Origin of the sequence: Pseudarthrobacter sp. B907 (assembly GCF_040137805.1) — a bacterium.
In the GTDB taxonomy this organism is placed as follows: domain Bacteria; phylum Actinomycetota; class Actinomycetes; order Actinomycetales; family Micrococcaceae; genus Arthrobacter.
The window spans coordinates 1-55,635 of sequence record NZ_JBEEQE010000010.1 but is presented as its reverse complement, the minus strand read 5'-3'; the positions used below and the strand labels follow the sequence as shown (position 1 = coordinate 55,635).

Below are 55,635 nucleotides of genomic sequence, written 5' to 3'. Positions count from 1 at the left end.
GGCCCGGCGCGGAGCCAAAGTGGCGCTCCTGGAGAAACAACCGACGTTCGGCGGCTCGGCCGCGTTATCGGCGGGAATGTTCTGGACCGCTCCCAGCGTGGACGCCTACCGGAAGCGGATTCCGCTGGGAAACCTGGACCTCGGCAGCCGCCTCGTGGACGACTACGAGGAAGCGCTCGCCGAGTTGCGGGCCGCCGGCGTCCGGGTTGCGGCCGAACCGAAGCGGGACATCATGACCTTCGGCATCGGCTACTCCACCGACATCCACGCCATCCTGGCCTGGTGCCGTGACCAGGTCGTCGCGGCCGGAGGAGAGTCCACGGCCGGGGCGGCCGTCACCGCACTCCTGCAGGACGACGGCGGCGCCGTCACCGGTGTCCTGGTCCGGACCGCGGACGGGCACCAAATCCGCTACGAGGCGGCCGCCGTCGTCCTCGCCAGCGGCGGATTCCAGGGTGACCGCGCCGAACTGACGCGGTCCGTCGGGCCCAACGCGGACCGGCTGGTGCTGCGCTCCAACCCCGGCAGCGTCGGCGACGGGCTGCGCTTGGCGCGGGCTGCGGGAACCGGGGGTACGACGGCGATGAGTACCTTCTACGGGCACCTGCTGCCGTATCCGTTGGACAGCTTCGAGGCCGCCCATTATCTCCCGTATTCCCAGTACTACTCCGGCTCGACGGTGCTGGTGAACCTGCAGGGCAAGCGTTTCGCGGACGAGACCGACGGCGACGAACTGCTCAACCAGGCAGTCACCTTCCAGCCGCAGGCGCGGGGAATCCTGATCTTCGACGAGTTCGTCCGGAGCACGGAAGTGCTGGAGGAACCGTTCCCGGGACTGGGCAGCATCGACCGCCTCGGCATAGCCATCGACGCCGGCGGGCAGCACGCCGTCGCACAGACACTGCCGGAGCTCGTGGACCTGGTCGCCGGCTGGGGTGTTGACCGCGATCAGCTCTCCCGCACCCTGGACCGCTATGCGGAAGTGGCCGGCCAGGGGGGCGGCACGGCCGACGGCGTTCCAGTGTCCGCCTCCGCGCGGGCGCCGCAGGACGGCCCCTTCTACGCACTCATGGTCCAGCCCTCCATCACGTTCACCTTCGGCGGGATCCGCACCAACGCGCAGGGAGAGGCCCTGGACCACGACGGCGCCGCGGTACCCGGGCTGTACGCGGCCGGCGCCGACATCGGCGGGCTGTCCAACTATGGCTACGCCGGCGGACTGGCGCCCGGTTACATCACCGGCCGCTGGGCCGGTAATTCAGCGGCCGAGCGGGCGGCCGCACTGATGCAGCACGGAAACCTGCCCGCCGCGGGCAGGTACGGAAGTGAAGGGAACACGAAGTGAATTCGACAGCAGACGTTCTGGTGATCGGCGGCGGAGGATCCGGCATGAGCGCCGCAATCTCCGCTGCCACCAGCGGCGCGACGGTGGTTGTCCTGGAGAAGTGCCCCAAGGTGGGAGGCAGCACGGCCATGTCCGTGGGCTCGTTCACCGCCGCCAACACGGCCTACCAGTACCGCGCCGGGGTCAACGACAGCGTTGAGTTGTTCGTTGAGGACATGAAGGTGGCCAACGGCGAGTTTGAGCAGCGCGAAAACAAGGAACTGCGCCGGATCCTGGCCGAAAACGCTGGCTCCACGGTGGAGTGGCTCAGCAGCATCGGCGTGCAGTTCCTTGGTCCGACCCCGGAGCCGCCCTACGAGAAGCCGCGCATGCACAACGTCCTGCCGAACTCCGGTGCCTACGCCGAGGCCCTGCTGCGCGAGTGCAAGAAACGCGGCGTTGTCATTCACACTTCGATGCGCGTGGAGGTGCTGCTGCGCAACGCCGACGGCGAGATCATCGGTGCGCGCGCCAACGGCAAGGACTACTTCGGCCGGCGCGGAGTCATCCTGGCCACCGGCGACTACTCGGCGTCCGCCGAAATGAAGGCCAAGTACGTGGGGGAAGGCGCGGCCAAGATCCCGCCGGTCAACCCGAACGCCACCGGCGACGGCTTCAAACTGGGCGCCGACGCCGGCGGGGTCATGATCCAGATGGACCGCCTGTACGAGGGGCTTCGCTTTGCGCCCTCCACCCGGGTGGACCCGATCAAGATGCTGCCCTCGCACCCCCTCATTTCCAAGGCCATGCGGCTGGTGGTCGAGCGGCTGCCGCGGAAGATCCTGGCGTACGTGGTCCGCGGAGCGTTGACCAGCTGGGTCGGCCCCAACAACACCATGTACCGAGCCGGGGCGATCCTCGTGGGTCACGGGGGCAAGCGCATCGCCAACGAGGATTCGGACAAGGCCATGGCGCGGGCCACCGCGGCGGATGCCAAGAACACCGCCTACATGATCTTCGACGAACGGGTGGCCAGGAAGTTCTCGGCCTGGCCTAACCCGGTCTCCACGTTCCCGGGGGTGGCCTACGCCTACGTCGATGACTACAAGCGGTACCGTCCGGACGTTTACCACCGGGCCGAGACCATCGAGGCACTGGCTGCAAGCACCGGCCTCGACCCGGCGGTGTTGACGGCCAGTGTTTCGGACTGGAATGCCAAGGTGGCGGCCGGCAAGGACGGCGACTTCGACCGCGAGCACCTGGGCGGGGGCGTGAGCGAAGGCCCGTTCTACGCGCTGGGGCCGATGAACGCCTTCATCACCCTGGCCGACGGCGGCCTGGCCGTCGACACAGACCTCCGCGTGACCACGCCCGAAGGTGAAGCCATCCCCGGCCTCTGGGCCGCCGGGTCTACTGGCCAGGGCGGGCTCCAGCTGCTCAATCACGGGCTCCACATCGGCTGGGCGATGGTTTCCGGACGCATCGCCGGACGCAACGTGGCCTGCGCGCCGGGCCGTGAGGACCTGGCCGTGGCCGAAGGTGTGGCCGTCGGCTGACTACGGAACCGGGGCAGACGGTGGCGATTGTCGGTCCGACCGGGGCGGGCAAGACCACGCTGGTGAACCTGATGATGCGCTTCTACGAGCTCGACGCCGGGCGGATCACGCTCGACGGCGTGGACGTCGCCGCGATGTCCCGGCACGAGCTGCGCTCGCGGATGGGCATGGTGCTGCAGGACACCTGGCTGTTCGGCGGCACCATCCGGGACAACATCGCCTACGGCCGGCGACGTACGTGGACCGGTTCGTGAAGTCCCTGCCAGACGGCTACGACACAGTGCTGGAGGACGAGGGCGGGAATGTCTCGGCGCGGGAGATGCAACTGCTGACGATCGCGAGGGCGTTCCTGGCCCGCCCGTCGGTGCTGATCCTGGACGAGGCCACGAGCTCGGTGGACACCCGCACCGAGGTGCTGGTGCAGAAGGCGATGAGTGCGCTGCGTTCGGACCGGACGTCGTTCGCGATCGCCCACCGGCTCTCCACCATCCGCGACGCCGATCTCATCCTGGTGATGGAAGCCGGCCAGATCGTGGAGCAGGGCATCCACGCGTCGCTGCTGGAGGCGGGCGCGGCGTACGCGGCGTCGTACGCTGCCCAGTTCGCGGCTCCCGTGGCGGAGGTCTGAGGTAGGTATTGCCAGAAGTCTTTTCTGCGGCTGGCGGCGCGCGGGAAAAGATCTTCTCGGCGCTAACTGGTCCGCTTGAGATCGCTTGTCAGCACGACGAAATGTGGGGAAATGCTCTGGGCCTCTTTCAGTTGGTGAGTTGCTAAAGCTCCCCAGAACTGACCACTAATTCTGCCGATGCGCACGCTGGCCGATATTTATCGTTGTCACGCGCGGCTGCAAACTGACTGGGACAGAGAAGTAATCGGGTGCATTTCGTGGCAGAAATACGGCGGGCGTCGGATTCGCGTGCGAGAATTCTCGGGTGGTGTAGACCTGCTGAGGCTGACCGCACTCATACATTCGGATTGGGGACCACGTGAACGAGCACAGGGAGCGGCTGCTGGCCGCGGTCAGGTCAGGACAAGCGATCCTAATCTTGGGGGCCGGGGCAAGTATGGCGATGACTGGGGGCGCAACCACGGCCAACTGGGTCGGCCTTATCAAACACGGGATCAAGGCTGCCGCGAGCGATGAAGACTGGGCAGCCATGCAACACATGACCCTTGAATATGCCCTTAACAAGTCCGACGTTTCCGGCCTGATAGGTGTAGCAAGCCAAATAGCGGCAAAGCTACGGTCTCGAAGCCCACAGACCTACGCAGATTGGCTCCGCGATTCAGTCGGGAGTCTTAGAGCCAGACATACGAACCTTGCGCATGCTCTAGCTTCCCTGGGGCTCCCTCTCCTCACAACAAACTATGACGACCTGATGGAGAAGGCCCTCCGCCTCCCATCCGTTTCATGGACAGACCCCGAAGCGATGCGATCCGTTTTCCGATATGAAAGCAAAGCGATCGGACATCTTCACGGCATCTGGAATTCTCCTGAATCTGTCATTTTCTCGGAGTCGGATTACGCGCGGCTTCTGGGAGACGATCGTGGCCAGTTCGTCCAGCAAGCGCACTACTCCACAAAGTCGTTCATCTATGTGGGGTTCGGCGGTGGACTGCATGATCCCAATTTCTCGCGTCTAATCAGTCGTCACTCAACCATGTTTCCAGAGTCGCGCGGAGATCACTTCAGGTTGTGCCTTGAGTCAGAAATGTCTGAATTGGAAGATGCCCACGGTTCACATGACATCCGGGTGCTTAGTTACGGTAGCGACCACAGTGAACTGGCGGAATTTATCGACAAGCTGGCTGAAGAAATCGGGTCCGAGTCGGACGCCAATAGGGATCGCCTTACATTCGCCAGAGAGGCAATTCTCGACCAGATACGCGCAGAAACCGTCGTTGGATCCCACATCGAAGAGACAGCAGACTGTGAACTGGCCGACATTACGGTAGCCCCCGTCATCTTGCCCGTTCCCCACGAACAATTCGCGTCCATGCAGAACTATGACGATGACCTTCGGCCCCGACGGATAGACGCAGAGGAATCGTATTCAAAGGACAAGCTCGTCATTCTAGCGGGGGAAGAGCTGTCGGGCATCACGACAGCGCTCCGCTGGATCGTTGCCAAAGCCGCGTTTGAACGCCCAGGGTCTGCTCCGATATTCGTCGACGGCAGACGGTGTCATCTCACTAAGAAGCCACTGGACCAGCAGGTCCGGCAGGAAGCGATCCTTCGACGCATCGTAGATCACAAGAAGGCCGCTCTTCCCGATCATGTGGTGGCGATCGATAATTTGGTTCCGGATGACTCCAATAACTACTACAACATCATCAATGATATTAGGGAGTCGCGAGCCAGATTCATTGTTGTCGGAGTCAAGATTGGAGACGAGCACCAGCTTTTTGGAGACCTTAAGGACAATCACCTAGCTCCCGAAATCGTATACTTGGGAAAGCTTGGACGCTCCGAGATTGACCTTCTCGCGCGGATAGTTGCCCCGAAGCGAAGCAGCTTCATCACTGACGCGGTTCAGGACGCACTCAAGCGGGAGCATCTACCGAGAAATCCGTTCACGGTCTCCCTCCTGGTTTGTCTCTTTGCCCAGCTTGGGGAGGCCAGTAAACATTCCTCGGAAACAGCCGTCCTCGACGACTATGTGAACCTACTTCTTGGTCGAAACGGATCGGCGTTACTTGATGCACGCTATGCGCTAGATCCCCAAAATCGCCAAGTAGTTCTTTCCGCTCTGGCAAAAGTTTTTGTGCGTCAACGGAAGGGTGCGTTGGCGCAGGACGAGGCCGTTAAGTGCATCCAGGAGTACTTCACCAGCGTCAGCTGGAAAGAAGACCCAATCCGAACTCTCGAGACTTTTAGAGAGATTAGGGTTCTTAGGGTGACGAATGGTGTTGTTCAGTTCCAACAGTCCAGCTACCTGCATCTTTTCGCTGCCAAGGCTGCCATCGACGATTCGGAATTTCTCGCGGAACTGTTGGCAGACTCAGTCTTCTACGCGCCGATCATCCGGCATTACGCCGCGCTTCTGCGCAGTGACAGCCGGGTGGTGGAGCATGTCGGTAGCCTCCTGCAGGTCCTCCCTAGCGCGGCTCCCAGTGGACGAATATTTGGCAAGTTCGAGAAGACTAAAGCTCCCGACGAATTGGGCGGGCTCTTCCAGGGTCCGGTCCCTGATGAGGATCCCGACGGCCCGGACGAGGTGGGGCCAAGCGTGGGGTCCGACTCAGAAGCCGTGGAAGAATACGACTATTCAGACGATGCCGACATGGTCCCATTTCCACTGGAGGACCTATCAAAGCTCTCGCCGACGCTCCGGCGTATCCGCGCTGTTGATTTAGCTTCTCGCGTCCTTCGCGACTCTGATCAGTTGGCAAATCTCGATCTCAAATTGCGCGTTCTGAAGCAAGTTCTACTTCACTGGGGCATTGCATTGGACTCCCTGGAAAAGGACGGCGTGTTCGAAGAGCCCGCGCGCTCGATGGTCGACTCCTTGGTCGAACAAGGGGATGTACGGGAGAACAAGGCGGAGGAGATGACGTCCAGAATCGCGATGTTTATCCCTACATTCGTTATATTTTCCGGCCTCTCCGCATGCCTGACCTCCAGGAAGCTCCTCTTGCTCCACGATGATCTGATCAACGACCCGGCCTTCCGCCAGGACGACTACGGCATGGCAATGGCTGCCATGTTCGCCTTCGACATACAAGAGAAAAATTGGACCAAGATGTTGCCCGACCTCATCGCGACTCACGGTCATCGATGGATCGTTAGCGAATTCTTGGGCATGCTTGCCACAATCACATTTAGAACTAGTGAACTCAGTAGCTACGATGAAGAGAACTTGAAAATCTTCCTTAGAGAGCGAGTCGCTAGGCGCTATACATTCGATTCCGAGCAGGATAAGAAGACCCGCATTGCGAAGTATGAGCAAGATTTGACCAGGAGTCGTGTTCTGAATCGAAAGCAGCGGCTACCTCAAGGGTCCTCGGTCATGGAAAGCATTACCTCGCAACCTGACTAGCCTCAGTGAGGACTACTCGATGATCAATTGATAGTTTAATGTGCCCCTATAGTTGGTCATGCTTCTACTTGAACTTCAGCAGACGCGAAAAACTTGAGGCGAGTTGAAGATCATCAACACTAGCTCTGTTGTCGTCCTAGCGAACGTGTGCCGAAAGTCTTCCTAAGCATCAAGAACCCTGAGATATGGGGAAATTTCGAGGGCGGGTGCAGGCTGCTATCGATGGCTTTGAGCAAGCCACGCGCGCGAGCCTACTCACGCGCAGGCGTATTAAAAGTGTGGATTTGAGGCCGGGGCTGAATGCAAAATCAAGGTCAGCCAGAAGTAGGGGCGACTCCCTACTTCAGCACGTCTTCGCCATTCCGTTCAGTCTCCCTGGGCAAGCCTTCCGAGCGGCCAAGTGGCAGTTCAAACCCAGGAGGGCCATTATCGGGAGGCCCGAGCGGGACTTACACCAGCGGCCACGGGTAGCGCATGCCGGTGTGGTCAACCGAGAGCATCCGCGCGTGCAGCAGGCGCTGGACTCGGCGCTTCAGGGCGGTGACCTTGTCCTCGTCGAGCAGTTCTGCCAACTCGGCGGGGACGGCCTCGGCGAGCGGGGCGATGTCGGCCAGCAGCCCTTCGAGGATGGGTTCGCCGGCGAAGTCCCAGATGACGGTGCGCAATTTGAATGTTGCCGAGAATCAGAGCCCGTGGACGTCGCGGATCACCGTCGGCGGAACACCCCCGCCCAACTACTCGCTGAGCAGGTAGGCAGCGCGTTCGCGCTTATAGAGGCCAGGTTCGAAGTCGGACAGCGGCCGTTCGCCGGCCTCCGGCTTGTAGACCGCGTACCCGACATCCTCACCCCAGGTGACCTGGACCAGGAACGTCTGGTTGCTGCTGCGCGGGATGAGGCCCAGCAGCTCGATGCTGCCCTCGGTGAGCACTCTCAGCTCCCGGACGGACACCGACTGCCCATATTCATGATGGCCTCAGCCCACTGAGCGGCTCCGCCGTCGAATTCACCATCAGCACCGCAGGGTCCTGCCCGTCCGTGTAGGAGATGGCGGACACGGACCCCGGGCTGATGAAGATGCGCTGGAACAGGTCAAGCGGCGTGCCGAGGGCATGGGCCACCGCGGCCTTGATGGGGTCGGCGTGCGAGAAGCACACCACCACGCCCCCGGCGTGGGCTGCGCACAGCGCCTCCATCGCTCCGACGATCCGCGCCTGCATTTCCGGGAAGCTCTCGCCGTCCGGGAAGCGGAAGGCGGACGGGCTGTGCTGCACGGTCTGCCACTCCGGCAAGGACGCCAGGTCGACGATCGCGGATCCTGTCCACTCGCCGAAGTCGCACTCGACCAACCCGTCGTCGTGCTTGACCGCCAGTCCCGTGCGCACTGCCGTTGGCTCCGCCGTCTCGCAGGCACGCTCCAGGGGCGAGGAATACAGGGCATCCACGCCCAGGCCGGAGAGCCGTTCGGAAAGACGCTCGGCCTGGGCCCGTCCCCGCTCGGACAGGTGCAGTCCCGGCGCCCTGCCCGGCAGCACCAGGCCCGTCGTCGGCGTTTCCCCGTGGCGCACCAAAAGCAGGAGCGTGCCCCGCCGTGGGGGCTCCGATGACGGTCCAGGCGTTGCTGCGGTCATTACGTTTCACCCTAGGGGGTGCCATGGTTCCGAGGCGAGGTCTACGGTGGAGGAGTGAGTGATCGCCCCGAAATCTTCACTGTTGGTGAACTGCGCGCCTCCGGCCACGTCCACAAGGACCTGCGCCGCGAAATCCGCGACAACCTGCTCGCCGCGCTCGCCGCCGGCCGCGACCCCTGGCCCGGGATGTACGGCTTCAGCCGCACCGTCCTGCCCCAGCTCGAGCGCGCATTGCTTGCCGGGCACGACGTCGTCCTGCTCGGCGAACGCGGACAGGGCAAGACCCGGCTGCTCCGCACCCTGGCCGGGCTGCTGGATGAGTGGTCGCCGGTGATCGAGGACTCGGAACTGAACGAGCACCCCTACGAACCCCTCACCGAGCACTCCCGCGCCCGTGTCCTCACCGAGGGGGACCGGCTACGGGTGGCGTGGCGGCACCGCTCCGAACGGTACGTCGAGAAGCTCGCGACGCCGGACACCTCCGTCGCGGACCTGATCGGCGACGTCGACCCCATGCGGGTGGCCGAGGGCCGCCGCCTGGGCGATCCGGAAACGATCCACTACGGCCTGGTCCCGCGCTCCAACCGCGGCATCATAGCCATCAACGAACTGCCCGACCTCGCCGAGCGGATCCAGGTCTCCATGCTCAACGTGATGGAGGAACGCGACATCCAGATCCGCGGCTTTGTGCTGAGGCTGCCGCTGGACGTCCTGGTGGTCGCGTCCGCCAACCCGGAGGACTACACGAACCGGGGCAGGATCATCACGCCGCTGCGGGACCGCTTCGGCGCCGAGATCCGCACCCACTACCCGATTGAGCTCGACGACGAGGTGGCCGTCATCCGGCAGGAGGGCCACCTGGTGGCCGGCGTCCCGCCTGTCATCCTGGAGATCCTGGCCCGTTACACCCGGGCGCTGCGGCAGTCCCCGGCGATCAACCAGACCTCCGGGGTGTCCGCCCGGTTCGCCATCGCCGGCGCCGAAACCGTCGCCGCGGCCGCCCTGCGCCGGGCCAGCGTACGCGGCGAGGACGAGGCCGTCGCCCGGATCATCGACCTCGACGCCGCCGTGGAAGTCCTCGCCGGGAAGATCGAGTTCGAATCCGGCGAGGAAGGCCGGGAACAGGACATCCTGGACCACCTGCTGCGGATGGCCACAGCCGAAGCCGTGCGGGCGCACTTCCACGGCCTCGACATGGGAGAACTCGTCGCGGCGCTGGACGGCCACACCACGGTCACCACCGGCGAACTCGTCACAGCGCGGGAGTTCCTCGACTACCTCCCGTCGCTTAACGGATCCAGCCTCTACGACGACATCGGCGCGCGCCTGGGCGCGACCAACGACGGGCAGCGAGCCGCCGCCGTCGAACTGGCACTGGAAGGCCTCTACCTCGCCCGGCGGATCTCTAAGGACTCCGACGACGAGGCGACCGTCTACGGGTAACGCGGCTAAGGAGGGCCCATGACCGCGCACCACCGCTCCCGCTACAGCCGCTACGCGGGCGGGCCCGATCCGCTCGCCCCGCCGGTGGACCTGGCGGAGGCCCTGGACGCCGTCGCCGAAGACGTGATGGCCGGCTACTCGCCGCGGCATGCCCTGCAGGAGTACCTGCGCCGCGGCGGCCGGAACCGGGAAGGGCTGGACGAGCTCGCCGGCCGCGTCCAGCAGCGGCGCAAGGACCTGCTGGGCCAGCACAAGCTGGACGGCACCCTCAACGAGGTCCAGAAACTGCTGGAGACCGCGGTGCTGGAAGAGCGCAAACAGCTGGCCCGCGACGTCCGGATGGACGACACCGACCGCGCCTTCCGCGAGATGCAACTGCAGAACCTGCCCCAGTCCACGGCGGCAGCGGTCAACGAACTCGCCTCCTACGACTGGCAGTCCAGCACCGCCCGCGAGGCCTACGAGCAGATCAAGGACCTGCTAGGCCGCGAGATGCTGGACCAGCGGTTCGCCGGGATGAAGGAGGCACTCGAGGGAGCCACCGAGGAAGACCGCGCGGCCGTCGCCGAAATGCTGGCCGACCTCAACGAACTGCTCAGCAAGCACCGGCGCGGCGAGGACACCGACGCGGACTTCCAGGAGTTCATGGCCAAGCACGGGCAGTACTTCCCGGAGAACCCGCAGTCGGTCGAGGAGCTGCTGGACGCGCTCGCCCAGCGCGCGGCCGCCGCCCAGCGGCTCATGCAGTCCATGTCCGCCGAGCAGCGCGAGGAACTGATGCGGCTCTCCGCGCAGGCGTTCGGCTCGCCGGAGCTTATGGCACAGCTGGGCCAACTCGATGCCAACCTGCAGGCGCTGCGCCCGGGGGAGGACTGGTCCGGCTCCGAACGCTTCGAGGGCGAGGAGGGGCTGGGGCTCGGCGACGGCACCGGCGTGCTGCAGGACCTCGCCGAACTGGATGAACTCGCCGAACAGCTGTCCCAGTCCTACAACGGCTCCCGCCTGGACGACCTGGACCTGGAGGCCCTGGCCCGCCAGCTGGGGCAGGACGCGGCGGTGTCGGCCCGCACTTTGGCGGAGATCGAGCGGGCCATGCACGACGGCGGATTCCTCCAGCGCGGCGCCGACGGCGACCTCAAGCTCTCCCCACAGGCCATGCGGCGGCTCGGCCGATCGCTGCTGCGCGACACCGCCAAGCAGCTCTCCGGCCGGCAGGGCCGCCGGGACACCCGCGTCGCCGGGGCGGCGGGGGAGCAGACCGGCTCCAGCCGGCCGTGGGAGTTCGGCGACGCCGAGCCGTGGGACGTCACCCGGACCATCACCAACGCGATCCGCCGCACCATTGCCGACGGCGGCGATCCGCGCCACGGCCTGCGCCTGGCGGTGGACGACATCGAGGTGACCGAAACCGAGGCGCGCACGCAGGCCGCCGTCGCGCTCCTGGTGGATGTCTCCTTCTCAATGGCCGCGGAGGGGCGCTGGGTGCCGATGAAACGCACCGCGCTTGCCCTGCATCACCTCGTGTCCACCAAGTTCCGCGGCGACCGGCTGCAGCTGATCAGCTTCGGCCGCTACGCGCAGACCATGGACATCGGCGAACTCACGGCCCTGCCCGCCTTCCGGGAGCAGGGCACCAACCTGCACCACGGCCTGCTGCTGGCTGGGCGGTTCTTCCGTCAGCACCCGTCCATGCAGCCGGTCCTGCTGGTGGTGACCGACGGCGAACCCACCGCGCACCTGGAGGCGGACGGCGAGTCCTGGTTCTCTTATCCGCCGGACCCGGAGACCATCCGGGTGACCGTCGCCGAGCTGGACCGGTTGGGCCGCGCCGGCGCCCAGGCGACGTTCTTCCGGCTCGGCAGTGACCCGGGCCTGGAACGGTTCGTCGCCCGGATGGCTCAGCGGATCGACGGCCGCGTGGTGGCGCCCGACGCCGGGGACCTGGGCGCCGCCGTCGTCGGCGAGTACCTCCGCGCGCACTTCCGCGGCCGGGCGTACGGGGACGAGGACTGGGCCGGATAAACGCCGGCGGGACATCCCGCCGGCCTTTACTTCCAGTGACCTCCACGAGCCGGGACAGCCCGCTGCTCGCGTTTTCAGGCCTGATGCGTTGAGGCTGACGGCGCCAGGTCGCGTGACTCGGCGCGGTCAACCAGCCGGGCCTGCCGGGTTTTGGGGCCGAAGAAGGCTAGCGCGAGTGCGCCAAACAGCCAGGTGCCGGCGATAAAGAAGAAAACACTTTGGTATCCGCTTCCGTTGTACAAGCCCGCGATGATCAGCGGACCCGCAGCGTTAGAAAGCCTGCCCAGGCCGTACGAGACGCCGGTTCCCAACGAGCGGCCCGCTGTATCGAACAATTCGGGGGAGTAGGCGTAGGCGAGGGCTGTGTAGCCTCGTTCGAAGAGGTTCACGAGGAAACCAAAGACAACGATCAGGATCGGGTTGAAGGTAAGCCCGTAGAGGAGACCGCAGACAGCGATGGTCGTGCCGAAGACCACCAGGCACCACTTCCGCTCAAAGCGGTCAGTGACCAAGGATGCCAGGAAGGAACCGAGGGGAGCACCCACGGTGGTCAGCGCCACGTAGAAGATGGAGTTTTCAACACTGAAGCCTTCCTTGGCCAGGAGGGTCGGCGCCCAGCTTGAGTACCCGAAGAAGCCAATCGTCTGCGTCACCCACAGAACCGTAAGCAGGAGGGTGGGGCCGAGGTATTTCTTTTGTAGCAGGAGCTTGAACGGGGCCTTGGTTTTGGTTGCCTGTGCGGACTCGGCCGGTGCGGCAGGAGCTGCCAGCGGCCCTTTTTCTGCAGCAACCCGCGCCTCGATGTCGGTGAGGGCGGCGTCCGCTTTGTCGTACTGGCCCTTGCTTTCATACCAGCGTGGAGACTCCTTCAGGTAGCGGACGAAGAAGACGAAGACAATGCCCAGTGCTCCCCAGAGGTACACCAGCCGCCACGACCAGTCGCTGAGGGGAACCACCATGCTGGCGATGAGGTTGGTGGCAGGCGTTCCACAGATGCCGATGACGATGGCGTATGCCTGGTACTTGCCGCGGACGGCGGCCGGAAAGACCTCGTTGACGTAGATGACCGCTACCACCGTCATGGCTGAGAGGCCGGCCGAGGTCAGCACCCGGAAGACTCCGAGTGAGACGATGTCCCAGGCGAAGACGGCGGCGAATGAGAAGGCGGAGAACCACAACGTGGTAAGAACCAGCGCCCTCTTTCGTCCCCACTTGTCAGCAAGCCAGCTCGCAATGAGCGAGCCGAAGAACATGCCGACAAAAGACGCGGAAGTGACGTAGGCGATCTCGTTGATGGTGACGCCCCACAACTTGATCAGCTTGGGAACGGTGGTGGCGAAGCTGTTGATGTCCGCGAATTCGAAGAAGTACGCGAAGGACACGGCGACCAGGGTGATCTTGTGGAACTTGGAGATCGGAAGCCGGTCGAGCCGGTTTGCCGCATTGGAGTGCATCATTGGAGTCCTCTGGGGAAGATGGGTTTGAGTGGAGGGGGCTAGGCGTCTTCGCCCGGCCAGTAAAGCCGCATGGGGTTGGCGACGAGGAGCTTGTGCTGTTGCTCTGCGGTCACCGCTACCTGCGGTATGTAGTCGACCAGGAGTCCGTCATCCGGCATGTGATCGGTGAGGTTGGGGTGCGGCCAGTCGCTGCCCCACAGCACGCGGTCCGGAAACTCTGCGATGACCCGGCGTCCGAAAGGCACTGCGTCCGTGTAGGGGCGCTGCTGCCCGTCGAGCGCCGGCGGCCCGGTGAGGCTGAGCCGCTCCGGGCAGCTGACCTTCACCCACACATCGTTCTTGTCAGTGAACCGGAGAAAGCGGTCGAACTCGGGGCCGTCAGCGGGCTTGGTGACGTCCGGCCGTCCCATGTGGTCCACCACGAGCGGGGTGGGAAGGGAACCGAAGAAGCCTTCCAGCTCCTCCAGATCTGCACCCTCGAAGTAGATGACAATGTGCCAGCCCAGCGGAGCGATCTTCTTCGCAATCTCAGCGAGGTCAGACTGCGGGGCGGCACTGACCAGCCGTTTGAGGAAGTTGAACCGGACACCCCGCACGCCGCTCTCATCCATGCGCCGCAGTTCGGCTTCCGTCACGTCGGGACGGACGGTGGCGACGCCGCAGGCCTGCCCGCCGGAAGCCTGGACCGCGTCCACCATCGCACTGTTATCAGCCCCATGACATGTCGCCTGCACAATGACGTTGCGGCTGACTCCGAGGTGATCGCGAAGGGCGAAGAGCTGCTGTTTGCCCGCATCCCCCGGGGTGTACTTGCGCTCCGGGGCGAACGGGAACTCGGCTCCGGGTCCGAAAACGTGGCAGTGGGCGTCCACCGTCCCCTCGGGGAGGCTGAAGCGGGGGGTGGAGGGGTTGCGGTACCAGTCCAGCCACCCGGGGGATTTAGCGAACGTGGCGCTCATGGCGTCTCCTTTGGCCAGATTACTCATGAGTCGATGTACCGCAGTCCGGCGGCTTCGAGTGGTTGGCGCATGGAATACATGTCGAGTCCAAGCTCGCCAGCCTCGAACCGTTGGCGCTTGCCCTCTTCGTTCGCTTCACGCTGCCGGGCGGACTCGGCCACGTCTGCCGCACGGCTGGCGGGAACCACCACGACGCCGTCGATGTCCCCGATCACGACATCGCCGGGGTTGACCAGGGCGTTGGCGCACACCACCGGAACGTTGACGGAGCCGAGGGTGGCCTTGATGGTGCCCTTGGAGTTGATGGCCCTGCTGAAGACGGGAAAGTCCATCTCCTGCAGGGAGGCAACGTCCCGGCAGCCGCCGTCGATCACTAGCCCCACACCGCCCTGCGCACGAACGGAGGTGGCGAGCAGGTCGCCGAAGAACCCGTCTTCGCATTCGGTGGTGCAGGCAGCGACGAGGACGTCGCCGGGCTGGACCTGTTCGGCTGCCACGTGCAGCATCCAGTTGTCGCCGGGCTGAAGGAGCACCGTGACCGCGGTGCCGCAAAGCCGCGCCGTCGGGTAGACCGGGCGGATGTAAGGGCGCATCAGGCCAAGGCGGCCCATGGCTTCATGGATGGTGCTGACGGCGAACGCCGCCAGCGCTTCGACGTCCGCGCGGGAGGCGCGGTTTATGGTGCGGTGTACGATTCCGAGTTCCTGCATGGATCTTTGCTCCTAATGAGAGTTCAGCGGCCCTGCTGCTTGAGCAAGGCATTCAATCGGGGGTAGACGGTGCGGGCGTTGTGCTCCTGGACGGATGCCAGATCAGCCTCGGACAGGCCGGAATCTTCGAGGTAACGACGGGTGTCGTCGAAGTGGTGGCCGGTACATGGATCGATGTCCCGGACGGCGCCGATCATTTCGGAAGCGAACAAGATGTTGCGTGTGGGGACGACGTCCAGCAGCAGATCAATGCCGGGCTGGTGGTAGACGCATGTATCAAAGAAGACGTTGCGCATCACGTGCTCCTCCAGCGGAGGCTTGTTCAATGCCATGGCCAGGCCGCGGAAACGTCCCCAGTGGAAGGGCGCGGCGCCGCCGCCGTGCGGAATGACCAGTTTGAGCGTGGGGAAATCGGTGAACAGGTCCCCTTGGACGAGTTGCATAAATGCCGTGGTGTCGGCATTCAGGTAGTGCGCTCCGGTGGTGTGGAAGGCCGGGTTGACGCTGGTGCTGACGTGGATCATGGCCGGGATGTCGTATTCGACCATTTTTTCGTAGATCGGGTACCAGGACCGGTCGGTGAGGGGTGGGGCGGTCCAATGGCCGCCGGACGGGTCAGGGTTCAGGTTCAGCGCGACTGCTCCGTACTCCTCGACGCACACCGTGAGTTCGGGGATGCAGGTTGCGGGGTCGACGCCGGGGGACTGGGGGAGCATGGCGGCAGGTACGAACCGCTCGGGATAGAGTTCGCTGACCCGGAAGCAGAGTTCATTGCAGATGGCGGCCCACTGTGCGGAGGTCTCGAAGCCGCCGACGTGGTGGGCCATGAACGAGGCGCGAGGGGAGAAAATCGTCAGGTCGATGCCGCGCTCGTCCATGAGGCGCAGTTGGTTCGCTTCGATACTTTCCTGCAGTTGGGCATCGGTGATGCGCAAGTCTGCCCGCGTGGGGGCTGCCGCAGGGTTTTGGAGGCCGGCGATCTGTTGGGTTCGCCACTGCTCCAATTCCTCCGGGGCGGTGGTGAAATGGCCATGGCAATCGATGATCATTGGTGCTTCTCCTCAAGTGCGTCCGCGCTCGGGGTCCAGGTGTGGCGCGGGATGAATACGTCTCCGGCCATGAGGAGCCGGGCTGTGCGCAGCAGCGCAGATTTGATGACGCGCTGGGGGTTTGCCGGGTCGAGGCTCAGGTCAATGCTGAACTCCCCGGCGGGATGCTCCACGGACACCTGACCGCGGGCTCCGGGGGGAATCTCCGCGAGGTCATGGGCGACAGTTCCCTCGATCACGCACGCGGTTGCCGCCGTGACTGCGGCCAGGACTCCGATGGAGTCGTGGCAGACGTGGGGGATAAAGCTGCGGGTGTTGATCGCGCCTCCTTGAGTCGGCCGCGAAACTAGCGTCATCTTCGGATAGTTCCTGCCGCTCACGTCACCGAGGCCCATTAGCTCGCCGCAGGCAAGGCGCAGGTCCTGCAACCGCGACTTGAGATCCTGGTCCTCGTTCAGTGCAGTCGTCGGCTCGTAACCGGTGCGGCCGAGCGCCGCTGCGGCCACGATCACCAGCGGCTGGCCGTTGTCGATGCATGTCACGTCAACCGCTCCGACACCGGGCACCTCCACACGATCCCGCACGTGGCCTGTGGGCAGCAACGAGGAACAGACCGATCCGGCGGTGTCGAGGAAATTGATGGAGATGGGGGCAGCGGATCCGGGTACGCCGTCGATCTGGGCTTCGCCGGCGTACTCCACATATCGGCCGAACTCGCCGGCCGGTGTGGGCACCGTGATCTCGGCAATTTGGCCCGTGTTGAGCGTGAGAACCCGTGCCGTTGTGGTGTCGTCCTCGGCGACCAGGAGGCCGGACTCGAGGGCGAAGGGCACCACCGCCGCGAGCATATTTCCGCAATTGGGAGTCAGATCGACGACGTCGCTATTGGGCTGGAGCTGGGCAAACTGGAACTCGAGGTCGGCGTCGCCACGTTCACTGACGGCGACAATGCCGGCCTTACTGGTCAGCGAAGTGGCACCGCCTAAGCCGTCAATCTGGCGGGGGTCCGGGGATCCCATCGAGGCCAGCAGTATGGCGTCGCGGGAAGTAGCGTCCTCCGGGAGGTCTGTGGCCCGGAAGAACGGACCCTTCGAAGTACCTCCGCGCATGAACCAGCACGGAATCGCGGTCTGAGCGCCGTGCACCCGCGGGCGGCCATTCGTCGTGCCCTGGCTGGTGGCTTGAACCACTGTGTTAGCTCCCTCGATAGTGATGCAGTACACACGACGATATCCGTTGACGAAATTGTTAGCAATATCGCCAGCGAAATATTTTTGCTGCTCTGCGGCCGCCGGGAAGTGCGGAGCCGGTACGGTCCTGACAAAATTGTTTACAATACAAAGAGGAAGTGCACCGAACTACGTTCCGAAGGGGCGAGCATGACAGCAGTTAGGGAGACGGCCAGTGGCAACCTCTCGGCCTCCGAGCTAGTTGACGTTCTGCGCAGTGCGATCATCCGGGGGGAACTCGTGCCGAAGCAGCGGCTCGTTGAGGCCGACTTGGCGGACGAGTACGGGGCCAGCCGTGGCAACGTTCGTGTTGCCTTGTCCGAGCTGAGCGTCGAAGGCTTAGTCGAACGCGTCCAGAACCGAGGGGCTCGAGTGAGGGCCGTTTCTGTCGACGAGGCGCTGGAGATCACCGAAGTCCGAGCCGCACTCGAAGCGCTGTGCGCCCGGAAGGCAGCCGAAAGAATATCCGAAGCCGAATCAGCTGACCTCCGAAAGCTCGCGAAGGAGATGGAGGAGGCGGTCGAACGCGGAGACCGGGAGGCGTACTCGCTGTGCAATCAGCGTCTGCACGCCAGGATCATTGCAGTGAGCGCTCAGAAAACTGCCGAGGCGACGATCAAGCGGCTCCGCGGCCAGGCCGTGCGCTTTCAGTTCCAGCTGGCGCGCCAGCCCGGGCGCCCCAGCGTTTCCCTTCCACAGCATCTCGCGATCATCGACGCAGTGTGCCGACACGATGCCGACGGCGCATCCGAGGCAATGCGGCTGCATCTTGAAAGCGTTGCGGACGCCATCCGGGCGTCCAATCTTTAGATCTTCGACCCGGCGGCGACCACCCACCGCACATTTCCCGTCGAATCGGGGCAGAGTTGTTCGTAGTAGAGGTGAGCGGCCGCCCGCGAGGGGCGCCCCAAACCTAAGGAGATGACATGCAGTTCTTGCTTTCCGTGATCCACGACCAGCTGGAGCTCGCGCCGTCGGACGAGATGGCGGCGATCGACGTGTTCAACGACCGGCTCCAGGCCGAGGGCCACTGGGTCTTCGCCGGCGGGCTGGGATTCCCCGACACGGCCACCGTCGTCGACAACCGGGGTGGCGATTCCTCGGTGGTCACGGACGGGCCCTTTGTGGAGTCGAAGGAGTACCTCGCCGGCTTCTGGATCATCGACGCCCCGGACCTCGACGTCGCCCTTAAGCTCGCCGCCGAGGGGTCGAAGGCCTGCAACCGGAAGGTCGAGGTGCGGCCGTTCCTGTGAACGGAACCGACGCCGGCGTCGCCGTCGCCCATGCCTACCGGGAGAACTGGGCCCGGGTGGTCGCCGCCCTGACCCGCCGTTTCGGCGACCTCGACCTCGCCGAGGAGGCGGCGGCCGAGGCGTTCGCGACCGCCGTCGAACGCTGGCCGTCAGACGGCGTCCCGCCCAACCCCGGCGCATGGCTGACCACCACGGCCAAGCGCAAGGCCATCGACCGGCTCCGGCGCGAAAACAAGCGCGACGGCAAACACCAGGAGGCCCAGTTGGTGTTCGACGACGACCCTCCCGAACCTCCCGGCGCCGTCGACGACGACCGGCTCCGGCTGATTTTCACCTGCTGCCACCCGGCACTCGCGCTGCAGACCCGCGTGGCCCTGACCCTGCGTATGGTGGGCGGGCTGACCGTGCCGGAGATCGCCCGGGCCTTCCTCGTCCAGGAGAGCACTATGGGGCAGCGGATCACCCGCGCGAAGGCCAAGATCAAGGCCGCGCGGATCCCGTACCGGGTGCCGTCCGCGGAGGACCTGCCGGGCAGGGTCGCGGGCGTGCTCGCCGTGCTCTACCTTGTCTTCAACGAGGGCTATCTGGCGACAGTCCCCGGCTTCGACCCCGTCCGCTCCGACCTCACTGCCGAGGCCATCCGGCTCACCCGCCTGCTCCGGACCCTGATGCCCGACGACGGCGAGGTGGCCGGGCTGCTGGCCCTGACGCTCCTCACCGAGGCCCGCAGTGGCGCCCGGATCTCGGCAGGCGGCGAGCTGGTGACCCTCGACGAGCAAGACCGGGATGCCTGGGATGCATCGCTGATCGCCGAGGGCCACCGTCTGGTGCGGGAGCGTCTCGCCTCCGGGCTGGCCCCGGGGCCGTACCAGCTCCTCGCGGCGATCAACGCCGTGCATACCTCGGCCCGCGATTTCCGTGACACTGACTGGTCCCAGATCGTCGCGCTCTACGACCAGCTGGTGGCCCTCGACCCGTCGCCGGTTGTCGAGCTGAACCGGGCCGTGGCGGTGGGGGAGCTGGACGGGCCGCAGGTGGCGCTCGCCGCCGTCGACCGGCTTGAGGCAGACCTGGCCGGCTACCACGCTTACCACGCCACCCGCGCAGAACTGCTGCGGAGGCTGGGCCGCGCCACGGAGGCGCGTGCGGCGTATGGGAAAGCGATCGAACTGGCGGGAAACTCCGCCGAGGCCGCCACCTTGCAGCGCCGCCGGGACGGGCTGGGTTCGTGAGCCGGGCCCGGCTCGTACCTTGCGCGGTCCCTACACCGTCCGCGAGGATGAACGCCATCCCCCGTTCTGCGAAGAAGGAGCCCACCCGATGACGAAGTACCTGATCTCGTTTCCAAGTGCCGCCATGGTCTTCCCCGAGGAGGAGCTGCAGGCCGTTGCGGACGCGTCGCACGCCGTCGTCCAGGAGGCGAAGGACGCTGGCGTCTGGGTCTTCGGCGGCGGCATCGACGAGAGCATTCCGCCGGTCATGGTGGACGCCGACGGGACCGTCCGCGAGGGCACCTACCCACAGACAACGCAGCTCGAAGGTGGCTACTCTGTGCTGGAACTGCCGTCCTACGATGCGGCTGTGGAGTGGGCGGCCAAGATCGCGGCCGCCTGCCGCTGCTCGCAGGAGGTACGCGCCTTCCAATACGACCCGGCCAGCTGACCGGGACTTTCAGTCATGGAGCCGATGGATTGCCTGGTCATTTACGTCCCCACCGACGCAGCTCACGCCGTCCGGCAGGCCATCGGCGACGCCGGGGCGGGCAGGCTGGGTAACTACTCCCACTGCTCGTTTAGCGCCGAAGGCACCGGGCGCTTCATGCCGCTGCCGGGCGCGCACCCTGCCATCGGCGCCGTCGGTTCCCCCGAGGAAGTTCCGGAAACGCGGATCGAGGCCATCTACCCGCGCTCCCGGCGCGACGCCATCGTCAACGCCGCACTGTCCGCGCACCCCTACGAGACGCCGGCGTTCATGACCTTCCTCATCGACGCCAGCCTGCCCGCTGGGTCTTGGCCGGAGGCTTAGGGCTCGACGAGTATCAGAATGGTGTCCGGCCGGACGCCGTCGAATTTCATCGCTTCGGCCGCCTCCGGCGTCGCCATGATGCGCTGGAACGCGTCCAGGTCCGGGACCTCGGCAATCAGGCCTACGCGCTGGCTCTTGGCCGGGTCGGTAAAGGTCCGAACCGTAATGCCCAGAGGGCCGAAAACTTCCTCGCGTTTGGGTGACTTGAGCCAATGTTCGACGTCGTCGACTTCATGGAAAATCAATAGTGTTGGCATCACGTGCCTCTGCTTTCTGGGACTGTGCCAGGAACCGGGCAGGTCAAGGGGCCGTGTCCGGACATCCCGATCACGCTGAACGTACCACGGCCCCGGAGGCGCCGGTAGGAGCGAAAAATTGACCGTCCGGACACTCGCCTACCGGCCTAGCGGCTGCTGATCTTCCCGAACAGCCTGGCGATCGGGGCGAGCACGATCGGGCGGGCGGCGTACCAGCCGGCAGTGGTGATGGCGATGGCGGCCGCGAAGAGCCAGAAGCCCACCCAGTTCACCTCGTCGGTGCCGGCGAACATGTGGTTCAGGTTGCGCAGCGCGCCCGTCGCGAATACCAGGAACACGTGGATCAGGATGAACAGCACGAAGAACAGCATCGCGGGGAAGTGGAGCGCCCGCGCCACCTCCACCGGGTAGGCCTTGTTCAGCGTCGTCGCGTTCTTCGGCCAGAACTCGCTCATGCGCACCCCGGTGATCGCCGCGAGCGGGGCCGCGATGAACACCACCAAGAAGTACATCAACTGCTGCAGGCTGTTGTAGTTCACCCAGCCGTTCTCCACCGGCCAGTCGAGCGTCAGGTACTGCAGCAGCGCGGAGGCCGCGTTCGGGAACACCTCCCAGCTGGTCGGGACAATCCGCATCCAGTGGCCCGAGGCGAACAGCAGCACCGCAAAGATGAGGCCGTTGGCCAGCCACAGGATGTCCAGCGACTGGTGCAGCCACAGCGTGATGCTGATCTTTTTCCCGCCGCGCTTGGGCGTCCAGAACGCCGGCGGCTTCTGCTGCGTGCGCACCTGGTAACCGGACCGGATGATCAGCGCCATCAGGAAGAAGTTGAAGAAATGCGCCCACTGCGCCCACCACGGGAAGCCTTGTTCGGCGGTCTCGGGCAGGTGGTACTCGCCGGGGTACCGCTCGAGGAACGCCGGCACGCCCGGCAATGTCGTCACTCCCCGCGCGGCGAGGATGAGGATCCCGGCGGCGGCAATCGCTGCCACAGCGAGGAGCGCAATGCGCTTGACCCACTGGGCCAGGGTCCGCGAGCCGTAAAGCTTTGCCTCGGTTTTGGGCTTGGCGGGAGTTGATGGTTTTGCGGGTTGTTCGACGACGGCGGGCGGTGCCGCCGCGGCCGGGGGCGTTTCCCGCTCTCTCGTGGCCGCTGGCGGTTTTGCTTCCGACGCGGTCTCCGGGAGGACGACGGCGGCCGGAACTTCAGCCGGAGCAGGAGCCTGGGCCGCAGGTTCGGGAACCGCCTGCGGGGTGGGTGCGGGAACCGGGGCAGGGGTTGGGGCGGTGGCTGCCGGTGCAAGTCCGGCCGGCGGCCACGGTTCGCCGCCCGGGACGCGGGGGAGTCCGCGGCGAAGCTGGGCGGTCCCCGGCGTAGGCGCAGCAGCGGTCGCTGCTGAAGCCGGCGTCGTCGCCTGCACGGCCTCCTCAACCGGAGCAATCGGAGCGGCCGGCGTCGGAGCGGCAGCCGGAGTGGCCGTCGCAGGCTCGGCGGCCGCGACCGGAGCCTCGGACACGGGCGCCGCCGACAGCGGACCCACGCCAGCGGGAGGCCAGGGCTCGCCGCCCGGCACACGCGGCAGCCCGCGGCGGAGCTGCCGCGCACCCGAGCCTGCTGCCGGGGCGGTTACGGAAGGAACGCCGGCTGCGAGCACCGGGGCGGACAACGCCGTCGTAGCTGGAGCCGTTTCCTGGGCGGCAGCGGGGGCGGAAACCATGCGTTCGGGCGCCTGGCCGGCCGGCGGCCACGGCTCGCCGCCCGGCACGCGAGGGAGTCCCCGTCGGAGGGAGCCGGACTGAGTCGCCATCGCTACTTCTTCCGGGCCTCGAGGGCGCTGATGAGCTGGGGGACAACCTTGAAGACGTCGCCCACCACCCCAAAATCGGCGATCTCAAAGATGGGCGCGTCAGCATCCTTGTTGACGGCGACGATCGTCTTCGCGGTCTGCATGCCGGCCCGGTGCTGGATCGCCCCGGAGATGCCCAGTGCGATGTACAGCTGCGAGGACACGGACACCCCGGTCTGGCCCACCTGCTGCGACTGCGGGACGTAGCCGGCGTCCACCGCGGCACGCGAAGCACCGATGGCGGCGCCGAGGGTGTCCGCGAGCTGCTCGACCAGGGCGAACTGTTCCGCCGACCCGAGGCCGCGGCCGCCCGCGACCACCTTCGCGGCACCGCGCAGCTCCGGCCGGGTCGTGGCGGCGATGACCTCCTCGAAGGAATCGATCCGCGCGGCCTTCCTGCCGGAGGGCGTCACCGCCAGGGTGTCCGACGCCGGCGGCTGCGCCTCGGCGCGGGCCTCGATGGAGCCCTGCCGGATGGTGATAACCGGAGGCCCGAACGTGGCCGAGGACGTCACGTCGTAGGCGCCGCCGTAGACTGAGTGGTGGGCGACGACGCCCTCGTCATCGCGGGAGACCCCGACGGCGTCGACGGACACCGCGGCCCGCGACCGGGCGGCGTACCGGCCGGCGAGGTCGCGCCCGTTGAGGGAATGCGAGATCAGGATGGCATCCGGCCGCACCTGCTCGACGGCGGCGGCCAGCGCGTCAACGCCCGGCACGCCCAGCGCGGACGCATCCGGGGTTTCGGCGATCAGTACGTGCGCGGCACCCAGGCCGGCGGCCTCAGCGGCGGCGGCACTCCCGGCGTCGGGGGCGGCCAGTACCAGGGCAACCGGCGTGCCGGCTGCCGTGGCGGCGCCGAACAGTCCGGCCGCGGCCTTCTCCAGTTCGCCGGAGGCGCGGGTTTCGACGACGACCAGGATTGCGTCACGAGGGAATTCAGTCATGTCCGTTGTTCCTTACGCCAGTCGGTTTTCGATCAGGAACTCGGCCAGCTTCTCGCCGGCATCGCCCTCGTCAACGATCTTGGTGCCTGCCGCGCGCGGGGGCTTCTCGGCAATGGTCAGCATGATCGACCGCGCCGCGTCCGGGTCGTCGGCCGTGACGTCGAGGTCCGCGAGCGTCAGCACCTCAAGGGGCTTCTTCTTCGCGGCCATGATGCCCTTGAAATTGGGGAAGCGCGGCCCGGGGAGCGCCTCGGTGATGGAAATGACCGCGGGCAGGTCCGCGGACACCTGCTGCACGCCGGATTCAACGGCCCGGGTGCCGGAGACCGCGCCGTCGCGGATCTCCACGGAACTCAGCCCGGAGGCGAGCGGCACGTCCAGCAATTCCGCCAGCATGGCGGGGACCATGCCGCCGGATCCGTCGGTGGAGACGTTGCCGGCGATGACCAGGTCAAAGCCGGCGCGGCGGATCGCTGCCGCGAGGGTGTTGGCGGTCAGGCCAAGATCCGCGCCCCGGAGCGCCTCGTCGCAGATGTGGATGGCGCTGCCGGCGCCCATCGCGAGCCCCTTGCGGATCGTCGCCGTCGCACCTTCGGGGGCGAGGGAGAGGACGGCGACGTCGGTGCCCTCGTTCGCGTCGGCGTAGGTCAGGGCCAGCTCCAGCGCCCGCTCGCCGATCTCATCGATGACAGTTTCGCTGGCCTCCCGGTCGGCGAGGCCTGTTTCAAGGTTCAGTTTTCGGTCCCCGTACGTGTCGGGGACCTCCTTGACTAGGACGATAATCTTCATCGATGACTCTTCCTCTGGCGGGCATGTCCCCAGAGGGGACACGTCGGATCTCCATAGAGTCTACGAAAGTGGCGCGCGGCTCGGGTGACGGGGGCCGTGTCGGGCGGCGCGGGAGGACGTCAGCGTGCGGCGGCTGCAGTGATTCAGAGGCGTGCGGGGCGGACCCGTATCGGCGCGAGCCACGCGGTAAGCCCGACGGCGACGAGGCTGCCGGCGCCTATGATGGCGGCGAGAACCACGATCTGGAACCGTCCCGCCTCCAACGGAGAAACGCCGCCGAAGATCGCTCCCACGAACGCGCCGGGAAGGGTGACCAGCCCTGTGGTTTTGGTTTGATCAACCGTCGGAACAAGAGCCGCCGAAATGGCCTGGCGAACTTGGTCTGCAGTCGCCTGGCGCGGGCGCGCCCCGAGTGCGAGCCACCCTTCGACCTCATCCCAGCGGTCGTTGACCAGCTCAACGAACCGGCGGCCGGACAGGGTCGCGATAGTCATCGCGTTCCCGATCACTATGCCACCGATCGCCAGAACGTATCTGGGCGTGAACGCGATCGCCCCGGTGGCAAACACCACGATGCCCGCGGCGAGGACTCCGGCGCCCATGCTGGCTGCCACGGGGAGCAACCGCGAGCGGAGCGACCCGAGCCGTCGCGCCGAGGTGGTTGCCGCGATGGTGAACATGACCGTTAGGGCCGCCGCGACCAGCCAGGGCGACTGGATTACACCGGACAGGACAAAGCTGATGGCGGCGAGCTGCACGGCGCCGCGGGCGACGGCGAACGCGGCGGACCAGGGGGCCGGCACCCGCGCGCCCGCCAGCACGACCGTTGCCATCCCGACGAGGATGACCACGCCAAGGGCGGTCCGGAACGACTCGTCAAACGTCACGGTTTACGCCGCATCTGGGACTTGGTCATAGGCCGATTTTGCATGCGTTGCACATGGGTCCTGGTATCCAGTCCGGCGTCGAGACCATGGACGTTGTGGCCGGCGTCCGCGCTACGGCAGTCGCGACGGGCGCAGCAGCACCGCGTCGCCCGCGCGGTCCGGGTCAAGCGGCACCGGGCTGATCAGTACCGCCGGCCCACGGTGCAGGGCGCCGTCGGACAGCACCTGACACCGCACCCCGCCCCGACCCCGCATGGCCTCGTGGGCGCCGGGGGCGAGCATCTCGTCCATCCAGGCGCAGGGATGGGCGGGCCGCCCGGCCTTGAAGCGCACCAGCTCGCCGCCGGATTCCAGGGCGAAGTGGTGGCCGAGCAGCGGAGCCAGCTCGGCGCCTCGGAGGTGCACGTTGCGGCGCGTCAGCAGCGGGTCAAACGGGACAGTCCCCAGCTCGGCGGCTATCGCGTCGAGGGCCTCGACGGCGAAGACGGTCACGGCGGCATCCATGTGGGCGGCCTTGCCGAAGAACCGGTCCCCAACTATTCCCTTGCCGGCCACGAACTCGGCCCGCGCGGCGTCAGGGGTGGGAACGTCGGCTGCGCCGTCACGGGCACGGCCGAAGTAGGCGTGGGCAGGCGAGACGAGCAGGTGGAGGATCTCGACGTCGTACCTGTAACTAGCCGTCATGCCACCAAACTATCGCCTCGCCGGAGTCTCGGAGAACGAGGGTCGGGACGAAATGCTCATTGTGGGGCTCCGCCAACAGGGCCACGATGATCGTATGAATGCTGAGACACCGAAGGCCGCGGAGCTGAGCCTTCCCCAGGCCTTCCTCCTGCTGGCGACAAATGACAATGACGGCAAGCCCGCGGTGCCGGTGTTCGCGCTCAGGACCACGCTGGCCGGGGCCATCCTGGCCGAGCTGGAACTGGCTGGCGCGATCGAGCTGCAGGGAAAACATGTCCGCGCTACCGGCACGGCAGCGCCGGCGGACTACCAGCACGAGCTGGAACTCATCCGGGGCAAGTCGCGGCCCCACACTCCCAAGCGGTGGGTGTCCATGCTGGAAGGCCGCACCGAAGTGCAGCGCGTCTACGAGACGATGGCGTCGCGGGGGATCGTGGAACATGTCGGCGAAAAGCATCTGGCCCGGTTCCGGGCCGTGCGGTACCCGGAAAAGGACCATGCGCCGGAGGCGGCGTTGCTGGAAAAGCTTGAGGCCGCGCTGAGCGGTGCACCGTCCGAGGCCGAGAAGACCGGGGCTGAGGAGCCGTCGGCTCCTCAGCCCGATACGACGGCGGCAGTCGAATCGGAGGCATCGGAGCCCGCCACGCCTGATGCCGCGGCGGGTGCCGGGCCCGGTGCCGCCGCGCCCGAATCGAAGGGGCACGACGCCAGGACGACGGCGCTGTTCGCGTTGCTGCATGCGGCCGGATTGTTCGGGAAGCTCTTCCCGGCGGCGGACCGGGTCTTCGCGGACGAGCTGGCAAAGGACTACTGGCCCGCCCGCGCGGTGGAGGACGAACTCCGGCTGATCAGGCTGGCCCAGGAAGAGGCCGCAACGCTGTAGCGCGGGTGCGCTCTACCGGCCGATTCGTTTCAGCGCACGGTGGGCTTCGGCCGCGGTGGGCCGGTTGCCGGGCTCGGCGTCGGTCATGGAGTGCAGCAGCATGGACCAGCGCCGCCGGACCGTGTCCGGGAGCCGGGGTCCGCGGAGCGTCCGGGCCACCATGGACTCCAGCGCGGGGCCGGGGAAGGCCTTGATGCCGGTGAGGCACTCGAACGTGACGAGCCCCAGCGCGTAGATGTCGCTGGCGCTGGTGGTGGTTGTCCCATGCACGGCTTCGGGGCTCAGATAGTGCGGTGTGCCGGAGGCGGCATGGTTCGGCCGGTGCCGCGAACTGGTGGCAATGCCGAAATCAGTCAGTTTCGCCAGCCCCGCGGGACCCGCGCTCGCGGAACGGTCCGCAAGGATGTTGGCCGGTTTGACGTCATTGTGGACCACGCCCTTGCGGTGGACGTGCGCCAGCGCGCCGGCGACGTCGCCCATCCAGGCCGCCACGAGGGGCATCCGCAGTGGCCCGTCCCGCAGGACGGTCCGAAGGTCCGGACCGCTCACCAGCTCGGTGACCAGGTAGTTCCGCCCGGACCCGAGGCCGCCGTCATCCGGCATGCGGCCGTAGCCCTTGACGCGAACGATATTCCGGTGGTGGAGCGGGGTGTGAAGGTCCTTCTCCCGGCTGAACGGCGATGCCGCGTCGCTGGCGTCGGACCGGAAGATCTTGACGGCCACCTCGGAGCCGTTGGCGGCGTCGGTGGCCCGGTAGACGTCGGCCTCGGAGCCTCTGCCCGCCAAAGTCCTCAGCCGGTAGTGCCGGTCCAGCAGTCGGTCTTCTGGGAGGGGGCCGGAGAAGGCGGCCCGGGGAGCGGCAGCCGGTGCCGGCCGCCGGGTGAGGGCGAGTGTCACTGCAGCAAATCTTGCAGCTCGTCCGGTGTCAGCCCTGCGGCCAGGGCCAGGGCCGAGCGGTCCGCCCCGAGGCCCGATGCTGCCTTGAGGGCGTTTTCGAAGCGCTCCTGGGCCGCGTCCAGTTCCCAGTGCAGGCTCTCCACCCGGGCGGAGGCCAGCCGCACGGCGGCGAGGGGTTCAGCGGCAATATCCGCGTCCAGCCGGTAGCCGCATCCGCATGTCCACGCGGCGAACCCTGACTGCAGCGGCGCCCACGGCAAGGAGGCCGACTCGGCCGCGGCCATGGTCATGGCCGCGCCGCAGTGGGAGGGGGAACCCGATGCAGGAGCGCTGGCGTCCGTGACGGCGGGCAGGTTGGTTCCAGATGTCTTGCGATCAACTACGGCCGTCATTCGATCCACCATTCTAGTAACTAGTTCACAATGTAGCTAGTCTAACTAGTGTTTGGTGGTTGTCCAGTCGACGCCGGTTCTAGTCGCCGTCGACGTCGATTTCGTCCACGGCTTTGCGCATGTGCAGCAGGAAATGCAGCACCGCCTTGGCTTCCTCATCGCTCAGGGATTCGGCCACCTCGATCATCCGGCCGTGCATTTTGCCCAGGGTGTGGCGGACTTCCTCGTCGGCCCCGCGGGTGGGGCGAAGGATGATGGCGCGGCGGTCCGACGGGTGCGGCTGGCGCGTGATGTACCCGCTGGTTGCCATGCGGTCAACCAGGGCAGTCATGGATGCGGAGGTCATGCCCAGCCGGGCGGCGAGTTCCTTGGGGCGGACTTCCTGGCCGGCAGTCTCAGCCTCGAGGAGGTAGCGCAGTGCCAGGAGGTCGGTCTCGCCCATTGCCATGGAGTTGCGGGTGCGCCGGCGCATGGCGGTTTCCGAGGCCCGGTACTCCCGGAGCGCGTTCAGGATATCGACGGCGTAGGGCTGCCCGTGTGCCTTCGGCGGGTACCAGTAGCCTTCTCTTTCGGCGGGCGGAGTCACGCTAATTCCTTCGATGGACTAGTTGTATGTTCGTCTAACCAATAGATATTAGCCCAAGTTCCCGCTCGGAGCGGGACCGCCACCGAAGGTGCGCCGCCTACCCTGCCGCAGCGCCGGGTTTGTCCTCCAGCAGGCCCCCGCTGGCCCAGCGGCGCAGCGCGAGCTTCTCGCCGTCGTCGAACTCCATCAGCGCCACCCGGCAGAGTTCCTCGACGTTCCTCGTCCACGCCGCCGCCAGTTCCGGGGCCGGCAACGCGACGGTGAGCGGGACCCCGGCATACCCCAGGCCTTGCAGAACGAAGTTGACGGCCGCGCGGGAGACCGGCTGCCCCGCCGCGACGCAGTCGTCGCGCACCGCCTTGGACAGCTCAACGCGGTTGCCGGGGTGTTCGCGAAGCTTCGCTTCCAGCGACAGGAAGACCTGCCGGAACTGGTCGGACGAGAGCGCCGGGACATCCGTCACCCTGATGATCTGTTCCTCGATCGCCGGCTGCAGGCTGGCGGGGGCAGGAAGATCCTCGGCCGAGAAGCGTTTGGCGTCCCAGACCCAGCCGCTCTGGGCTGGAGAATATTCCACGCTCTGGCCGATCTGCGCTACCCAGGCGCCGAACTTTCCGGCACCTCCCCAGTCTGTCTTCAGTGACGGGTCTGCCGTGAGGGCGCGGTGGGCAACCATCGCGCCGGCAACCGGTCCCGGAGCGGAACGGACAAAGGCCACGAGCTCGCGGACCGCGGGCGAGGCCGGCTTGGGCTTCGGCTTGCCCGCGGCCGGGGCTGGTGGTTGCTTTGGGGACGCCACTGTGTGGATTGACTCGGCCGCGCTCCCGTTGAGGACGGCCACGAAGTCGTGGGATTCGACCACGCTGTCCGCCATCTCCCGGTAAGCGAACGCCACGGCGCCGGCAGCAATCACCGTGGTCATCCGGTCCGCGGCGCGGAAACGTTGGATCAGGGAGGTGAAATCCGCGTCCGCCGAGGCCACGAAAAACTCTTCAATGTGTGCCGCGCCGGACAGGGCGTCCATCGCGTCCAGGACGAGGTTGATGTCCGTGCTGCTCTTGCCCCGCTGCGTGAGCGACGGGCAGTCGATCACGCGGAAGCCCGCCCGGGTCCAGTACGGCCGGTACTTGGAGTAGATGACGGGGTTGAGGTAGCAGTTGCGGATCAGGAAGCGCCGGGAGTCCTCGCCGGCGACGCCGTCGGCCAGCGCCTCCGTCCAGTGCTTGGGATCCTCGGCGAACCGTTTGGCTGCCGCCGGGTCCAAGACCATCAGGCCCGTGTAGACGTTGTCGAAGTCCACAAACATCGCGGCGCGGATCCCCGGACGCCGGGACTGATGGAGAGATTCGGTCATCGGCTCAGTCTGCCAGCAGGATGGGGGAGTGGACCAGAAGCGAATCCGCGGGTTGCTAGGCGTGTTGTGGTTTGGCGGCAGTACTTCGGGCCCCAGTGCGCGGGCCCGTGCGTGGCGGTTTGGTGGCATAGTCTTGCGATGAAACACTCGCCCAATGAGTCCTTGGTTTGACAGACAAAAGGTCGCACCGCCCGAAAGCGCAGCCTCTGTTCATTACGTCTCCGCGGCCATAGCCATCGATGCCTCGCCGCGTCGAGTCTGGGATTTCATAAAGCCCCCGGAAAACAGCGTCCTTATAGACCCGGAAATCGTGCGGGGTTTTCGAGCCCCCGGTGCTGAGGGCCCTGGTGAGATCCAGGTCTTCATTTCAGTGCGGGACGGAGTGGAACGTGTAACGGCCGTGGAAGTCATCGAGGAAATACCGAATGAGCTGGCCGTCACCAGGGTTTTAGGCGACGCAGATCCAGCGTCACGTGGCAGGACCTCAATCCGCGCCGATGACGGTGGGTCGACGGTGCTTGCACACGGGCACTATTTCACCTTGCCAGCGGGATCGGAAGGACAATTCCACCAGTACGAGAGACATTACAAGTCATTTTGCCGCCAGTACGTTGAGCGGGTGAAAGCTTTCCTCGAACAACCCAAGCCGGATGCTGCGGCCGATGATTCCATGTGATTGGGCGGCCGACTGGGACGGGCCGACGGGAGTTTAGTCGCCGATGACCAGCGCCGGAACGTGCCGATTTCCGTCACAGCCAGCTACGCAACGACGACGGCGGGAAGCTCCCGCCGTCGTCGTTGTTCTGCGCTGTGCCGGTGCTAGGCCGAAGCCGAATCCAGGTTGGCCGCACCGTGGTTCAGGCTGAGCGTGAAGGTGTTGGGGCCGCTGGCGTGGACGGCGATGTTGGACTTCGCGGTGTTGTGACGGACCGAAAGGTCGTGGACCAGGGCGTCCAGCTCGTGGTGCATCGTGGAGCGGTCCCAGAGCTTGTGGGTGACAGAGTTGGCAGTTTCAAACGTCATTGTTCAGTGCTTCCATTCATGTTTCCGGGTGTCCGGCCGCCGCACCGATGCGGAGCCGCCGTGTCCATACCAGGAACGCCTGAGACTTGGGCAGCTCTGCGAGCTCACCGGTTTGGCCTCATTGCGTCCACCAGGATGGTGCCCTGGCTCGCTGCGGACGCGTGGCGTCCAGCGAAGACCGGGGCTAAGCGGGCGGGGAGTCGAAACCCCGCCTGCCTTTTTATGATGCACAGCGGCCCGACGGCGGCTCAAGCCAGATGGCGATTATTGCAGGTGAGACTCGTCACAGGCACGCCGCGGCGGGCTCCAGCGGACCGCCCCGCTCCCGCGCCTTACGCGTCGAGCGTGTGGGCCGTGGCGACGGTCGCCCCCGCTGCGAGCTGGCGTTTGACCTGCTCAAGCTCTTCTTTGAGCTCGTCGACGGTGACGCGGTATCTGTCGAAGGCAGCAGCCCGGCGCCGTGCCGCGATGAAACTGACGACGGCGGCGACAATGGCCAGCGGGAACGACAGCAGCAGGGCCCAACCGGCCGTGCCAAGGAAGTCCAGCGCCACGGGAAGGGCGTGCTTGAAGGCCAGGAAGTCGTTCACCCCGCCGACGACGCCGTTCAGGGCTGAGTCCAGCGGGCCCAGGAACTGCCCCACCACAGGTGTGCCGGAAAACGACGGCGCGCTCAGCGGCGGTTCGACCCCGGTAGACCAGCGCGAGTCGGTGAAGTGGTTCAGGACGTAGATCCCGGCGGCAGCGTTGAGGGCCGCGAAGAGCAGGACGGAACCCAGGGCGGTCCAGTGCAGGCCGCGGCGGCCCCAGACGCCGGCCACGAGGGCGAAAGCGGCGGCCGCAACCCACGTAAAGGTCCGGAGTTCCTCGCGGCCCAGGCCAGCCAATAGATCCACGGAGTACCCCGCCTTTACGGTTGAAGTCGATGCTGGTTCAGGTCCCGAGAGAGCCTATCCCAGTCGCCTCCTTCGGGTGTACCGCGGCTGCCGCAGCGGGGCGTGCCGCGGCGACCGCCAGCCGGCCGACGAGCGACGCCGCGTCGACCGGCGCGGAGGTGTCGACCGGCACCGTCCGGCCCACGCCGAGGGGGACCGCATTGGCCGACCATTCGGCCCAGTCGCGTTGTGCCGCGTTTCCGGTCGGATGAACCGCGTGGCGTTGCCGGTCCAGATAGCGTTCCCACGCCTGCCCGGGCGGGAGCTCGCACCAGACCTCCGTTACGCGGGGATTGCCGGACTGAGCCAGGCCTTCGCGGACGAAGCCAAGGTCCCGCGGCCGGTACCACCACGATTCGACGATCGCCGTGCCGGGAACCGCGGCCACCAGCTGCCACATGGTTTCGGAGGCGATCTGGCCCAGCTTGCCGCTGCCGACCCGGCCCAGGCACAGATCCGCGAGGGCTTCCTTGATGCTGTCCTTGGAGACCACCGGCACGCCCAGTTCGTCCCCGAGCTGCGCCGCCAGGGTGCTTTTGCCCGCGCCGGGGAGTCCGTTGACCAGGATTACGGTTTCAGCCATGGTTCATTGTGGCCTGCCGGCGGCGTCCGGACCGCTAGTCTTCAGCTCATGACCTCCATAATTGCCCTCGCGTTCTGTGCGGTGCTCGGCGCCCTGGCTGTGTTCCAGCTGCTGCTCATCGTGGGCCTTCCCCTCGGCCGGTTTGCCTGGGGTGGCCAGAGCGCGGTGCTTCCGGCGCGGCTCCGGGCCGGAAGTGCCGTCGCAATCGTGGTCTATGCGGCCTTCGCGGCAGTCGCGCTCGACCGCGCCGAGCTGATCGGGGTCCTGCCATGGGACACGGTTGCGGTGGTCGCAATGTGGGTCGTCGCGGCCTACTTGTTGCTGAGCGTGCTGCCCAACCTGGCCTCGAAGAGCCGGCACGAAAAGCGCGTCATGGTGCCGGTCTCCCTTGTCCTCGCGGTGCTGGCGGTTCTTGTCGCCCTCGCCTGAGCCGTTTCAAGCCCCAGGCCTGCCACGAAGCGTTTCACAGCGGTGAACGCCAGCGCCTGGGACGCCCGCGAGGCGCGCCAGTCGCCCGGAATCTGCAGGGAGTGGTCGGCGTCGTCGATCTCAACAAACGTGGCTGCTGTCCCGGACAGGCCGGGGTAGCTCAGCCGGACAGGCGCGCCTTGGCCGCGTGTTCAACCAGGACCGGCACGAAGTCGCGGACCTGGCCACCATCCAGTGCCCGGTGTTCTTCCTGCACAGTCTCTTCAATACTGGCGCGCGAGAGGTTGGGAAATCGTTCCGCAAGGCGGTCGACCACGACCCCGAGAGCCTTCACTTCGTCGTCCCTGTTCACTCCCCAAGTGTCGCGCCCGCCGCGCCGGCCGGTCAAGGATCCCACTTGTGAAATGCGTTAGTGTCCACTAACGTATCAAGTGTGTTGGATGCCTTGGAGGTTGCTGCGGAGCCGAACCGGCGCCGTCTCCTGCAACTCCTGGCGCGCCAGGAACAAACGGTTGGCCAGTTGGCCGCGCAGTTCACTGTGAGCCGCTCCGCAGTGTCCCAGCACCTGCTCCTGCTGGAGGAGGCAGGGCTTGTAGCCGCACGCAAAGAGGGGCGCAACAGGTACTACCGGCTCGACCCCACAGGCATGGCCCGGCTCCGCAGCCTTGTCGAACAGTTCTGGACGCACGAACTGGATCTGCTGGCATCGGATGCAGCCGCCGTGGCGGTGCAGCGTCACAACCCGCCCCAACTCCCCGAGACCGACCCCACGAATTCCCGCCAAGATTAAGGACCTGTCCCATGAGCTTCGATAAGACCATCCACCTCCCCGTCACCGCTGACGAGGCATTCGCCCTGATCACCGAGCCGGAACGGCTGCGCCGCTGGCAGACGGTGGCGGCCCGGGTCGACCTTCGGATCGGCGGAGAATACCGCTGGACGGTCACCCCCGGCCATCACGCCGCCGGCACATTCCAGGAGATCGAGCCCGGCAAGCGCATCGTCTTCACCTGGGGCTGGGAATCCGGGATGGACCTGGCGCCGGGGGCATCCACCATAACGATCACCCTGGAACCCGACGCCGAGGGCACCTCGCTGCGCCTGGTCCACGACGGACTCACTCCCGAGCAGGCCGTTGCGCACGCCGAGGGGTGGAACCACTACCTGGACCGCTTGATCGCCGAAACGTCCTCCGCTGCCGGCGCCGGACCCGACGAGTGGTCCGCGGCCCCGGACCCGATCGACCACCTCAGCTCCGCCGAGGCATCACTTGCCGTTCTTCTGGGAGTGCTGCGCAAGCTCACTCCGGCAGACCGGGACAAGGCCACCCCCTGCGAGGAGTTCAACGCCCACGAACTGCTCGAGCACCTGGCCGGTTCCCTAAAGGGGATTGGCGGCGCCCTCGGCGCGAATCTGCCGGAAGACGCCGACGCCGCACCGGAGGTCCGGATCGCGGGTCTCGCCCAGCCCACCCTGGAAGCCTTCGCCCGCCGCGGTCTGGAGGGCACCATCGACATGGGATTCGCTGAACTCCCCGCGACCATGGTGGCCGGCATCCTCAACCTTGAGTTCCTCGTCCACGCCTGGGACTTCGCCAAGGCCTCCGGCCAGGAGCTAGTTGTGTCCGACGTTCTCACCGACTATGTCGAAGGCCTTGCCCAGGCAACCATCTCCGAGCAGGTCCGTGCCAGCGGCAGCTTCGCGAGCGCCCAGCCGGTGGCGGAAACCGCCGGGAGCCTGGAACGCCTGATCGCGTTCACCGGCCGAACCGTCGCCGCCTAGAGCCTTCACCCCAACCACCCCGGCACAACAATCAGGAAAGCAGGACCACATGTCCAAGTTCGTTTTTATCTACCACGCACCGATGACTCCCGCGGAGGCGGCGCCGCCCGCCCCGGAAGACATGGCGGCCGTCATGGGGCAATGGAACGCCTGGGCCGGGAGAGTCGGTACCGGCCTCATCGACTTCGGCACCCCGCTGGCCAACGGCGTCCGCGTATCCGCCGACGGAGCCACCGCGCCGAGCCAGCGTGAAGTCGCCGGCTACAGCATCATCGAGGCCGAAAACCTGGAGGCCGCGGTTGAGCTCGCCAAGCAGCACCCGCACCTGAACATGCCGGGCGGCTGCGAAATCGAGGTCCACGAGGCCCAGCAGATCCCCGGAATGTAGCCCGCGGCCCGGCGTCGCGGGCGTGCCGGCGGCGGAGGCTGTCACGTGAAGAGACCGTCGCCGATGTAACCTCCCGCCCGGGTTCCCGGCGGAACCGCAAAAAGTCCAGAGCCGGTGTGTTTGAGGTACTCCACGGCCAGGGTGTCTTCCTTCGCCATGGCCCGCTGCATGGGCACGTAGTGGGTCCGGGGGTCCGTGACAAAGGCGATGAAGAACAAGCCGGCGTCGAGGTGCCCCAGGCCGTCCGAGCCGTCGGCGTAGTTGTAGCCGCGCCGGAGCATCTTGACTCCGTGGTTCCGGTTTGGGTGTGCGATCCGGACGTGGGCTTTCAGCGGGATCAGCGGTTCCCCGGAGCTGCCCTTGATCTCAAAGTCTGGGGCGGTGAATTCCTCGCCGCCGGAGAGCGGGGCCCCCGCGGCCTTAGTGCGTCCGATCAAGCCCTCCTGCTCGCGGAGCGAGGTCCGGTCCCAGATCTCGATGTGCATCCTGATCCTGCGCGCGACAAGGTAGGTGCCGCCGGCCATCCATGCCTCTTCCGGGCGGGTTCCCGCCCTGGCCCACACATGCTGGTCCAGCAGGGCGGTGTCCTCGGCCTTGAGGTTGTTGGTGCCGTCCTTGAAACCGAAGAGGTTCCGTGGCGTGGCCTGCGACCGCGACGTGGAGGAGGTCCGGCCAAAACCCAGCTGGGACCAGCGGACCCGCGTCTGCCCGAATCCGATCCGGGCCAGGTTCCGGATGGCGTGGACCGCCACCTGCGGGTCGTCGGCGCAGGCCTGCACCACGATGTCCCCGCCGGTGCGTCCGGGCTGCAGGCCATCGCCGGGGAAGTGCGGCAGGTCGATCAGGGCGTCCGGGCGGCGGCCGTGCAGGCCGAACCGGGCCTTGCCGTCCTTCTCGAACAGGCCCGGGCCGAAACCAAAGGTAATGGTGAGCTTTGCAGCACCCAGGTCCAGCGCCTCGCCGGTGTCCTCGGGCGGGGCGTCATACGGGCCGTCGACGGCGCCGGTGGCGCCCGTGCTGCGCCCCGCGGTCATCGCCTCCGCGGCGGCGGTCCAATCCTGGAGGAGCCGGATCAGGGCCGCCCGGTCCTCGGTGACGACGTCGAAGGCCGCCATATGCAGGCGGTCCTGGGCCGGCGTGATGATGCCCGCCTGGCGGTCGCCGCGGAAGGGGATGCTATCCCGGGGCGCCACCAGTGGAGCGGCCGCGGCGGCAACGGGGTCGTGGCCGAAGAAACCTGCTGCCAGGCCGGCGACGGCGCCCCCAGCGCCGGCCAGGGTCAGGAGTCCGCGGCGGGACAGGCCGCTGCTCCCGGAGCCGGAGCCGGAGCCGGAGTCCGTGCCGGCGCCGGGCGCCGCGCCGCCGGCCGGCGTTTGATCACCGGCCGGCGTCGGCTCGCCGGGGCTGCCGCTGATGGGGCAACCGCTCACAGGGCTACCGCCGACGTGAGCCGGGCGAGCGGTTCGCCCAGGGCATCGACCAGGGATGCGAGCTGCTGGACCTCGGACTGGCTGAGCTCGTTGTAGAAGGCGAAGCCGCTGCCGGTGGAGTGTTTCTTGAGCCCGGCCTGCAGCGCCGCGAATTTCTCCTCGAGGACTCCGGCCAGGGCAGGGTCCTGCTGTTGCAGCGCAGGTTTCAGGCTCTCGAAGGCGATCCGGGCGCCGTCGACGTTGGCCTGGAAATCCCACAGATCGGTGTGGGACCAGATCTCCTCCTCGCCGGTGACTTTGCCTGTGGCGACCTCGTCCAGGAGTTCCTTGGCGCCGTTGCCGAGCTGGTCAGCGGAGAGCTCCACCGTCCGGGTGCGTTGAGCCAGCTCCTCGGTGTCGGCGACGAGCTGGGTGGCCACGGCGGCGCGCTCCGCCGGGGCGAGGGGAGTGTAGCCGGCGGGCGGGAACAGGTCTTTTTCGGCCCGGTGCCAGCCGGTCCAAGCCTGGCCCGGCTCAAGGTCGGCCTCGCGGGCATCGAGCTTGGGGTCGAGGTCCCCGAAGGACTCGGCCACCGGCTCGATGCGCTCCCAGTGCATGCGGGTCGCGGCGTAGAGCCCGCGGGCCGTGGCCGCGTCCCCGGCGGCGTAGGCGGCCGCGAACGCCTTGGTCCCGTCCACCAGCTGATTGGTTTGGTCCGACACGAACGCGGAGTACTGCCGGGTGCCCGTCTCCAGAAGTGCGCGAAGGCTGGCGTCAGCCGCTGGGGTGCTCGCGACCTGCCCCGGTCCGGCGGCTCCCCCCGGCGTCTTTTGGGTGTCCGCGCAGCCGCTCAGGGCCAGCGGGGCGGCGGTGAGCGCTGCAACAAAAATAAGCACTTTCCGGAATCGTGGAGCGATTTTGGGCATGGAGATACCGGGCATTGGTGTTTCCTTCTGATTGTGGTCTGATCGTGCCCTTACTTAGGTGCACCTAAGTAAGGAGATTACCCACCCGAGGCGATTACGCAAACTTTTTGTAGCCTAATTTTGCTTAGGCGAGCCTAAGCTAATACCATCGAACGGGTGACCACGCAGCTTGACTTCATGCGGGTGCCCTTCGCCGCCGACCTTGCGAGCTACGGGGACCGACCCGCCATCCTGACCGACACCCTGGCGCTGAGCTACCGGGAGCTGGCCGAACGCGTCGACGAACTCGCCCTCCGGCTCGGCACCGAGCGCAGGCTCGTTGCGCTGACCGCCGCTAACGACGTCGACTCGCTCGTCGCCTACCTGGCGGCGCTGGTGGGCGGGCACCCCCTCATCCTCCTGCCCGAGGACAAGCCGGCCGCCCTGGACTCCCTGCTTGCGGCCTACGACCCCGACGTCGTGCTGCGGCCCGGCGGCGGGCGCACGGTCCTGGAGGAGCGGCGCCCGGGCACACGGCACGAGCTCCACCCGGACCTCGCTCTCCTGCTCAGCACCTCCGGATCCACGGGCTCGCCCAAGCTGGTCCGGCTCTCGCACACCAACCTGCAGTCCAACGCCGAGTCGATTGCGGAATACCTGGGCATCACTCCGGAAGACCGGGCCGCGACGACGCTGCCCATGTCCTACTGCTACGGACTGTCGGTGATCAACAGCCACCTGCTCCGCGGCGCAGGCCTGGTCCTCACGGACCTGTCCGTCGTCGACCCGTGCTTCTGGGAGCTCTTCCGAAACCGGGGGGCGACGGCGTTCGCGGCCGTGCCGTACACGTTTGAGCTGCTCGAACGCGTGGGGTTCGCGGAGATGGAGCTGCCCGGTCTGCGCTATGTCACCCAGGCCGGGGGCCGGCTGGCGCCGGAGTCGGTCCGCCGGTACGCCGAGCTGGGCCGCCGGAACGGCTGGGACCTCTTCGTGATGTATGGCCAGACCGAGGCGACAGCCAGGATGGCCTACCTGCCGCCGGAACTCGCCGCCACCGTCCCCGGCGCGGTCGGCGTCGCCGTGCCCGGCGGTTCGTTCCGGATCGACCCGGTTCCGGGCCTGGAGCACGGCGAACTGGTCTACACCGGCCCCAACGTCATGCTGGGCTATGCCGAGACCCCGGCGGACCTCGCCCGGGGCCGGACGGTCACGGAACTCCGCACGGGCGATCTCGCCCGGAAGCACCCCGCGGGAGTGTACGAAGTGGTGGGCCGGCGCAGCAGGTTCGTCAAGATCGTTGGACTGCGCGTCGACCTGGGGCAGGTGGAACGGCTCCTGGCCGACCTCGGCGCGCAGGCGGCCGCCGCCGGGACGGACGACGGCGTCGTAGTCGCCGTCGAGGGCGACCAGGACACCCGACTGCTGGGCAAGGTCCTCGCCCAGGGCATGGGGCTGCCGCGCGCGGCCCTCGAACTCCACGCCGTCGAGCAGCTTCCGCGCCTGGGGACGGGCAAACTCGACTATCAGGCCGTCCTGGCGCTGTCCCGGCCCGAGCGCGGGCCCGCGGCCGCGGCACCGGGCGCCGACGCTGTCGCCGTCGGCCCCGGCAGTGTCCGCGGGATCTTCCGGGACGCCCTGGAGTGCGAGGAGATTGCCGACGGCGACACTTTCGTCTCGCTCGGCGGGGATTCGCTGTCCTACGTGGCAGCTTCGGTCCGGCTGGAGCAGGTCCTGGGCCACCTTCCCCAGGACTGGCACGTGACCCCGGTCCGGGACCTGGAGCAGCGCGCGGGCGGGGCGCCGGTGCGGAAACGGCGGCGCTTCTTCGCCCCGCTCGAGACGGGCACCGTGTTGCGGGCGGTGGGGATCGTCCTGATCATCGGCACCCACGTCGGACTCTTCAAGTGGCAGGGCGCAGCCCATGTCCTGATGGCCGCGGCCGGGTACAACTTTGCCCGCTTCCAGCTGTCCGGTGACCGCATCCCCAGGCTGCGGCGGCAGCTGGCGAGCCTGGCCAGAATTGTGGTGCCCAGCATGGCGTTCATCCTGTTCGCCTATCTGGCGACCGACAACTACACCCCGGCCAACGTCCTGCTCCTGAACGCCGTCATCGGGCCCGAAGCGGTGACCACCCAGTGGCATTTCTGGTTCATCGAGGTCCTTGTCTACCTGCTCCTGGCCATGACAGCCTTGCTGGCCGTCCCCTGGGCGGACCGCGCCGAGCGGCGGTTTCCCCTGCTTCTGCCGCTGGCCCTGACCGGCGCCGGCCTCCTCACCCGCTACGAGCTGGTGCATCCCGGTGTTCCGCACACGGCGCCCGCACTCTGGCTCTTCGCCCTGGGCTGGGCCATTGCACGGTCCCGGACGGCGGCCCAGCGCGGCGTGGTCTCGGCCATTGCCGTGCTGACCGTTCCGGGGTTCTTCGACGACGCGGCCCGGGAGGCAACGCTCCTCGCTGGGATTCTGCTGCTCATCTGGCTTCCCACCGTTCCGGTGCCGAAGGGCCTCCGCCGCCTCACGGTGCTGCTGGCGAGCGCCTCGCTGTATGCGTACCTGGTGCACTGGCTGGTGTACCCGCCGCTCGCCGGAATCAGCCCGGTCCTCGCCGTGGCGGCCTCGCTCGCCGCGGGGGTGGCGTACTGGGCGCTGTGGACCCGCGTAATGTCTGCGGCCAGCCGGTGGTGGACCGGCGCGCAGCTCCGCAGGGCGGCCCGGCGGCTGAAAGGTCAGGGGCCGGAGAGCTCCAGCCGCGGATAGAGGACGTCGAAACCCGCGCTGAGCCCGCCGTTCAGCGCCCCGATCACGTGGCCGCCATTGGGAACCTCGTGGTACGTGACGGTCATCCCCGCGGCAGTTGCCGCGGCGGAAAGGTGGCGGGCCGCCTCCAGATACACCGGATCGTCGGTGGACGCCGTGAAGATCGCGGTGGTGTCCGGGTACTTCCGCTGCGTCAGGATGTTGGCTGGTTTCTCGGCGTCGTAGGCCGCCTGGCTGCCGCCGAACATCTCCCGAAGGTTGGTCTCCGGATCTTCCGCGCCCGGGTATTCCTCCCCGGAAATGTCTAGGACGTTGCCCCAGACGGAGGGATACTTTGCCGCGAAAGAGATCGCGCATTGGCCGCCGTGGGAATAGCCGGCGATGGTCCAATACTTGCGATCGTCGATGATGTGCAGGTGGCCCCGCGCCCAGTCGACCACGTCGCGGTTAATGAACGTCTCGGGACGTCCGTGGAGCGGCGAATCCAGGCAGAGATTGTCGACGGCGGGGTTTCCGAGTTGGTCTGCGACGATCACGATGGGGGCCAGCCCGTCGTGGCGTGCGGCAAAGTCATCCAGAGCCGTCTTGACGTACTGGGGGTCCGGATTCCCGGGCTGCCCCATCATAAAAACCACCAGCGGCAGGGCGGGCGGGTCGGCCACCAGGGCCGCCGGGGGAAGGTACAACCCCGCCGGCCGCGAGGCGAAACCGGACACTGTTGGCGGGATGGCGACCTGGGCTGCCGTTCCCTCCGGCGGCAGCTGCTCCGGAGCCTTCCAGCGCTCCCACAGCGGCGCCTGATGCTTGGTCGGGATGCGGGGTTTGATGGGATCCAGCTCGATTCTGGGGGCAAGGGAAATCCCCAGCAAGGACGCCACAGTCGGGTGCAGACCGTAGTGGGCGTTGACTCCCAGCACCGCGGTGACGGCAAAAACGACGGCCGCTGCGCACGCCAGCGCTTTCCGCCACGGCCGTGATCGCCGGAAGCTGGCCGCGCAGATTCCCAGCCCCGCAAAACACGCGATCACCCAAAGCCGGACTTGCCACCCCAGCGGGCTGCCGAAGGCGTGGATAAGGCCCTCCGAAACAATCAGGACCGCGGCACCGACGGCGGCGCCAACCACCCCCGCCTTGGCCGGGAAGACCAGGAGCCGCAGCCGGCGTCCGAGCAGAAGGGCGACGGCGCAACCCACGCTCAGCGCGTAGAAGGTCAGGATCAGGGGGCCGTCAACGATGTTGAGGGTCAGCAAGAAGGAATCCATTGAACCCAAGACTGCGTGATACGGGGACCATCCCCGGCCGGGACGGCAGCTCCCGCGGCGTGAGGGGGCCGGTGCAAACAATCAACCAGAGCAGGCTGCGGCTCCGGTCATCGAGTTGATCATACTGCCGCGGCTGGCGCCCGGCCGAGGGGGAGGACGTAACCACGAACGGGCAAAGGAAACGCCACCCGGCAGCCGGCGGGTGGCGTTTCCTGACGTTCGCTGTACCGGCAACGAGAGGCCGGCCAGAGGGGCTTACTTGTCGCGGTTTTCGGCGTCGTCCTCGTTCTTGGTGACGGACGCGACGGCGCCGGTCTGTTCGTCGAGCAGGACTTTGCCGGTGCGGGGCTCCTCGAAGTTGAACATGGCGTTTACGGAGCCGGCCGTGGCGTCGGCGGAGGCGTCGCCGATCTGGCCCGTGTGCCAGTTCTCCTCAATGAAGCGCAGGACTGAGGCCTGGTCGGTCTCGGTGTGGTCCACAAAGTTCTTCTTTGCGTACGGGGAGATGACCACCAGCGGCTGGCGCGGGCCCGGTCCGCAGCGGTCGGCGTAGCCACCGGCCATGGGAACTCCGCTGGCTGCGGCGTTCTGGCACCAGGCGGCGTCGTCGGGACTGTTGGATGAGTTCTTCACCTTGGCAGCTGCGTGGTCGTACCAGCCGTCGGAGTCGTCGTACGCGAGCACGACGGCGGTGTTCTCCCAGTTCTTGGACTTCTGGATCTGGTTGACGGTGTTGGTGATGAATTTCTGCTCGTCGATCGGGTCGGAGTAGGCGGCGTGGCCGTCCTGGGACATTCCCGCCTTGAGGAAGGACACGGCAGGCATGTTGTCCGTGTCGAGGACCTTGTTGAACGCGGTGAGGTCGTACTGGTGGTTGGCCTGGCCGTTGTGTCCGATCTCCGCGTCCGACGCCGGCGCCAGGTGGTGCGGGTTGGCGGTGGAGGCGTAGTACTGGAACGGCTGGTGGTGCGGGGAGTAGTCAACGACGCTCGCGCCGGCCGCGTTCGTGTGGCTGGACAGGCATGACGCCGGAGTCGTGGCGGTGGCTGCGGTGGTCGGCGTGAAGCCGCCCTGGAACCAGCCCCACGACGTGCCCTTGGCGTTGAGCAGGTCGCCGATGTTCTTGCCGTTCATGCCGGCAAGATTGTTGGTCTTGGCGTGGCTGTTGTTCGAGCAGTCGTCGTAGACCGGATCCGGGTCGTTGATGACCGTGCCGACGCCCTTGGCATCCGGCTGGCGGACGGCGTAGTCGCTGGTGGAAGACGCGGTGGGCTGCCCCGTGGCGGTGTATTCGGTGGCCCCGTGGGTCTGTCCGGAGACCAGGTTCAGCGCACCCGGGGTGGAGGGCCCGAAGACGGTGCTGTAGTGGTTGTCGCTCATGGCGTAGTGCTGGGCGTAGTTCCAGATGCCGGTGACAGTGTTGCCATCGTAGTAGTCCATTGTCAGCCCGGGGCGCCCGTACTGGTTGGCGCCGCAGGCATCCCGGCTGGTGTACTCAACAAACTTGTTCATCAGGCCGCCGTTGTACGCCTTCTGCTCGGCGCCGTAGTTGTGGTCCTGGTCGCAGGTGACGGCCTGCTGGGGCGAGAGCCGGGAAGGCTGGACCGCGTTGGGGTTGTTGGGCGCCAGCAGGCCGGCGGAAGCCAGGGTGTTGATGTCCTTTGGCGTGTTCTTTGCCGCCGTGAAGGCTGCAGCCTTGGCGCCGCTGCCCTGCTGGGTTTCACCCGGAATGTTGGCGGCCTTGGGGTAGGTGGCGAAGTAGTGGTCGAACGAGACGTTCTCCTGGAAGATCACCACCACGTGCTTGATCGGCGTCGCCGTGCCGCCGTGGTTCTCGAGCGCGGCGGCCGGACCTACACCGAAGCCGACCAGGCCGGCGGTCAGGGCCGAGGCCGCCAGCGCTGTGGCGCTCGTGGCTGCGGCCACGCGCCTTCGGGTGAAGCGTTGAGCTGAATGAGGCATGGGGTATCCAATCGTTCCTGTTCGGGCGTGGCGGTGTAGGGGGCGTTACTTGGCCGGGGTGACGGTGGCTTCGTAGGTGAGGATTTCGGTGCCGTTGCCCTCTTCGCCGTTGTCGGGGGCCACCTTCATGGTGAGGTGGTCGCCGTCGGCGGTCATCTTGAAGGGGTTGCGAGTGGCGACGTGCCCGGCAGTGGACCACTGCTGGAACGGGACCTCGCGGGTTACGCCGTGGGACTTGAGGTCGATCATTGCCATGCCGCCAAGTTCGTACGTGGCACCGGTGCCGCCGGCAGCCGGGGTCTGCGGCAGGTTGGTGATGCCGCCACAAAGCATCTTGGAGTTGGGCACGTACTGGCAGTCCTGGTAGTCGATGAAGAAGTTCGGGTTCTCCCAGGTTGCGAGCTGCTTGCCCTGAAGATCCCATTCGGCGAAGCGGCGCGAGCCCCAAGTGTTGCCGACCAGGTGGCCGGTCTGCTTGTCCAGCACGATGCCGCCAAAGTGGTCCGGCACCTCGAACTGCTTGTGCACGTCGAGGGTGGTCGCGTCGACCTTGTAGATGATCGCACTGCTGTTGGGCCGGTACTGGGCCACCGGGACCCAGACGTTGGTGCCGTCGAAGTCGATGCCGCCCGGGTGGTACATGTCCCCTTCGCCTAGGATGATGTCCTTCTGCAGGTTCCCGGCCTTGTCCATCACAAACAGGTGGCCGATGCCCTTGCCGGGCGTCCGGTCAAATCCGTTTTGCGGGGTCGGAAACTTTGTGGTGGGTTCGGTGATCTGTACGGCCGAGAGGAAGATGTGGTCCTGGCTGTAAGCGATTCCCTCGGTGTGGTACGTGGGGAAGTTCAGCTTCAGCTTGGACGTCTGCTGCCACTTCGTGTTGCGGTCGACGCCGTTGAACGCGTCGGCCAGTGCGGTATCCGTTTCATGGTGCGTACCGGCGTCGTTTCCGCCTTGCTGGTTATTGTTGCCTGCAGCCTGGGCGGCCGCGGTGCCGCCGATTGCGGACGCTGCCAGGACGATGGATGCGGCGGCCGTCAGGATGCCTCGGGTGCGCGTGGTGCTCATGGGGGGAGCCTCTCAAAGGTCGAATCTCTGGGACTCCCCAAGTTACTTACTGGTAATGAACCCTGCGTGGAGGGTTAGTGAACAGCAAGCTGACTATCTGTCGGGCGGCGCGGCGGCCAGCGTGGCGCTAGGCCGACTCAAGGACTCGTTTGAGGGTGTCCAGCTGGTCCACCTCGGCGCGCATGGTCCGGGCTATCATCGGGCCCACAACTTTCATAAGTCCCTTGGGCTCAAGGTTCAGGCTGAAGCGAACGGTGGTTCCGCCCGTAGCTTCGCTCAGGCGGTAGGTTCCGGCTGGACGTGCCGGGCCCGCGACAACCTGGAAGTCCAGCCGCTTCCCGGGGTCCGCGGCGGTGATCTCGTAGTCACCGGTGATGGGCCGCCCGCCGGGCCCAGTGAGCGTCTGGGCGTAGACTGCCCCGACGGCACCCGGGGTGCCGGACTTCAGCGCAATGCTCTGAATCCCCGTCCGCCATGCAGCATTGTTCAGCCCGTCTGCGAGGAATGCATATACGTCCTCGGGTGAACGGTTGATGGTGACTTCGTTCTCGGCGTGAGCCATGGATGCCCCTCCTAGTTTTCCGGCTGCCGGTTCCCTGACTGGGACGAGCCGGCACTGACCACACTCTACTGCGCCGTGTTGTCCAGCTGAGTGGCCCCGCCGCGCCTAGACTTGGCCGAATGACGCCAGAACCAATCCTTGCCGCCAACGGGAAGAACTCCCTATGCGTCAATGGCGGCATCATTGAGTCGGTTTGGGTGCCGGGGTCGTTCGTGGACGTCGTCGACGCCAGGGATGCCATGCGGGCCACGGCCCAGCTCGCCGAGGCGGGGCGGATGCCGATGCTTTCCGTGATGACGGACGTGGAAATCAGCGCCGCGGCGCGCTACGAGTTCGCGAAGTCGGTTGATGTGCTCGCCATCGCCGTGCTGGGTTCCAGCGCGGTGGACCGCGTCGTGGCCGCGGCAACCAGCAGGGACAGCCAGTACCCGCACGAATTTTTCACGTCAAGGAACGACGCCGTGGCCTGGCTCAACGGGTTCGTCTCCGGCTCCGGGGGCCTTAGGCAGGACGAACCCGACTCCGCCATGGCGCCGCGCTCCCGTTAAGACCCTGCTCGACTGATTCCCTGCCCGACGCCGGCTACGTCCCCAGGATCAGGCCGGCGAGCTGCCGGGGGCGGCTGATGAACGGGGAATGGCTCGCATCCAGGCTGACCATGGTGGTGCAGCGTTCGCCGATTTGGTCCTGAAGCCCGGGGCTCAGGGCCCGGTCCTGTTCGCATCTGAGGTACGTGCTTCCAACGCTTTCCCACGCGATACGGCGAGGAACTCCACGGCCGTGACCGGGCCGCTGTCGCACGAGCAGCCCGGCAGCGCGCTCGCTGTCGGCTTCGGTGCAGTCGGCATAGAGGACCTCCCGGGCCCTCTCCGGCCGGATGCTGGTGCTCCCGTCCTCGTGGCGGTGTACCGCTGCGTTCACCAGCGCCCCGGCGCCGCCCAGCAGCGCACCGCTCTCGCCCGCGGCCGGCACGAAGGCCGCGACGTAGACCAGGTGGCGGACCCGGTCCAGCCCCGTGATGACGGATCCCCCGTAGGAATGGCCCACAACGACGGGCTCCGTCAGGCATCGGTCCACGGTCGCCTGGACGGTTGAAGTGTCGGCCGCGAGCGAGCCGCGGTGCAGCCGGGGGACGTGAACGGTTGCGCCCTGTCCGCGCAGTTCTTCCGCCAGGCGGTCGAAGTGCGCCGGCTGATGCCACAATCCGTGGACGAGAACGACCTCCAGCTTTTTCCTCATCGGCTCAGCGTACGGGTCCGCTAACCTCAACGGAGGTTTTCGCGCCGGCCCCGATAGGGGACCGGCCGTCGTCGCACACCCGTACCAAATAGTGCCGAACTGCTACGCTCCACATATCGGCCCGGCCCGGCCCGGCTCAGGCGGGCTGAGCAACGTTGCGTACCAGCTTCAGGTGTGAGCGAGGGATTCAGCATGACGGTTGCCGAAATCCAGGTGGACCAGCGCGTGATCGGTATCGATTCGCGGCGCTTTGCCTCGGTCGAGAAAGCGCTGGTGGAGTTGATCACCAACAGCGACGACAGTTACGCCCGACTCGAAAGAACCGGCGGGCACACCAGCGGCCGGATCCACGTGCGGTACGAGCGGCACCACACCGGCGCGGTGATCATGGTCGGCGACCAGGCGGAGGGCATGTCCTTCGAGCAGGCCGGCCGGATCCTCAGCTACGGCGGCGCGCACAGTCCGCTGGCGCGCGGCGAGGGCGACGGCCGCGGCTACTTCGGCCGCGGCCTCAAACAGGCGATCTTCGGCCTGGGCCACGGCTGGATCGAGACCATCCAGGGCGGCCGGTTCACCCGGATCGACGTCTTCCGCGGCGAGAACGGCGGTTATCTCTACGACGACGGCGGCGAGGACCGGCGCGCCTTCCCGGCCGACTATGCCCGGCTCGGCATCGACGAAGCGCCGGCCGCCAGCGGAACCCGGGTGAGCGTCGTCGTCGACAATCCCCACGTCCGGATCACCCAGTTCAGCACCCTGCTGGAGTCCCTCGCCGACAACATCTACCTGCGCGCCGTGCTGGGGCGCCGGAGCGTGGAGCTGGAACACGGGCAGCCCGGATCGGGTGAGTACCGCAACGAGCCGGTCCGGTTCCGGGAGCCGCCCGCGGACCTGCTGCTGGGGCCGGAGCTGCCCGGCAGCGTCGACTTTGAGGGCCGGGAGTACCCGTTCACCCTCACGCTGAAACGCGCCACGGACACCGAACTGACCCTCAAAGGAGACGAACGCACCAGCGGCCTCATCGTCCTCTCCGGGCAGGCCGTCCTGGACTGCCAGCTGTTCGACTTCGAAAACCAGGTGGGCACCGAATACCTCTTCGGCCAGGTGCGCTGCGACGCCCTGACCGTCATGCTGGGCCGCGGCCGGGCGGTCATCAGCGACGAGCGCGAGGGCCTGAACCTCCGGGACCCCTTTGTGGCCGCGTTCGCCCGGGCCGTGAGCCGGATGCTCGCCGACGCCGTGCAGGCCGAGAAGGAGAAGCTCACGCACCTCGAGCGCGCCACCACCTCCGGACGCACCGCGGAAATGATCGAACAGCTGCTGCAACACATGAACGAGGCCGCCGTCGTCGACCTGGGGCTGGAGACCGAGTCGCCCGGGAACGGGCTCCCGGCGGGGGATGAGGCGGCGGCGCTGCGCTTTACCACCCCGTTTTACTACCGGCCGCCGGGGCATCCGTTCCATGTAGCCCTGCTGCTGGATCCCGCCCGGCTGCCCGACGGCGGCACGCTCACCTTCGAGGCCGAGCTGCCGGGCACGATGCGGATGGAGCCAGCCCCGGCCCCGGCCGCCGTCGAGGCGCTGGGGCAAACCCGGCGGCTGGAGTGGGAGGTCACGGGGGAACGGTCCGGTGACCGGGGCGAGCTCACGGCCCGGGCCGGCGACTACTGGGCGCTCTGCGAGATCGTCATCGCCGAGCACGCCTCGCACCGCGGCGCCGACCAGCCGCCGCACCCGTCGGCCGCCGGAGCTGTGCCCGGCGACACCGGTGCAGGCGTCGGCGTCGGCGACGCCGCCGGGCAGCTAACGGCGCAGCGCCGGGAGGGACACCGGCCCGTCCGGGACCACGGCGTCGACCTCTTCACCGGGTATGAGTTCCGCAGCCTGCACAACAGTGCCGACCGGGCCGTGTACAGCGCGGAGGAGCGCAAGGTCATCATCAACACCGCCGCCCCCACGGTGCAGCTGTACGTTGACGGCCGCGGCCGGTTCCGAGATTCGGCCCGGCTGCTGCTGGCAGAGCTCTTCCTGGACGTGATCGCGGACGAGCTCGCCCGGCGGCGGGCGGAGCAGAAGGGCCACAGCGGGGACCTCGAAGCCTTCAAGAGCGCCAAGCGGGACATCATCCGCCGCTACGGCAGCGACGTCCACCGCACGTTTATGGGGTGAGTCGGCGCCCTTGACGCACGAGGCGACGCGGAATGTATTCCGCGTCGCCTCGCGCTAGCCGGTCGCGCTCACAGGTAGCTCCTGACACTCGCACGCAGGGCATCAGTGTGCTCGTAAATCTCTTCCAAAGAGCTGATCGGAACCCGGGTTTCTTCTTTGTCGCTGCCGAAGAGGCCGATGTACTTCTGGGTCCGGTTGAAATGGAGCCGTGCGATCGGCTTGCGGTTGTTGTCGTCGAGAAGCACGGCGAAGTACGACTTCGCATCGCGTTGGGAGACACGTGCAGGCTTGACCTCGCTGCACACGATTGCTCGGACGATCTGGTAGCCCTCGATTTCCTCGAGTGTTGTTTCGATCCCGTCAGCCGCTTCAAGATCGGCCTCGGCGACGGGGGCGCTGGTGACCGTCGCCGCAGCGGCGGCCTCGTCGTTCTGTGGGAAGCCGGGCGCGCCGAGTGCTTTCTTCAAGCGCTCATTCACCTGATCGTTGAGAAACTGCTTCGAGGCTTTTGCAACGAGTGCGGTGAACTGTTCCCGGACCTTCTGCGTGTAAGCGCCAGAGTAGACACGGCCGGTCAGGAATTTGACCCATTCATCTTCCGGCTCCTTGAATTGAGCAGCCAGAGTCCGCTTGAGTTCCCCGATGTACTTGAGCTCGCCGGCAGCGTTGATGATCGAATCGAGATCGAAGACATCCTTGGAGAGCTTCTGCAGTTCCGGGATGAGCGTCTCGTCGATGTCGTTGAGATCGAGAACGAGGAAAGGCTTCGCGTCCATTCGGTTCGGCGCATCCAGATCGGTGAAGAACTGGTAGATCTCGCCGTTGGTCAGGATTGCAATTCGCGCATTGGTCACGGCGAAGTAGCGGAACAGTTGCGAGGCGTGTTCGATCTTGACGGGTTCAGTGGACTTCTTGCATTCGATCAGGATCTGGACTTCGCCGTCCTTGACGATTGCGTAGTCGACCTTTTCGCCCTTCTTGAGGCCTACATCCGCGATGAACTCGGGGACGACTTCCAACGGATTGAAGACGTCATAGCCGAGGATCGTGGAGATGAAGGGCATAACGAACGCGTTCTTCGTTGCCTCTTCGGTCTGAATGACGCCCCGCTGCTGTCGCACCTTTGCCGCCAGCGGACAGTTTTTCTGCAAATTCCATGCGTCCCCCTAGAAAACTAATGATTGTTCTTTCAATTTATCGCAGGCCACCGACAACGCTAGACACCGAACCCATGTGGCCCGCTGTGCGGCCCGGATGCGTGGGCCGGTGCCCGAGCTGCCGCCAACCCATTGACACCCCGGCGGGTCGGGGATTATTCTACAACCAAATGGTTGTAGATCAGTTGAATGACGAAGCGGTGGACCGCCTGTTCCAGGCGTTTGCCGATTCGACCCGCCGGGACATCGTGCGCCGCGTGACGGTGGGGGAGTACTCAGTCTCCGGGCTCGCCGCGCTCTACGCCATGAGTTTTGCCGCCGTCCAGAAACATGTGGCGGTGCTTGAACGCGCTTCCCTGGTGACCAAGGAGAAGCGCGGAAGGGAGCAGATTGTGCGGGCCAACCACGACGGACTGCAGAAGGCCCGCCGGCTGCTCGATGAGTACGAAGTCATTTGGCGGCAACGGTCAGAGCGGATCGCGGACCTGCTCGCCGAAACGGATCCACCGAACGGCCCACCGGGCAGCAGCCGGGCGGAAGCCGGCGAAGAATGATAGGAAAGGGTTGGACATGACAGTCATCAGTTCAGTCAAGAACCTGGAGGCGCTGAGCCTCAGTGTCGTGGCGGAGTTCGACGCCGGCGTCGAGCGCGTCTGGCAGATCTGGGAGGATCCGCGCCAGCTGGAGCGCTGGTGGGGCCCGCCCACGTGGCCGGCGACCTTTGAGAAGCACGACTTTGTCCCCGGCGGCGAGGCCAGCTATTACATGACCGGTCCCGGCGGGGAGAAAGCCCGCGGCTGGTGGCGCTTTGTGGCGCTGGAGGCCCCGCACCGCCTTGAGTTCGATGACGGCTTCTCGGACGACAGCGGCGAGCCGGTGGCCGAGATGGGCACGATCCACGGCGTCGTGACGCTGGAACCGATCGGTGACCGCACCCGGATGACGGTGCTGTCCACTTTCGAGACCGAGGACCAGATGGAGAAGATCGTCGCCATGGGCATGGAGGAGGGCATGAAGGGGGCACTGGGCCAGGTGGACGCAATCCTCGCCGACTCCGTCCGCGCCTGACGGGCGCAGAGGACAAACACTACGGGAGGACGACGGCGGGTATCCCGCCGTCGTCCTCCCGTACTGAGCTAGTTGTGCAGGGCGGCGTACAGGTTCAGGCTGGCCGAGAACACCAGCCAGGAGACGTAGGGCAGCATCAGCAGGCCCGCCGTCGTGCTGATCGGTCCGAAGCGCAGCACGGCAGCGGCCGCCACTGCGGCGTGCGCTGCGATCACCAGCAGCGCGAGCCACAGGGCGGCGGTCCCCAGCATCGGGTACAGGCCGAAGAACATCAGCGGCCACGACAAATTCAGCAGCAGCAGGCCGGCATAGACAGTAAGGGCCTTCCGGCGCGGGAAGAGCTGCTGCCGCCAGACCAGCCACGCCGCCAGCGCCATCGCCGCGTAGAGTGCCAGCCAGGCCGAGCTGAACATCCAGCCGGGCGGGGTCCAGGGCGCCTTGTCTGCCGCCGCGTACCAGCCGCCGTTCATCCTGATCGGCAGGGAGCCCAGCAGCGATACCGCGAGGGACACCGCGAGAAAACCGATGAGGGCCGCCAGCCGGCGCGGGCGGGTGGCGGGGGCGGGGGTGCCCGGGGCGCTTAGTTCAACGTTCAAGAGCACTGACTCACTGTGGACAACCGCCCTCCCTCCCGTCAAACTACGACGGCGGGACCTTGCGCAGTCGTCACCATCCTCTACGTCTGGAAGGACATCATGGGCAACGAAGCTTCATGGCAGGAAACCATCACCCCGGGCCGTTTTGCCGGCAAGACGGTGATCGTCACGGGCGCCGGCTCCGGCATTGGCCTGGCCACCGCGCTCCGCGTCGCGAAGGAGGGCGGCAGGGTGGTCGCGGCGGACATCAGCAAGGAACGCCTGGATGACCTCGTGACCCAGAACGCAGGCCTGGATCTTGTGCCGGTGGCCGGCGACATCTCCACCGAGGAGACCGTCGCCGCCGTCGTGGCCGCCGCGGGCGGGCGCGTGGACGCGCTCGCGAACGTCGCGGGCATCATGGACAACTTCGCCCCGGTCCACGAGGTGGACGACGCCGTCTGGGAGCGGGTCTTCCGGATCAACGTCACTGCCCTGATGCGCCTGACCCGCGCCGTCGTCCCGCTGATGCTCGAGGCAGGCACCGGCTCCGTGGTCAACGTGACGTCCGAGGCCGGGCTGCGGGGGTCCGCCGCCGGTGCTGCCTACACCGCGTCGAAGCACGCCGTCGTCGGCCTGACCAAGAACTCCACGGTGATGTACGGGCCGAAGGGTCTGCGCTTCAATGCGGTGGCGCCCGGGGCGACGATCACCAACATCGTGGCGGACTGGGGCTCCCAGCTGGCCGCCGAGCGGCTCGGCCCGCTGATGGGCGCCAACATCCCGACCCCGGCGACGGCGGCGCAGCTGGCGGCGTCGATCACCTTCCTGCTCAGCGACGACGGCACCAACGTCAACGGCGCCATCCTCGCGTCCGACGGCGGCTGGTCCGCGCTTTAGCGCAAGGCCATCCCGGACGCTCCCTCAGGTTTGGTGGTTTCTTGACGGACGCTCCCTCAGATCACCTGAGGGAGCGTTGGTAGATTTGCCGCCACACCTGAGGCAGGGTTTGTCGTTTGGCTGCCGGAGGTGAGGGAGGGTCCGAATTCGCACGCACGCGCAGTTCGCGAAATGATGTGGGCATGGAGCACACGGACCAGCAGCCCTGGGTGAAGAACTACCAGCCGGGCGTCCCGGCCGAGATCGAACTGCCGACGGAGTCGCTCGTCGCCATGTTGGAGCGGTCCGTGGCCGAGGCCGGCAGCGCGCCGGCCCTGGAGTTCTTCGGGCGCCGGACCAGTTACACGGAGCTCGGCGAGCAGGTGGACCGGGCTGCCGAAGGCCTGCGCCGGCTCGGGGTCCGGGCCGGCGACCGGGTGGCCTTGATCCTGCCCAACTGCCCGCAGCACGTCGTCGCCTTCTACGCGGTGCTGCGCCTGGGCGCCGTCGTGGTCGAGCACAACCCGCTGTACACCTCCCGCGAACTCCGCCACCAGTTCGAGGACCACCAGGCCCGCGTTGTGATCGCCTGGGACAAGGCCGCGGCCGCCATCCGCGAGTTCCCCTCCGACGTCGAGATCGACCACGTGGTCTCGGTCAACCTGCTGGAGGCCTTCCCCGCGGCCAAGCGGTTCGCCCTGTCCCTGCCGGTGGGGAAGCTGCGCGAGACCCGGGCCTCGCTGACGGCCCCCGCGCCGGGAACCATGCCCTGGAAGGAACTCCTCGGCCACGGCCGGATCGACCCCGCGCACCCCCGCCCCGCGGTGACCGACCTCGCCGCGATCCAGTACACCTCCGGCACCACCGGCCGGCCCAAGGGCGCCATGCTCACGCACTTCAACCTCTACGCCAACGCCCTGCAGGGCGAGGCCTGGATGGCCGGCGCCGAGTACCGCAAGGAAATTTTCTACGCGATCCTGCCGATGTTCCACGCCTTCGGCATGACGCTCTACCTGACCTACGGCATCCGCAAGCAGGGCCTGCTGGTCCTGTTCCCCAAGTTCGACCCGGACCTGGTGCTGGCCGCGATGAAGAAATCGCCCGCCACCGTCTACTGCGCGGTCCCGCCGATCTACGAGCGCACCGCCATGGCCGCCAAGGAAAAGGGTGTCTCGCTGCGGTCCTGCAAGTACTGCATCTCCGGCGCCATGAACCTGCCGGACCACGTGGTGGAGCTCTGGGAGTCCGTCTCCGGCGGCCTGCTCGTGGAGGGCTACGGCATGACCGAGTCCTCCCCGGTGGCGCTCGGCAACCCCTTCCACCCCACCCGCCGCACCGGCACCATCGGGGTGCCGTTCCCGTCCACCCTGATGAAAGTGGTCGACGTCGACGACGCCGCCGTGGAGGTCCCGCAGGGCCAGCCGGGCGAGCTGCTCATCAAGGGCCCGCAGGTCTTCCAGGGGTACTGGAACAACCCCGAGGAAACCGCGAAGACCCTCACCGCCGACGGCTGGCTGCGCACCGGCGACGTGGTGACGGTCGACGAGGACGGCTTCACCACCGTGGTGGACCGGGCCAAGGAACTCATCATCACCGGCGGCTTCAACGTCTCGCCCACCGAGGTGGAGTCCGTGCTGCGCCTGCACCCGGACGTCCGGGACGCCGCCGTCGTGGGCAAACCGCTGGAACGCGGCGGCGAGCTGGTGGTGGCCGCCGTCGAACTGGAACCCGGCACCGCACTGGACGAAGAGGCCCTGCGCGCCTACTGCCGTGAGCACCTCGCCGGCTACAAGGTCCCGCGCCGGATTGTCCCCGTCCCGGACCTGCCGCGTTCCATGCTGGGCAAGATCCTCCGGAAGCAGGTCCGTGAACAGATCCTGCCGGGCTTGTAGCGATGGGCGACGCCGCAGCGATCGACTTCACCTCCGGCGTACCCCGGCCGGGTGAGCTCACCGTGTCCTGGATCCGCGGCTCGGAGTCCGCGAAGCACAATACGGACCCGGACATCCAGGTCCACGCCTATAACGAGCACAGCTTCGTGCTGCGCCAGAACATGGCGGTCAACTACGAGGCGCCCTTTATGTTCCTGCTGTTCGGCAACGCCCGCGCCGTGCTGATCGACACCGGGGCCACGGCCCCGGCGGAGTTCTTCCCGCTGCGCCGCGTGGTCGACGGGCTGGTGGAGGCGTGGCTGGCCGCCCACCCGCGGGAGGGCTACGGGCTGTTGGTGCTCCACACCCACCCGCACGGCGACCACATTGCGGGCGATGCCCAGTTTGCGGGCCGTCCCGACACGCTGGTGGTGGACGCGGAGCGGGGCAGCGCATGGGAGTTCTTCGGGTTCACCGACGACGACGGCGGCCCGCCGGCCCGGATCGACATGGGCGGCCGGGAACTGCAGTGCTGGCCCAGCCCGGGGCACCACAGCGCCGCCGTCACTTTCTACGACCGGTACACCGGGTTCCTGCTGACCGGAGACACCGTCTACCCCGGCCGGCTCTACATCCACGACTGGCCTGCCTTTGTCCGTACCGTCGACAAGCTGGTGCGCTTCTGCGCGGAAAGCCCGGTCAGCCATGTGCTGGGCTGCCACATCGAGATGGCGGGGGAGCCCGGCGTCGACTACCCGGTGTACACGACCTACCAGCCGGACGAGCCGCCGCTGCAGATGACCGTGGAGCAGCTGGGGGACCTCCGGCGGGCCATCGACGTGGTGGACGGACGCCCGGGACGGCACGTCTTTCCCGACTTCGTACTCTGCCTCGACGGGGACTGATTAGGCCCGCGGCACCCAGCAGCCCCGACGCGCTCAGCGGGCAGCGGCCCGGCTGGGCCGGCGGCGCAAGGCCTAATGCGCCGCGATGCTCTCAGCCTCCTCGGGGCCGACGAAGCTGCAGGCCCCCGGGTGCCGCATCGGCAGCGTGCAGGTGCGGCCGGTGGGCAGGTGGACATTGGCGCACCGCCCGGTCACCGCCACGTCCTCCCGGACATGGGTGACGTGTACGCTGCTCAGGTCTTGGGGCGATGCCCCGCCGCCGGTGGGGGCGGGGCTTACGGACGGATTGTGCTCTTGGCTGTTCACGGCTGAGACTCCTTGCGATCTGCGGTGCAGGAAGGGTTCTGTGCTAATCCGAAGTCACCAGCCTCGCACGGGCGGATTAACGCCGCGTTACCGGGGTGTTAGGTTCCCGTCTCATCGAGGCCGCACCTGTTGCGGCTGCCCGCTCGTTGCGCATACTGGAAGGCAAACCCGGGATCCAGGGA

54 protein-coding genes and 3 pseudogenes (1 of these 57 only partly in view) are annotated in these 55,635 nt (G+C 66.8%); 25 read left to right on the top strand and 32 right to left on the bottom strand.

Annotated features, from left to right (window positions below):
* The 4 genes and pseudogenes from ABLI39_RS10480 to ABLI39_RS10465 all read left to right on the top strand — a co-directional run.
* A protein-coding gene (locus tag ABLI39_RS10480; protein WP_349413360.1) for an FAD-dependent oxidoreductase crosses the window boundary here: on the top strand, positions 1–1,345 show its 3' portion. The gene continues 137 nt to the left of window position 1, outside the view; only the last 1,345 of its 1,482 coding nucleotides appear in the window; its start codon lies beyond the left edge, outside the window; the stop codon is at positions 1,343–1,345.
* Entirely contained in the window at positions 1,342–2,880 is a 1,539-nt protein-coding gene (locus ABLI39_RS10475; protein ID WP_349413359.1) for an FAD-dependent oxidoreductase, read from the top strand. Before ABLI39_RS10480 ends, ABLI39_RS10475 begins: the two co-directional genes overlap by 4 nt.
* Positions 2,877–3,508 (top strand): annotated as a pseudogene (locus ABLI39_RS10470) (ABC transporter ATP-binding protein); the annotation flags it as partial. The gene ABLI39_RS10475 and the pseudogene ABLI39_RS10470, both read left to right, overlap by 4 nt.
* Before the next feature lie 358 nt (positions 3,509–3,866).
* Complete coding sequence (locus ABLI39_RS10465) at positions 3,867–6,920, top strand: SIR2 family protein (RefSeq protein WP_349413358.1); 3,054 nt, start codon at positions 3,867–3,869, stop codon at positions 6,918–6,920.
* A gap of 449 nt (positions 6,921–7,369) precedes the next feature.
* Here the strand turns inward: ABLI39_RS10465 and ABLI39_RS10460 are convergent, their stop codons facing one another.
* From ABLI39_RS10460 to ABLI39_RS10450, 3 genes are all read right to left on the bottom strand, one after another.
* Positions 7,370–7,585 (bottom strand): hypothetical protein, encoded by a 216-nt coding sequence (locus ABLI39_RS10460; RefSeq protein ID WP_349413357.1) that lies wholly within the window; start codon positions 7,583–7,585, stop codon positions 7,370–7,372.
* Between the two features lie 69 nt (positions 7,586–7,654).
* Positions 7,655–7,849 (bottom strand): protein kinase family protein, encoded by a 195-nt coding sequence (locus ABLI39_RS10455; RefSeq protein WP_349413356.1) that lies wholly within the window; start codon positions 7,847–7,849, stop codon positions 7,655–7,657.
* A 34-nt stretch (positions 7,850–7,883) separates the two neighbouring features.
* Positions 7,884–8,549: an MSMEG_4193 family putative phosphomutase gene (locus tag ABLI39_RS10450; protein ID WP_349413355.1), complete on the bottom strand. Its 666-nt coding sequence runs from the start codon at positions 8,547–8,549 to the stop codon at positions 7,884–7,886.
* Positions 8,550–8,603: 54 nt separating this feature from the next.
* Here ABLI39_RS10450 and ABLI39_RS10445 point away from each other — a divergent pair, with 54 nt between their 5' ends.
* Both ABLI39_RS10445 and ABLI39_RS10440 read left to right on the top strand, forming a co-directional pair.
* Complete coding sequence (locus tag ABLI39_RS10445; protein WP_349413354.1) at positions 8,604–9,992, top strand: sigma 54-interacting transcriptional regulator; 1,389 nt, start codon at positions 8,604–8,606, stop codon at positions 9,990–9,992.
* 18 nt (positions 9,993–10,010) lie between these two features.
* Complete coding sequence (locus tag ABLI39_RS10440) at positions 10,011–12,014, top strand: vWA domain-containing protein (RefSeq protein ID WP_349413353.1); 2,004 nt, start codon at positions 10,011–10,013, stop codon at positions 12,012–12,014.
* A gap of 74 nt (positions 12,015–12,088) precedes the next feature.
* Here ABLI39_RS10440 and ABLI39_RS10435 read toward each other — a convergent pair whose 3' ends face one another.
* The 5 genes from ABLI39_RS10435 to ABLI39_RS10415 are packed head-to-tail and all read right to left on the bottom strand — an operon-like array spanning position 12,089 to position 17,379.
* Positions 12,089–13,471 carry an MFS transporter gene (locus tag ABLI39_RS10435; RefSeq protein WP_349413352.1) on the bottom strand — a complete coding sequence of 461 codons (1,383 nt, stop codon included), beginning with the start codon at positions 13,469–13,471 and terminating at the stop codon, positions 12,089–12,091.
* Positions 13,472–13,509: 38 nt separating this feature from the next.
* Positions 13,510–14,430 carry an amidohydrolase family protein gene (locus tag ABLI39_RS10430; protein WP_349413351.1) on the bottom strand — a complete coding sequence of 307 codons (921 nt, stop codon included), beginning with the start codon at positions 14,428–14,430 and terminating at the stop codon, positions 13,510–13,512.
* A gap of 23 nt (positions 14,431–14,453) precedes the next feature.
* Positions 14,454–15,140 (bottom strand): 4-carboxy-4-hydroxy-2-oxoadipate aldolase/oxaloacetate decarboxylase, encoded by a 687-nt coding sequence (gene ligK / locus ABLI39_RS10425; protein ID WP_349413350.1) that lies wholly within the window; start codon positions 15,138–15,140, stop codon positions 14,454–14,456.
* A 23-nt stretch (positions 15,141–15,163) separates the two neighbouring features.
* On the bottom strand, positions 15,164–16,189 hold the full coding sequence (locus tag ABLI39_RS10420; protein ID WP_349413349.1) for an amidohydrolase family protein: 1,026 nt from the start codon (positions 16,187–16,189) through the stop codon (positions 15,164–15,166).
* Positions 16,186–17,379 (bottom strand): 4-oxalomesaconate tautomerase, encoded by a 1,194-nt coding sequence (locus ABLI39_RS10415; protein WP_349413348.1) that lies wholly within the window; start codon positions 17,377–17,379, stop codon positions 16,186–16,188. The genes ABLI39_RS10420 and ABLI39_RS10415 overlap by 4 nt, the downstream gene beginning before the upstream one ends.
* A gap of 189 nt (positions 17,380–17,568) precedes the next feature.
* Between ABLI39_RS10415 and ABLI39_RS10410 the strand changes: the two genes are divergently transcribed.
* The 5 genes from ABLI39_RS10410 to ABLI39_RS10390 all read left to right on the top strand — a co-directional run bounded on the left by ABLI39_RS10410 (position 17,569) and on the right by ABLI39_RS10390 (position 20,696).
* Positions 17,569–18,228 (top strand): GntR family transcriptional regulator, encoded by a 660-nt coding sequence (locus ABLI39_RS10410; protein ID WP_349413347.1) that lies wholly within the window; start codon positions 17,569–17,571, stop codon positions 18,226–18,228.
* 116 nt (positions 18,229–18,344) lie between these two features.
* A complete protein-coding gene (locus tag ABLI39_RS10405; protein WP_349413346.1) occupies positions 18,345–18,671 on the top strand; it encodes a YciI family protein in 327 nt (108 codons plus the stop codon).
* Positions 18,668–19,903 (top strand): RNA polymerase sigma factor, encoded by a 1,236-nt coding sequence (locus ABLI39_RS10400; RefSeq protein ID WP_349413345.1) that lies wholly within the window; start codon positions 18,668–18,670, stop codon positions 19,901–19,903. Before ABLI39_RS10405 ends, ABLI39_RS10400 begins: the two co-directional genes overlap by 4 nt.
* An 88-nt stretch (positions 19,904–19,991) precedes the next feature.
* Positions 19,992–20,333 carry a YciI family protein gene (locus ABLI39_RS10395; RefSeq protein WP_349413344.1) on the top strand — a complete coding sequence of 114 codons (342 nt, stop codon included), beginning with the start codon at positions 19,992–19,994 and terminating at the stop codon, positions 20,331–20,333.
* Positions 20,334–20,348: 15 nt separating this feature from the next.
* The gene (locus ABLI39_RS10390; RefSeq protein ID WP_502935220.1) at positions 20,349–20,696 is read left to right on the top strand and encodes a hypothetical protein; all 348 of its coding nucleotides are present in this window, start codon (positions 20,349–20,351) and stop codon (positions 20,694–20,696) included.
* On the opposite strand, the gene ABLI39_RS10385 is transcribed toward ABLI39_RS10390, so the two are convergent.
* From ABLI39_RS10385 to ABLI39_RS10360, 6 genes are all read right to left on the bottom strand, one after another.
* A complete protein-coding gene (locus ABLI39_RS10385; protein ID WP_349413435.1) occupies positions 20,693–20,953 on the bottom strand; it encodes a hypothetical protein in 261 nt (86 codons plus the stop codon). The two genes, ABLI39_RS10390 and ABLI39_RS10385, sit on opposite strands and share 4 nt — an antisense overlap.
* 146 nt (positions 20,954–21,099) lie before the next feature.
* On the bottom strand, positions 21,100–22,671 hold the full coding sequence (locus tag ABLI39_RS10380) for a cytochrome b/b6 domain-containing protein (RefSeq protein WP_349413343.1): 1,572 nt from the start codon (positions 22,669–22,671) through the stop codon (positions 21,100–21,102).
* A gap of 92 nt (positions 22,672–22,763) precedes the next feature.
* Positions 22,764–23,747, bottom strand: a complete 984-nt coding sequence (locus ABLI39_RS10375) for an electron transfer flavoprotein subunit alpha/FixB family protein (RefSeq protein ID WP_349413342.1) — start codon at positions 23,745–23,747, stop codon at positions 22,764–22,766.
* A gap of 12 nt (positions 23,748–23,759) precedes the next feature.
* Positions 23,760–24,536, bottom strand: a complete 777-nt coding sequence (locus tag ABLI39_RS10370; RefSeq protein ID WP_349413341.1) for an electron transfer flavoprotein subunit beta/FixA family protein — start codon at positions 24,534–24,536, stop codon at positions 23,760–23,762.
* Positions 24,537–24,679: 143 nt separating this feature from the next.
* The gene (locus ABLI39_RS10365) at positions 24,680–25,423 is read right to left on the bottom strand and encodes an ABC transporter permease (protein ID WP_349413340.1); all 744 of its coding nucleotides are present in this window, start codon (positions 25,421–25,423) and stop codon (positions 24,680–24,682) included.
* Between the two features lie 111 nt (positions 25,424–25,534).
* Entirely contained in the window at positions 25,535–26,107 is a 573-nt protein-coding gene (locus ABLI39_RS10360) for an MOSC domain-containing protein (protein WP_349413339.1), read from the bottom strand.
* Positions 26,108–26,201: 94 nt separating this feature from the next.
* Between ABLI39_RS10360 and ABLI39_RS10355 the strand changes: the two genes are divergently transcribed.
* Positions 26,202–26,990 (top strand): GOLPH3/VPS74 family protein, encoded by a 789-nt coding sequence (locus ABLI39_RS10355; protein ID WP_349413338.1) that lies wholly within the window; start codon positions 26,202–26,204, stop codon positions 26,988–26,990.
* 12 nt (positions 26,991–27,002) lie between these two features.
* Here ABLI39_RS10355 and ABLI39_RS10350 read toward each other — a convergent pair whose 3' ends face one another.
* The 4 genes from ABLI39_RS10350 to ABLI39_RS10335 all read right to left on the bottom strand — a co-directional run bounded on the left by ABLI39_RS10350 (position 27,003) and on the right by ABLI39_RS10335 (position 30,219).
* Positions 27,003–27,887: a serine/threonine-protein kinase gene (locus tag ABLI39_RS10350; RefSeq protein ID WP_349413337.1), complete on the bottom strand. Its 885-nt coding sequence runs from the start codon at positions 27,885–27,887 to the stop codon at positions 27,003–27,005.
* Positions 27,884–28,279 carry a hypothetical protein gene (locus ABLI39_RS10345; protein WP_349413336.1) on the bottom strand — a complete coding sequence of 132 codons (396 nt, stop codon included), beginning with the start codon at positions 28,277–28,279 and terminating at the stop codon, positions 27,884–27,886. Before ABLI39_RS10345 ends, ABLI39_RS10350 begins: the two co-directional genes overlap by 4 nt.
* 79 nt (positions 28,280–28,358) lie before the next feature.
* Positions 28,359–28,865 carry a MarR family winged helix-turn-helix transcriptional regulator gene (locus ABLI39_RS10340; protein WP_349413335.1) on the bottom strand — a complete coding sequence of 169 codons (507 nt, stop codon included), beginning with the start codon at positions 28,863–28,865 and terminating at the stop codon, positions 28,359–28,361.
* A 97-nt stretch (positions 28,866–28,962) separates the two neighbouring features.
* Complete coding sequence (locus ABLI39_RS10335) at positions 28,963–30,219, bottom strand: NYN domain-containing protein (protein WP_349413334.1); 1,257 nt, start codon at positions 30,217–30,219, stop codon at positions 28,963–28,965.
* Between the two features lie 154 nt (positions 30,220–30,373).
* Here ABLI39_RS10335 and ABLI39_RS10330 point away from each other — a divergent pair, with 154 nt between their 5' ends.
* A complete protein-coding gene (locus tag ABLI39_RS10330) occupies positions 30,374–30,895 on the top strand; it encodes an SRPBCC family protein (RefSeq protein ID WP_349413333.1) in 522 nt (173 codons plus the stop codon).
* Between the two features lie 143 nt (positions 30,896–31,038).
* On the opposite strand, the gene ABLI39_RS10325 is transcribed toward ABLI39_RS10330, so the two are convergent.
* From ABLI39_RS10325 to ABLI39_RS10315, 3 genes are all read right to left on the bottom strand, one after another.
* On the bottom strand, positions 31,039–31,242 hold the full coding sequence (locus ABLI39_RS10325) for a hypothetical protein (RefSeq protein ID WP_349413332.1): 204 nt from the start codon (positions 31,240–31,242) through the stop codon (positions 31,039–31,041).
* 332 nt (positions 31,243–31,574) lie between these two features.
* Entirely contained in the window at positions 31,575–32,138 is a 564-nt protein-coding gene (locus ABLI39_RS10320; RefSeq protein WP_349413331.1) for a hypothetical protein, read from the bottom strand.
* Positions 32,139–32,175: 37 nt separating this feature from the next.
* The gene (locus ABLI39_RS10315; protein ID WP_349413330.1) at positions 32,176–32,760 is read right to left on the bottom strand and encodes a P-loop nucleotide/nucleoside kinase family protein; all 585 of its coding nucleotides are present in this window, start codon (positions 32,758–32,760) and stop codon (positions 32,176–32,178) included.
* A 48-nt stretch (positions 32,761–32,808) separates the two neighbouring features.
* On the opposite strand from ABLI39_RS10315, the gene ABLI39_RS10310 reads away from it, so the two are divergent.
* Complete coding sequence (locus tag ABLI39_RS10310; protein ID WP_349413329.1) at positions 32,809–33,189, top strand: hypothetical protein; 381 nt, start codon at positions 32,809–32,811, stop codon at positions 33,187–33,189.
* 160 nt (positions 33,190–33,349) lie between these two features.
* On the opposite strand, the gene ABLI39_RS10305 is transcribed toward ABLI39_RS10310, so the two are convergent.
* A complete protein-coding gene (locus ABLI39_RS10305) occupies positions 33,350–33,541 on the bottom strand; it encodes a three-helix bundle dimerization domain-containing protein (protein ID WP_349413328.1) in 192 nt (63 codons plus the stop codon).
* A 60-nt stretch (positions 33,542–33,601) separates the two neighbouring features.
* Here ABLI39_RS10305 and ABLI39_RS10300 point away from each other — a divergent pair, with 60 nt between their 5' ends.
* From ABLI39_RS10300 to ABLI39_RS10290, 3 genes are read left to right on the top strand one after another with little or no spacing between them, the layout of a single operon-like run.
* On the top strand, positions 33,602–33,979 hold the full coding sequence (locus tag ABLI39_RS10300) for an ArsR/SmtB family transcription factor (protein ID WP_349413327.1): 378 nt from the start codon (positions 33,602–33,604) through the stop codon (positions 33,977–33,979).
* An 11-nt stretch (positions 33,980–33,990) separates the two neighbouring features.
* Positions 33,991–34,971 (top strand): TIGR03086 family metal-binding protein, encoded by a 981-nt coding sequence (locus ABLI39_RS10295; protein ID WP_349413326.1) that lies wholly within the window; start codon positions 33,991–33,993, stop codon positions 34,969–34,971.
* A 49-nt stretch (positions 34,972–35,020) separates the two neighbouring features.
* Positions 35,021–35,359, top strand: a complete 339-nt coding sequence (locus ABLI39_RS10290; protein ID WP_349413325.1) for a YciI family protein — start codon at positions 35,021–35,023, stop codon at positions 35,357–35,359.
* Between the two features lie 41 nt (positions 35,360–35,400).
* Here the strand turns inward: ABLI39_RS10290 and efeB are convergent, their stop codons facing one another.
* Positions 35,401–36,789, bottom strand: a complete 1,389-nt coding sequence (efeB, locus tag ABLI39_RS10285) for an iron uptake transporter deferrochelatase/peroxidase subunit (RefSeq protein WP_349413324.1) — start codon at positions 36,787–36,789, stop codon at positions 35,401–35,403.
* A pseudogene (gene efeO, locus ABLI39_RS10280) lies at positions 36,786–37,544 on the bottom strand (iron uptake system protein EfeO); the annotation flags it as partial. The pseudogene efeO and the gene efeB, both read right to left, overlap by 4 nt.
* 306 nt (positions 37,545–37,850) lie before the next feature.
* Here efeO and ABLI39_RS10275 point away from each other — a divergent pair.
* Positions 37,851–40,430, top strand: a complete 2,580-nt coding sequence (locus ABLI39_RS10275; protein WP_349413323.1) for an AMP-binding protein — start codon at positions 37,851–37,853, stop codon at positions 40,428–40,430.
* On the opposite strand, the gene ABLI39_RS10270 is transcribed toward ABLI39_RS10275, so the two are convergent.
* From ABLI39_RS10270 to ABLI39_RS10255, 4 genes are all read right to left on the bottom strand, one after another.
* On the bottom strand, positions 40,400–41,692 hold the full coding sequence (locus tag ABLI39_RS10270) for an alpha/beta hydrolase (protein ID WP_349413322.1): 1,293 nt from the start codon (positions 41,690–41,692) through the stop codon (positions 40,400–40,402). The genes ABLI39_RS10275 and ABLI39_RS10270 overlap by 31 nt on opposite strands.
* Before the next feature lie 255 nt (positions 41,693–41,947).
* Positions 41,948–43,654 (bottom strand): phospholipase C, encoded by a 1,707-nt coding sequence (locus tag ABLI39_RS10265; RefSeq protein WP_349413321.1) that lies wholly within the window; start codon positions 43,652–43,654, stop codon positions 41,948–41,950.
* A gap of 45 nt (positions 43,655–43,699) precedes the next feature.
* Positions 43,700–44,722 carry a DUF6454 family protein gene (locus ABLI39_RS10260; RefSeq protein ID WP_349413320.1) on the bottom strand — a complete coding sequence of 341 codons (1,023 nt, stop codon included), beginning with the start codon at positions 44,720–44,722 and terminating at the stop codon, positions 43,700–43,702.
* A 127-nt stretch (positions 44,723–44,849) separates the two neighbouring features.
* A complete protein-coding gene (locus ABLI39_RS10255) occupies positions 44,850–45,284 on the bottom strand; it encodes an SRPBCC family protein (RefSeq protein ID WP_349413319.1) in 435 nt (144 codons plus the stop codon).
* Positions 45,285–45,403: 119 nt separating this feature from the next.
* Here ABLI39_RS10255 and ABLI39_RS10250 point away from each other — a divergent pair, with 119 nt between their 5' ends.
* A complete protein-coding gene (locus ABLI39_RS10250; protein WP_349413318.1) occupies positions 45,404–45,832 on the top strand; it encodes a DUF7793 family protein in 429 nt (142 codons plus the stop codon).
* Between the two features lie 34 nt (positions 45,833–45,866).
* On the opposite strand, the gene ABLI39_RS10245 is transcribed toward ABLI39_RS10250, so the two are convergent.
* Positions 45,867–46,523 carry an alpha/beta hydrolase gene (locus ABLI39_RS10245; protein WP_349413317.1) on the bottom strand — a complete coding sequence of 219 codons (657 nt, stop codon included), beginning with the start codon at positions 46,521–46,523 and terminating at the stop codon, positions 45,867–45,869.
* A gap of 192 nt (positions 46,524–46,715) precedes the next feature.
* On the opposite strand from ABLI39_RS10245, the gene ABLI39_RS10240 reads away from it, so the two are divergent.
* On the top strand, positions 46,716–48,692 hold the full coding sequence (locus ABLI39_RS10240; RefSeq protein ID WP_349413316.1) for an ATP-binding protein: 1,977 nt from the start codon (positions 46,716–46,718) through the stop codon (positions 48,690–48,692).
* A gap of 68 nt (positions 48,693–48,760) precedes the next feature.
* Here the strand turns inward: ABLI39_RS10240 and ABLI39_RS10235 are convergent.
* A pseudogene (locus ABLI39_RS10235) lies at positions 48,761–49,850 on the bottom strand (type I restriction endonuclease).
* Between the two features lie 169 nt (positions 49,851–50,019).
* Between ABLI39_RS10235 and ABLI39_RS10230 the strand changes: the two are divergent.
* Together ABLI39_RS10230 and ABLI39_RS10225 are read left to right on the top strand one after the other, a co-directional pair.
* Positions 50,020–50,403 (top strand): ArsR/SmtB family transcription factor, encoded by a 384-nt coding sequence (locus ABLI39_RS10230; RefSeq protein WP_349413315.1) that lies wholly within the window; start codon positions 50,020–50,022, stop codon positions 50,401–50,403.
* 16 nt (positions 50,404–50,419) lie between these two features.
* Positions 50,420–50,917 carry an SRPBCC family protein gene (locus ABLI39_RS10225; protein WP_349413314.1) on the top strand — a complete coding sequence of 166 codons (498 nt, stop codon included), beginning with the start codon at positions 50,420–50,422 and terminating at the stop codon, positions 50,915–50,917.
* A 68-nt stretch (positions 50,918–50,985) separates the two neighbouring features.
* On the opposite strand, the gene ABLI39_RS10220 is transcribed toward ABLI39_RS10225, so the two are convergent.
* Positions 50,986–51,519, bottom strand: a complete 534-nt coding sequence (locus ABLI39_RS10220; protein ID WP_349413313.1) for a TspO/MBR family protein — start codon at positions 51,517–51,519, stop codon at positions 50,986–50,988.
* A gap of 93 nt (positions 51,520–51,612) precedes the next feature.
* Between ABLI39_RS10220 and ABLI39_RS10215 the strand changes: the two genes are divergently transcribed.
* From ABLI39_RS10215 to ABLI39_RS10205, 3 genes are all read left to right on the top strand, one after another.
* Complete coding sequence (locus tag ABLI39_RS10215; RefSeq protein ID WP_349413312.1) at positions 51,613–52,392, top strand: SDR family NAD(P)-dependent oxidoreductase; 780 nt, start codon at positions 51,613–51,615, stop codon at positions 52,390–52,392.
* A gap of 182 nt (positions 52,393–52,574) precedes the next feature.
* Complete coding sequence (locus tag ABLI39_RS10210; RefSeq protein WP_349413311.1) at positions 52,575–54,263, top strand: long-chain-fatty-acid--CoA ligase; 1,689 nt, start codon at positions 52,575–52,577, stop codon at positions 54,261–54,263.
* A 2-nt stretch (positions 54,264–54,265) separates the two neighbouring features.
* Positions 54,266–55,147, top strand: a complete 882-nt coding sequence (locus ABLI39_RS10205) for an MBL fold metallo-hydrolase (RefSeq protein ID WP_349413310.1) — start codon at positions 54,266–54,268, stop codon at positions 55,145–55,147.
* Positions 55,148–55,219: 72 nt separating this feature from the next.
* Here ABLI39_RS10205 and ABLI39_RS10200 read toward each other — a convergent pair whose 3' ends face one another.
* Positions 55,220–55,453, bottom strand: a complete 234-nt coding sequence (locus ABLI39_RS10200) for a hypothetical protein (RefSeq protein WP_349413309.1) — start codon at positions 55,451–55,453, stop codon at positions 55,220–55,222.
* Between the last annotated feature and the right edge of the window lie 182 nt (positions 55,454–55,635).

What these genes read in the sequence shown, in the direction of transcription:
- ABLI39_RS10450 (WP_349413355.1), bottom strand. Translation starts at nt 8,549, where the DNA reads ATGACCGCAGCAACGCCTGGACCGTCATCGGAGCCCCCACGGCGGGGC.
- ABLI39_RS10440 (WP_349413353.1), top strand. Translation starts at nt 10,011, where the DNA reads ATGACCGCGCACCACCGCTCCCGCTACAGCCGCTACGCGGGCGGGCCC.
- ABLI39_RS10435 (WP_349413352.1), bottom strand. Translation starts at nt 13,471, where the DNA reads ATGATGCACTCCAATGCGGCAAACCGGCTCGACCGGCTTCCGATCTCC.
- ABLI39_RS10430 (WP_349413351.1), bottom strand. Translation starts at nt 14,430, where the DNA reads ATGAGCGCCACGTTCGCTAAATCCCCCGGGTGGCTGGACTGGTACCGC.
- ligK (WP_349413350.1), bottom strand. Translation starts at nt 15,140, where the DNA reads ATGCAGGAACTCGGAATCGTACACCGCACCATAAACCGCGCCTCCCGC.
- ABLI39_RS10420 (WP_349413349.1), bottom strand. Translation starts at nt 16,189, where the DNA reads ATGATCATCGATTGCCATGGCCATTTCACCACCGCCCCGGAGGAATTG.
- ABLI39_RS10410 (WP_349413347.1), top strand. Translation starts at nt 17,569, where the DNA reads ATGACAGCAGTTAGGGAGACGGCCAGTGGCAACCTCTCGGCCTCCGAG.
- ABLI39_RS10405 (WP_349413346.1), top strand. Translation starts at nt 18,345, where the DNA reads ATGCAGTTCTTGCTTTCCGTGATCCACGACCAGCTGGAGCTCGCGCCG.
- ABLI39_RS10395 (WP_349413344.1), top strand. Translation starts at nt 19,992, where the DNA reads ATGACGAAGTACCTGATCTCGTTTCCAAGTGCCGCCATGGTCTTCCCC.
- ABLI39_RS10390 (WP_502935220.1), top strand. Translation starts at nt 20,349, where the DNA reads ATGGAGCCGATGGATTGCCTGGTCATTTACGTCCCCACCGACGCAGCT.
- ABLI39_RS10385 (WP_349413435.1), bottom strand. Translation starts at nt 20,953, where the DNA reads ATGCCAACACTATTGATTTTCCATGAAGTCGACGACGTCGAACATTGG.
- ABLI39_RS10380 (WP_349413343.1), bottom strand. Translation starts at nt 22,671, where the DNA reads ATGGTTTCCGCCCCCGCTGCCGCCCAGGAAACGGCTCCAGCTACGACG.
- ABLI39_RS10375 (WP_349413342.1), bottom strand. Translation starts at nt 23,747, where the DNA reads ATGACTGAATTCCCTCGTGACGCAATCCTGGTCGTCGTCGAAACCCGC.
- ABLI39_RS10370 (WP_349413341.1), bottom strand. Translation starts at nt 24,536, where the DNA reads ATGAAGATTATCGTCCTAGTCAAGGAGGTCCCCGACACGTACGGGGAC.
- ABLI39_RS10360 (WP_349413339.1), bottom strand. Translation starts at nt 26,107, where the DNA reads ATGACGGCTAGTTACAGGTACGACGTCGAGATCCTCCACCTGCTCGTC.
- ABLI39_RS10355 (WP_349413338.1), top strand. Translation starts at nt 26,202, where the DNA reads ATGAATGCTGAGACACCGAAGGCCGCGGAGCTGAGCCTTCCCCAGGCC.
- ABLI39_RS10345 (WP_349413336.1), bottom strand. Translation starts at nt 28,279, where the DNA reads ATGACGGCCGTAGTTGATCGCAAGACATCTGGAACCAACCTGCCCGCC.
- ABLI39_RS10335 (WP_349413334.1), bottom strand. Translation starts at nt 30,219, where the DNA reads ATGACCGAATCTCTCCATCAGTCCCGGCGTCCGGGGATCCGCGCCGCG.
- ABLI39_RS10330 (WP_349413333.1), top strand. Translation starts at nt 30,374, where the DNA reads ATGAGTCCTTGGTTTGACAGACAAAAGGTCGCACCGCCCGAAAGCGCA.
- ABLI39_RS10325 (WP_349413332.1), bottom strand. Translation starts at nt 31,242, where the DNA reads ATGACGTTTGAAACTGCCAACTCTGTCACCCACAAGCTCTGGGACCGC.
- ABLI39_RS10315 (WP_349413330.1), bottom strand. Translation starts at nt 32,760, where the DNA reads ATGGCTGAAACCGTAATCCTGGTCAACGGACTCCCCGGCGCGGGCAAA.
- ABLI39_RS10310 (WP_349413329.1), top strand. Translation starts at nt 32,809, where the DNA reads ATGACCTCCATAATTGCCCTCGCGTTCTGTGCGGTGCTCGGCGCCCTG.
- ABLI39_RS10295 (WP_349413326.1), top strand. Translation starts at nt 33,991, where the DNA reads ATGAGCTTCGATAAGACCATCCACCTCCCCGTCACCGCTGACGAGGCA.
- ABLI39_RS10290 (WP_349413325.1), top strand. Translation starts at nt 35,021, where the DNA reads ATGTCCAAGTTCGTTTTTATCTACCACGCACCGATGACTCCCGCGGAG.
- ABLI39_RS10270 (WP_349413322.1), bottom strand. Translation starts at nt 41,692, where the DNA reads ATGGATTCCTTCTTGCTGACCCTCAACATCGTTGACGGCCCCCTGATC.
- ABLI39_RS10265 (WP_349413321.1), bottom strand. Translation starts at nt 43,654, where the DNA reads ATGCCTCATTCAGCTCAACGCTTCACCCGAAGGCGCGTGGCCGCAGCC.
- ABLI39_RS10260 (WP_349413320.1), bottom strand. Translation starts at nt 44,722, where the DNA reads ATGAGCACCACGCGCACCCGAGGCATCCTGACGGCCGCCGCATCCATC.
- ABLI39_RS10255 (WP_349413319.1), bottom strand. Translation starts at nt 45,284, where the DNA reads ATGGCTCACGCCGAGAACGAAGTCACCATCAACCGTTCACCCGAGGAC.
- ABLI39_RS10250 (WP_349413318.1), top strand. Translation starts at nt 45,404, where the DNA reads ATGACGCCAGAACCAATCCTTGCCGCCAACGGGAAGAACTCCCTATGC.
- ABLI39_RS10245 (WP_349413317.1), bottom strand. Translation starts at nt 46,523, where the DNA reads ATGAGGAAAAAGCTGGAGGTCGTTCTCGTCCACGGATTGTGGCATCAG.
- ABLI39_RS10240 (WP_349413316.1), top strand. Translation starts at nt 46,716, where the DNA reads ATGACGGTTGCCGAAATCCAGGTGGACCAGCGCGTGATCGGTATCGAT.
- ABLI39_RS10230 (WP_349413315.1), top strand. Translation starts at nt 50,020, where the DNA reads ATGGTTGTAGATCAGTTGAATGACGAAGCGGTGGACCGCCTGTTCCAG.
- ABLI39_RS10225 (WP_349413314.1), top strand. Translation starts at nt 50,420, where the DNA reads ATGACAGTCATCAGTTCAGTCAAGAACCTGGAGGCGCTGAGCCTCAGT.
- ABLI39_RS10215 (WP_349413312.1), top strand. Translation starts at nt 51,613, where the DNA reads ATGGGCAACGAAGCTTCATGGCAGGAAACCATCACCCCGGGCCGTTTT.
- ABLI39_RS10210 (WP_349413311.1), top strand. Translation starts at nt 52,575, where the DNA reads ATGGAGCACACGGACCAGCAGCCCTGGGTGAAGAACTACCAGCCGGGC.
- ABLI39_RS10205 (WP_349413310.1), top strand. Translation starts at nt 54,266, where the DNA reads ATGGGCGACGCCGCAGCGATCGACTTCACCTCCGGCGTACCCCGGCCG.